Here is a 57,671-nt window from a genome sequence, read left to right as displayed (position 1 = left end):
AGCCGCGACGCTGTGCCCCTCCGCTTTCACGCTAAGGGACACGGCGCCACATAGACATTTACCCTGGAATTCATTGTATTCCGTCATGACTGCGCTCCCCGATTGGTTTTACGCAGTGTAGTCGGCTTGGGAAACGCCATCAGTAACAAATGAGAGTGCAAGCGCACCCCGGGGTGTTCACTATTCTAGGCCCCCTTGAAGGCGCCAGGCAGACGCATTACGCCGGAGGATGTCACAGAAGCCGATAATCGGCTCGCTGTAGAAAGTGTTCTTTCTTGTCAGCAGGCCGAAAGGGGAGAGCGTACGACCCACCGCGAGAGAGAGCCTCTCGATGAGCCCCGCTGATAAATGGTCACGCAATACCGTTTCTGCCATGACCAGGAGGGCATCGCTCTTCTGCACTAGTTGCAAGGCGGCGAAAATCGAGCCGCACTCGATGATGTCTCTTGGCGACACCAGGCCCTCCATCTCGAACTCCTTTTCCAGGGCCTGGCGTGCTGGAGTCGTCATCGGTTGCAGAATCCAGGGCCAATCGTCGAGCAACGCTTCCAGCGGCGGCAGGTCTCCCGAGCAAAGCGGGTGACCACTACGCACGACCGTAATCATGGTTTCGTTGCCCAGAGGCTCAAAGTCGAATTGATTGTGCTGGATAGCGCTGGCGTAGCGAGCTATAGCGAGATCGACCTTGCCTTGCTCGAGAAGGTCGATCAGTTGGTCGCTGGTTTCCCCCATCAGGCGAATCTGCAGTAATGGTCGTTGGCGCTTCATTTCTATGATGGCCTGAGCCACCAGGTCCGGCGCGGCACCCATGATCGCGCCGACTGTCAACTGCCCCCGCCCTCCGAGCTGAAAGCGATGGACCTCTTCTGCACAGCGATCGAGGCGGGTCAGGGCGTTGTCAGCAAAGTCGATCAGCATTTCACCGACCGCGGTGGGCTGCATTCCACGAGTGGTGCGTTCGAACAATAGACAGCCGAACACCTTTTCGATCTCGCCCAGCATGCGTGTGGCTGCAGGTTGGGACATGAACATGGCATCGGCGGCCTGATGAAGATTTCGACGTTTGCCGAGCGTCGAAATCATCAGCAGATGCTTGTAGCGCAGTCGGCTGAGTAGTGCTTGATATCCCTCCATCGCCAAGCCCCGTTTATCGATACCTATAGATTATGTTACAAAGCCAGGCCCCAGACCCCGACATTAGTCTAATCCAGGGCTATGTGCGACTTACTCGGCTTTCACTGAAATCACTCTAGCATGCGGCTTGGCGTCAGTTGATAACAATAAGGTATCGGTTGAGAGAGTAATCTCATTGGTCGGCCTCGCCTCTCGTGAGTAGAACGTTACTAACAATCGATTTATGTCACAGGGGGAGTCCATGAGTGAAGTGACCATCAAGCAGGTGCGTGCCTATACCGTTCGTGGTGGCGGTGCCGATTACCACGACCAGGCTGAGGGCCACTGGATCGACTCCCAAATCGCCACCCCTATGAGCAAATATCCAGAATATCGTATGACCCGGCGCAGTTTTGGTTTGAATGTACTGGGCACGTTGGTGGTGGAACTGGAAGCAAGTGATGGCACGGTTGGTTTCGCGGTAACGACCGGTGGTGAAATCGGGGCTTGGATAGTCGAGAAGCATTTGGCGCGCTTCATCGAAGGTCGGCGCGTCACCGAGATCGAAAAGATCTGGGACCAGATGTTCAATGCCACGCTGTATTACGGACGCAAGGGCGTGGTGATCAATACCATCTCCTGTGTCGACCTCGCCTTGTGGGATCTGCTTGGTAAAGTGCGCGGCGAGCCGGTTCACCAACTGCTGGGGGGGCCTGTGCGTGACGAGTTGACCTTCTACGCTACCGGGGCCCGCCCCGATCTGGCCAAGCAGCTCGGTTTCATTGGCGGCAAGATGCCGCTGGTACATGGGCCGGCCGAGGGCGAGGAAGGACTGAACCGTAACCTGGCGCACCTGGCAGACATGCGCAGTGCCGTAGGCGATGATTTCTGGCTGATGTATGACTGCTGGATGAGTCTCGACCTCAATTACGCCACACGACTCGCCCAGGGGGCACAGGAATACGGCCTCAAGTGGATCGAAGAGGCACTCCCGCCCGATGACTACTGGGGCTATGCCCAGCTCAAGCGTGACGTGCCCAAGGGCATGTTGGTCAATACCGGCGAGCACGAGGCGACACGCTGGGGCTTCCGTCTGCTTCTCGAGATGGATTGCTGCGACGTCATTCAGCCGGACGTAGGCTGGTGCGGGGGCGTTACCGAGCTGATCAAGATCTCAGCACTGGCCGACGCCCACAATAAGCTCGTCGTGCCGCATGGCTCATCGGTCTATAGCTATCACTTCGTGATCACGCGCCACAACAGTCCCTTTGCCGAATTCCTGATGATGGCGCCCAAGGCGGACGAGGTGGTGCCGATGTTCAACCCGCTGCTGCTAGACGAGCCGGTGCCGGAGAATGGTCGAATGCCGGCATCTGCACTCGATAAGCCCGGGTTTGGGGTACGTCTCAACCCTGATTGTGAGCTGGCTCGTCCCTACACGCACTGATCGGTATCGAGAGGAGGAGAGCCATGCCGATACAGGCGTTTCGCATGACACTGCATCCCGGCCAGGCGGAGGAATACCGTCAACGCCATGACGCGCTTTGGCCGGAGCTTGCCGAAGCGCTACAGGCGGCCGGTGTCGAGGAGTATCGCATCTTCCTCGACCCGAAAACGCATCATCTGTTTGCGATCATGGTGCTGTGTGAAGACCATCGGACCGCCCATTTACCCGAGCTTGCGGTAATGCGCCGCTGGTGGGATTACATGGCAGATATCATGGACACCCATGAGGATCAGTCGCCTATCAGCGTCGACCTCGAAGAGGTGTTCACATTTCTGCCAGGAGCCCCTGTATGCAAGTGATCGATCCCCATGTGCACTTCTGGGCGCTCGCCCAGGGCAACCAGCCCTGGCTCGAGCATCCCACGCCAAATCTGCTCGGCGACTACGCGCCCATGGCGAAGGACTTTGGTCCCGGTGAATTGCTGACGGTTAGCGGCGATATCGAGCTTCTGGGCTTGGTACATGTCGAGGCCGATGCGGTAGATCCCCTGGCTGAAACCCGTTGGTTGGTGGACGAGCTGAACCGACAGGAAGTACGCCTGCCGAGTGCCTTGGTGGTGGGCGCCGATCTTTCCAAGCCGGAGGCCATCGACCACCTCGAGGCTCAGTGCGAACTGTCGAATCAGGTGCGCGGGGTTCGCCAGATTCTCAATGTTCATGCTGACCCGCTGTTTGATTATGTAGGCCGGCATTACATGGAGGAGGCTGGGTGGCAGGACAACTTTTCCCAACTGGCGCGTCTGGGGCTCTCCTTCGACCTTCAGATCTACCCCTCCCAGATGGCCCGAGCCGCACAACTGGCCGCAGAGCACCCCGAAACGTTGTTCGTGCTCAATCACGCCGGCATGTATGTCGACCGCCAAGGGGTGACGGGATGGCGGGCCTGGCGCGACGGCCTGCGCCTGTTGGCCGCCCAGAGCAATGTCATGGTCAAGCTCAGCGGCTTCGGCATGCTCGATCATGATTGGACGGTGGGCAGTATTCGTCCCCTGATTCTGGAGGCCATCGATGCCTTTGGCGTCGAGCGCTGCCTGTTTGCCTCGAACTACCCGGTGGATGGCCTCTACGCCGCTTACCAAGACATTTGGTACGCCTACGCCGAGATCGTCACCGAGGCATCGGCAGCGGAGCGACGTGCCCTATTCGTCGATAATGCCCGGCGTGTCTATCGGCTGTGACCGGTAGCTCGTCCACACCTTATTTTTCAGGAGTCCGTCATGCTGCTTAAGGACAAGACCGTCATCATCACCGGTGCTTCGCGTGGCATCGGTCGCGCCGCCGCTGTGGAATGCGCCCGGCAGGGGGCCAATATCATCATCGGCTACAGCGGCAGTGAGTCCAGTCGCCCCGCGGTGGAAGACTTGATTAACGAGATCGAGTCGCTGGGGCGGGGCGCTGTAGGTGTCGGGGCGCCGGCCGAAGACCCGGATACGGGCGATAAGCTGGTCGAGGCGGCCGTGAGCCACTTCGATGGTGTCGATGTGTTCGTCAACAACGCCGGTATCTGCCCTTTCCATAGTTTTCTCGATATGCCGCGCGAAACCTATCTAAAAACCGTCGATACCAACCTCAACGGTGCCTTCTTCGCCGTGCAGGCGGCCGCGAACCAGATGAAACGTCAAGGGCGGGGCGGCGCGATCATTGCCGTCAGTTCGATCAGCGCCTTGGTGGGCGGCGGTATGCAGACCCACTACACCCCAACCAAGGCCGGACTGTTGTCACTCATGCAGTCCTGCGCCATTGCTCTGGGACCCTACGGCATCCGCTGCAATGCCCTGTTGCCCGGCACGATCGAAACCGACATCAACAAGGACGATCTCGCCGACACCGACAAGCGTGAATACATGGCCAGCCGAACCCCGCTGGGACGCCTGGGCCGCCCCGAGGATCTGGCCGGCCCAATCGTCTTTCTGGCCTCGGACATGGCCCAGTACGTCACGGGTGCTTCGCTACTGGTCGACGGCGGCATGTACGTGAACCTGCAGTAACGCCCTTACCCATGCGCCATAGGCCAAGGAGATTTTCATGCATATGCCCGTCAACCCTTTCCGGCGCGCGCTGGCCGGCGGTGAGGTCCAATATGGCCTATGGGCCGGCTTCGCCACCGGCTATGCCGCAGAGATCGCGGCGAGCACCGGTTTCGACTGGATGCTGATCGATGGCGAGCATGCACCCAATACGGTGCCGGCGATTCTTGCCCAGCTACAGGCTGTGGCGCCCTACGATTCCGCTCCAGTGGTGCGCACCGTCAATCAGGATCCGGCATTGATCAAGCAGTTGCTGGATATCGGTGCCCAGACGCTGATGGTGCCCATGGTCGAGAGCGCCGACCAAGCCACGGCCCTGGTACGTGCCATGCGTTATCCGCCCCATGGCATGCGCGGCGTGGGGGGCGGCCTAGTACGCGCCACCCGCTGGGATGGTGTCGACGACTACTTGGCCCATGCGCATGAGGAACTCTGCCTTATCGTGCAGGTGGAGTCGCCTCGCGGTATCGAAAACGTGGAAGCGATTGCCGCCACGGAGGGCGTGGATGCCGTGTTCGTCGGACCCGCCGATCTATCGGTGGGAATGGGCCACCCCGGCAATCCCGGACACCCCGATGTTCAGGCTGCCATTGTTCATGCCATCGAGGCCGTCCAGGCGGCCGGTAAGCCGGTCGGTATTCTGGCCCCCGTCGAAGCCGACGCCCGCCACTATCAATCGATGGGGTGCCGATTCATTGCCGTGGGCATCGATATCAGCCTACTGCGACAGGCGGCCCTGGCCACCATTGCGCACTACAAGGAAGGGGCCTCCTCGGGGTCGGCCTCGTCAACCTACTAACCCGATTTGACCCATAACGACAACAGGAGTCCTGTCATGAGCCAGCCCACGACCTACCAGAACTACATCAACGGTACCTTCGAGTCGGCGAGCGACCACCTCGAGGTTTTCAATCCTGCGAACCAGGCGTTGCTGTCCCGGGTGCCGGAATCCGGTCGTGCCGATGTGGAACGCGCCCTGGCTGCTGCCCGGTCGGCTCAGAAGGGCTGGGTCGCGCGTCCCGCGGTGGAACGCGCTGCCTTCTTGCATCGCCTGGCAAGCAAGCTACGCGAGAACGTCCCCCATCTGGCCCGCGTCATCACCGAAGAGCAGGGTAAGGTCAGCGCCTTGGCCGAGGTCGAGGTCAATTTCACGGCAGATTATCTCGATTACATGGCCGAGTGGGGGCGGCGGATCGAAGGCGAGATCATCGAAAGCGACCGTCCCAACGAGAACATTTTCCTGTTTCGAAAGCCGCTGGGTGTGGTCGCTGGCATCCTGCCCTGGAACTTCCCGTTCTTCCTGATCGCCCGCAAGATGGCGCCGGCGCTGGTGACGGGCAACACCATCGTGATCAAGCCCAGCGAAGAGACCCCCAACAACTGCTTCGAGTTCGCCAAGCTGGTCGATACGCTGGGCCTGCCGCCAGGCGTGTTCAACGTGGTCAGCGGCAGCGGGGCCACGACCGGTAGCGCCCTGACCACCAGTCCGGAGGTCGACATGATCAGTTTCACCGGCAGCGTTGCCACCGGGTCACGGATCATGGCCAGTGCCGCTGACAATATCACCAAGCTCAATCTGGAACTGGGCGGCAAGGCACCGGCGATCGTGCTCGATGACGCCGATATCGACCTGGCAGTGAAAGCCATCCATGGCTCTCGCATCATCAATAGTGGCCAGGTTTGCAACTGCGCCGAGCGTGTCTATGTTCAGCGCGGTGTTGCCGAAGCCTTCGTCGAGAAGATGGCCAAGGCCATGGATGCTACCCGCTACGGTGATCCGCTGGCCCAAAGCGACCTGGACATGGGGCCGCTGATCAATCGCGCTGGCCTCGACAAGGTGGCTCAGATGGTCGAGGCCGCTCAGAGAGAAGGGGCTGAGCTGATCACCGGTGGCAAGGTCGCCGACCTTGGCGCGGGCTATCACTATCAGCCCACGGTGCTGGCCGGCTGCCGCCAGGAGATGACCATCATGCGTCAGGAGATCTTCGGCCCGGTATTACCGATTCAGATTGTCGACGACCTGGATGAAGCCATTGGCCTGGCCAACGATTGCGAGTACGGCCTCACATCGTCCATCTATACCCGCAGTCTCAAAAACGCCATGCAGGCGTGCCGTGGCCTCGATTTCGGCGAGACCTACGTCAACCGTGAAAACTTCGAGGCCATGCAAGGCTTCCACGCCGGGGTGCGCAAGTCGGGCATCGGCGGGGCTGACGGCAAGCATGGGCTCTACGAATACACCCATAGCCATGTGGTTTACCTCGAGACCTGAGCCTCATCAATAACAAAGGGGTGAGTTTTCATGACTGACACGATAAAGACACAGTCGGCAGGGGGCGAATCAGCCCCGGTCGGAGGAGAGTACGAGCGCCAACCAGTGCCCGATAGGGCCCGGATGGGATTCAAGAGCTTCATCGGCATGTATGCCGGCGAACATACCGCCGGCACCGAGCTGATGATTGGCCCTCTGTTCGTGCTGGCAGGGGTAGGGGCCTTCGATGTGATCGTGGGGTTGATCATCGGCAATCTGCTAGCAGTGTTGAGCTGGCTGTTGCTAACTGCCCCTATTGCTACACGGGTTCGGCTGACGCTGTATTACCATCTGGAAAAGATCGCGGGCCGCTATACGGTCATTCTTTATAATTTGGCCAACGGCCTGGCGTTCTGTTTCCTGGCGGGCGCGATGATCACCGTTTCGGCAACGGCGGTGGGGGTCTGGTTTGGCTTCCCGTTGCCGACCCTCGCCGACATGACCCCCAGCAGCTTAGGCTGGGTGCTCAGCGTACTAGCGGTTGGCATCGTCATCACGCTGGTGGCGGCATATGGTTACCGTTTCGTGTCTTGGTTCGCCAATATCGCCGCGCCCTGGATGGTATTGATCTTTCTCGGCTTCGGTATCGTCTCGCTCAAATGGTTCATTGATGCATCGGGCTCCAGCGTGACCTCGGCTGGTGACCTTTGGGCACTGGCCGACACGGCGATTTGGACTGGAGTGCAAGTGCCGGGCCAGCCAACCTTCTCCATATGGCATGTGATCTTTTTCGCCTGGTTCGCGAACATGGCCATGCATGTCGGTATGGCCGATCTTTCGGTACTGCGTTTCGCACACAAGAGTTGGTATAGCATCGCCTCCGCAGCGGGAATGTACGTTGGCCATTTCATGGCCTGGCTGGCCGCCTCCATGCTGTTCGCCTTTCAGATGTACGAGGCAGGACTAACGAGTGACAGTGCGATGATCGCCGCAGCGGAAGCCGGTAACATCCCGAATCCTTTACCCGGGCCATTGGCCGATCAAGCGCTGGGCGTGGCGGGATTGATCTGTGTGATCATCGCTGGTTGGACGACCGCCAACCCGACGATCTACCGGGCAGGGCTGGCTTTCCAGGCGATCATTCCCAGTGCCTCACGCTTCAAGGTGACGATAGCGACCGGGCTCCTGACCACGCTTGTGGCCATGTTTCCGGGGGTAGCCATGCAACTGCTGGGTTTCGTGGCACTGTACGGGTTGCTTTTGATGCCGATCGGCGCGGTGATCTTTATCGATTTCTGGGTGTTGCCCAAGCTAGGACTGAAAAGCTTCCATGCAGAATACGCAGGGCATCGGATGACTTATCCGGTGCTTGGTGCTTGGCTAATCACGCTGGCCATCTGTCTGGTGCTCGTTGAGTTCGCCGGTATCGAGATCTTCTTCGTGGCCTTGCCGGGTTGGTTCATCGCCGCAATATTGTTCATCAGCTTGAGCTTCGTAGCCCAGCGTAATCCATCCTCAAGGGTAGCACGTCAAACCTCCGGGCAAGACAAGGGCGCTACTGTCCCTGCCTCAGGTACGAATAAGGGATTATCGCTATGAAAAAAATGCTGCAAGTAATCTCAGTATTTATGTTGATCCTGACCGCACTCTTTCCAATGCTTTTCTTGTTCGATGTCATGAGCGAGGCAGCGATGAAGTGGTCGGTACTAGCCACCACTATCGTCTGGTTCCTGGTGACACCGCTATGGATGGGAAGAGAAGCATCCGTTGAGTGACCGATGCGCCCACGAGAGCCCCGGGATTCGTTAGCCCGGGGTTTCCTGTTGGGCTCATACCTGCTGTGGTAATAGTGTACGTAGATAACGAGCGCCGTCTTCGATGTCATGGACATCGATTTCATCCATGAGAATATTGATGTAAGGCTTGCTCTCACCGAGCTGCTCAAACAGGAACGGATAGTCGAGTAAGCCCTTGCCTAATGGCGCCGGGCGAAGCGAACCATTCTCTATAATGAAATCCTTGGCATGGATGACGACGATTCGGTCGCCCCAGCCATCGATGGCTTCCTTGAGGATATCTCGTTGCTGGTGATAGTTATCGGCGGTCAGGAAATTGACAGGATCGAAAATAATCTGCAAGTTGTTCGAGTCGACGCTTTCCAGCAAGCGTCTGACCTTGTCTGGTGAATGAAGCGGGTGGTTCACGCCGGGCTCGATACCCACCATGACACCAAACTTTTCGGCTTCCTCCACTAGTTCCTTGACCACCTCGACGACTTCCAGGAAGGGGGCTTCGTTAAAGTTCTCCTCGGTATAGACGATATCGGCATTTATATTGCCCGTTTCCGTGCCGACGATGCTACAACCGAAGTCCCTAGCAAATCGTATATGATCCTTGAAGCGAGCCAAGGCTCGGCGTCTTTCGTTGGGATCGGGATGAATGATATTGACATAACAGCCCAGCACGGCAATCTGGATATCGGCTCTTTGGAACGCTGCGCCAATATAATTGGCTATTCCGGGGTTTAGATTCCCTACGTCCGAAGGAAAGTCGAACGACTTGCCAAGTGCAAGCTGGGTGCAGCGCAAGCCGCGGTTAGCCAGATCCGCGACCAGCTCGTCGAGTGGCTTTTTCGGTAGGTCGTGTGCTCTGATTCCAATATTCATAAGCAATCCGTTGCGTTATCGCCCTATACAGGGCGATAACACGTATTTAAATAAGTTAGGTATCGGGGGTGATCGAATGCTGCCTGCTATACAGGCAACACCGTAAGTCATTAGTTGTTGCTAAGTTCCTTGACCTGCTCGTAGAGAGCATGTTGCTCGGGATTGTCCTTCAGCCTCTCGTACATGGGTTGTACGGCTTCCTGGAAGGGCGTGATATCGACCTCATTGATCTCGACGTCAAATTCATTCTTGATCTGCTCCCGTGCTTCAGCAACGGCTTCTGCCCACTCATCGAGCTGGAACTCGGTGGATTCCCGAATGGATTCCATTACCGCTTCGCGTTGGTCCTCGGAGAGAGACTCGAGCGCGCTGTTGCTTATCAGAATGATGTCCGGAATACGGGTGTGGCCATCGAGGGAGTAGTAGTCGACGACTTCACCATGGCGTGCCGTAGTTAGGGCGAATTCATTGTTCTCCGCACCGTCCAGCACCCCTTGCTGTAATGCCGTGTACACCTCCTCCTGGGCCATGACGACAGGCGAGGCGCCTAGAAGCTCCATCGTATCGACAGCGGTCTGGCTCTGCATCACGCGGATTTTCTTGCCAGTCAGGTCAGAGACTTCTTCAATGGGGGTATCCGCCATGTAAAAGTTACGCTGTCCCGAGTCGTACCAGCCTACCCCCACGAAGCCTTGATCCTTTGTCGATTGATACACGTCGTTCATGATGGATTGATCGTTCATGACCTTGCGGAAGTGCTCCTGGTCATCGAACAGGTAGGGCATCGAAAATACTTGATAAAGGGGTGAAAAACTCCCCATCAAGCCACCTGAGACCTTGGTCATATCAACAGCGCCGGTCTGGAGCATCTCTACAAGTTCGGTTTCTCCACCCAGTTGGCTATCGGGGAAATAAGTGACGCTTACCGAGCCCTCCGACTTTTCTTCGACCAGCTCGCCGAACTTGGCCAAGGCATCTTTGACGGGTTGTGAGTTCTGGGCGTAAGCCAGCTTGAGATTGACATCCTGTTGTGCATGGGCAGTGCTTCCCCCGACTGCCAGGAGTGCTACAGCGGTCGTCAGCAGGGTTTTGGAATAGCGCGGCGTGGTCATGATCGACTCCTTGTTTGCTGTTGTTGAGGCTATGCTGTCCATGATCGGACCGGGTGTTATAGATAAGTTCTCATGTATTCGGATAAACATAGAATTGCCATGGCCTGACCGTAGGGCATGGACGTCAAGGGAATGTTTCGGTAGTAATCGAGATCGTCCCCCATGGCCGTGCCGAACGAGACTTGCTCTAGCTCTCCATCGGCGTTGATATTGCTGATAACGCCCTTGACTGCTTTCTCGGCGGTTGCATAGTGCTTGGCGTCGATATAACGCAGACGAACGGCCTTCATCAGCCCGTAGGCGAAACCGGCGGAAGCGGATGCCTCCAGGTAAGAATCGTGATCGTCCAGCAAGGTATGCCAAAGGCCTGAGTCGGATTGCCACTGGGTAAGTGCCTCGACCTGCGATTCGAGCACCTGGATCAAAAAGCGTCGTAGAGCGTCGTTCTCGGGTAGATCGAGAAGTTCGAGGAATTCGGGAATGACAATGGTCAGCCAGCTATTGCCGCGGGCCCATAATGCATTTGCAAAGTTATGATGCCCGTCGAAGGTCCAGCCATGGAACCAGGCCCCCGTCTGGCGATCCATCAAATACTGAACGTGCAGCAGGAATTGGTACTTGGCTTCTTCTACATACTCGGGCCGGTCGAGTAAGAGGCCGATCTTGGCCAGGGGAAGCACGCTCATCATCAGGGTGTCGTCCCACAGCTGCTGATGATTTTCGCTGTTGTAGACGACATGCTGCAGTCCACCCTTGTCGGTACGGGGCATGTCGTACATGACCCAATCAGCCCACGCCTGGAGGTAAGGGAGCCACTCCTTGCGGTGGGTCTCTTCATAGCGGTAGGCGAGAGTCAGGAAGGGGCAGACCGTATTGACATTCTTCGTTGCCAGAGGCTCGCTGAAACGATCCCGGAACCAGCCATCGATGATGGCCAGGGCCGCTTGATCGCCCGTCTGCTCGTAGTACTTGTACATGCCATACAGGCCGATACCGTGGGTCCACTCCCAGCCCGCCCAGCCTTTAGTATCGATGGTGCGGCCGTCGTCAAGGTGAAGTAGGAACTCTCCGGTTTCATCCTTGATATTGATCAGGTTATCGATGCAGCGCTTGATCAATTCCGTGACATCATGCTTATCGATGAAACGCTCTTCCTGTTTCAGGAGCTTACTATGTTTTACGTTGAACACTTTCATCGGTCGTTCCTGGTCAGTTCGGTTCAAAGGCCCATTATGCGTGGGAGGAATAGTGTGATTTCAGGTATGTAGGTCAGCAGGATCAGGATCAAGAAGATGACCGCATAGAAAGGAAGAAGGGGAACTAGCAGTTTCTCTACCTTCTCTTTCGCCACACCAGCGCCTACGAAAAGCCCCGTGCCTACGGGAGGGGTAATGGTGCCAATGCAGAGGTTGAACACCATAATGATGCCGAAATGCACGGGATCGATGCCGATGAGCTTGGTGATGGGAAGCAAGATGGGTGTAAAGATGAGAATCGCCGGACCGATATCCATGAAACAGCCGATCACGAGGAGCAAGAGTGTAATGATCATCAGCACGATGACCGGATTTTCGGATATGCCGAGTATGGCTGTGCTCAACGCGGCGGGAAGACCGGTAATCGACATGGCGAATGACATGGCAGAAGACGCTGCCAGCAGAAACATGATGACGCCAGTGGTTTCGGTGGCCTTGATTAATGATGTGCTGAAAGACCCAAGGTTTATTGTCTTATAGACGACCATGGTTAAAAACATCGTATATATGACGGAGATGGCAGACGCTTCGACTGCAGTGAAAACACCTAGCACGATGCCGCCAATAATGATGACGATCAAGAACAGGCTCGGCATGGCATCAAGAATTATTTTTTTTACGGAGGCATCCCTTATCTCGATCCTCGTGGTGTAGCCGCGTGATTTCGCGACGAGAAAGGCAACGAGAATGCAGCCGATCCCCCATAGGCAGCCTGCAACGAGACCACCAGCAAACAGAGCGGATATCGATGTGCCTCCTGAGGCCAGGGCATACAGTATGAAGGCCGTTGTCGGCGGTATGAGCATACCGGTTGGTGCCGAAGCGATGTTGGCAGCTGCCGAGAAGGGGCGGCTATAGCCCTCCTTGACCCCCATCGGAACCATGACTCCGCCAATTGACGTCGAGGCGGCAATCGCTGAACCCGAGATGGCCCCGAACATCATGTTGCCGACGATATTGGTATGGGCCAGGGAACCCGGGATACGCCCACCAAACAATTTGGCAAAGTTAACCAGGCGCAAGGCAATGCCGCCATTATTCATGAGGACGCCGGATAGAATAAAGAAGGGCACCGCAAGCAGGGTAAAGCTATCCAGGCTAGATACCATCTTTTGTGCCGTTGTAAAGATGGCGATTTCTGCCGGCAACGCGATGATGATGGTCGCCATGGATGAAACAGCGATGCATATCCCAATAGGCATGCCGAGCACAAGTAATACGAAGAACGATAGGACCAAGACGACCCCGGCATCCATGATCATGACGTTACGCCCCTATTCTTCTTCGGTGACTTGACTATGTCGCTTATGTTGAGTAAGCAATAAATGATAATGATGGCCCCAGATACGGGAAGAGAGAGGTAGAGAAGTCCTTTGGGAACCTGGAGCATCGGGTAAACTTGACTCATGGTATTGAGTGTCGATTGAGTCCCGCCGTATAACAGGATAAATGCAGCAAACGCGATGAAGAATAATTCTATCAATATGTTGGATATGTGCTTCAGTATGCCGTCTAATCGATCGGTTAATAGCGTTAAACTGACATGCTCTCTTTGTCCTGCAACATAGGCTATAGCTATGAGGGATAGCCAAACGAGCGAAAACTTCAGGAATGATTCCGATACGGTGCTTGGGCTATTGAGGACATAGCGGCTGATTACCTGCCAACTCGCCACGATGACCATGAGCAGGAATATCGAACAGCAGAAAAACTGTATGATTCTGTCTAATAGCTTGCGCACCGTGATCACGATCTACTCCTTCATTGTCCCGGCCACCCGATAGTGACATAGCCACTCGATACTGCCATAGAGAGGACGGGGAGTCCCCGCCCCTGCTAAATAAGATTAAAATTTATGCTGATAGCCTATCAGCCAGGAACTCACCCGTTGATTTGGGTCCGTGCCGGCCTGGCCACTATTTCTATCCCTCTGGATATAGCCCCCAAAAACGGTGTTATGGGTATTCAGGTGGTGAAATACGAGGAGTTCATGCTCCAGATAGTCTCTGTCACCCGTGCCAAAGTCGGGTGAGTCACTTTCATGCTTGAAGTGGTAATGGGGGTTATAAAGCAGTGTCCAGGTGTCATCGATATCGTAGCTGGCATAGATATCGATTCGGCCAGCTCGGCCCTCTTCCGCCGTTTCATGGGTGGTCTCGTGCTCGTAACGGTAGCGGGTCGATAGGCTCCAGCTATCTCCGCCATAGCCGACTTTCACACCAGCCAGCGCGCGCGTGACATTAGAACGAAACTTGGCGCCGATCTGCGGCGTCACCGCCCATCGCTGCTCCTGGCCAAAACGCCAGGCAGGAAATGAATAGTTGGTGAACGCCTCGTCATGCTTTGGCCAGCCATCCTCATGCACGTCGTCCTGCCAGAACCAGGATTTCTCCAACGTCAGAGCAGAGCTATCGTCGAATACCCGAGTGATCGCAATCTTAGGCAGCGTCAAGGCGTGGTCATTGGTGGTCTGCTCCAGCTTCATCGTCAGAATATTGTCTGCAGACCATGCTGAACCGGTCGTCGCAAGGGCCGCTCCGGCGATTATGAGACCCATCAGTCCTTTGGTTTTGGCAAGGTGAGCTAAGTGCATGTCTTCTCCGTTATTGATGTTATGGGTGGGCTCCCAGAAGGCATACTGCTTCGAGGTGAACTGCTTGGCTGTGTCTACCTCGATCCTCTGGTTTATATTTACTGTATAGACGTTGCTATAAAAATGAAACGACGTTTCTTTTATACTTTGGTCGATTTATTGATGGGGATGCCGAAGGAGCGTTAGAGCGAAGGAGAGTGACAGTTATGGCGGGTTTGCGTAACATTCAGACCGGTATTCCATTTTTTATGAAACGAGGTGCTCAGGGTTATGGCCGTGTCGCAAAAGCCCGACAATGTGGCAGCTGTCATGAAGGTGTTCGCGATTCTCGAGGGGCTGGCTGAACAGCGAGACATAGGCCTCTCCGAGCTCTCCCAGCGGGCCTTCACATCAAAGAGCACTGCCTACCGCTTTCTTCAAACCATGAAGGAGTTGGGTTACGTGTCCCAGGATGAGGAGTCGGAGAAATATTCACTGACCCTCAAGTTGTTCGAGCTGGGAGCGTCGGCGTTGGGGAACGTTGACTTGGTCCGACTGGCCGATGCGGAGATGCGAAAGCTCTCCGAGACCACGCATGAGGCGATTCACTTGGGTGCCTTGGATGAGGACCGCAGCCACATCGTGTATCTGCACAAGTACGACTCACAGTTCAACCTTTGCATGCAGTCGCGTATTGGCCGGCGAAGCCCCGTTTACTCCACGGCGATGGGAAAGACGTTGCTGGCCTGGATGCCTGCCGATCAAGCCCGTGATGTACTGTCGTCGGTCGACTTCGTGGCGCGTACCGTGCATACGCTCACCAGCGTCGAGGCAGTCATGCAAGAGTTGCCAGAGATTCGTGACGAGGGTGTGGCAGAAGACAGGGAAGAGGCCGAGCTTGGCGTTCGTTGCTTGGCAGTGCCGGTTTTCGATCGCTTCGGCCAGGCCATAGCAGCGCTTAGCTTATCGTTTCCGGTGGTTCGCTATGACGCCGAGAAACGAGCCGAGTACATTCGCTTGCTGCACGAGGCCGGCAAACATGTTTCCGAAGGTTTGGGGTATCACGATTACCGATTCGGCCTTATGACCAAAGTCACCTGAGGGCTACGCATGACACGGCCTAGGGCCGTGTCATGCAAGCCTCGATGAGGTCGCTCATCGTGCCAGCCAGCCACCATCCACGGCCAGAGCATGCCCATGCACATAGTCCGATGCTGAGGAGGCCAGAAACACGGCGGCGCCAGCCAAATCTTCCGATTCGCCCCAACGTCCGGCCGGTATGCGCTTGAGGATTTCCTCGCTGCGTTCTGGATCGTTTCGCAGTGCCTCAGTATTGTTGGTAGCCATGTAACCTGGGGCGATGGCATTGACATTGATGCCTTTCGGAGCCCACTCATTAGCCATCAGCCGAGTCAGTCCAAGCACGCCACTTTTGGATGCGGTGTATGAGGGCACCCGAATGCCTCCCTGGAAAGAGAGCATCGAAGCGATGTTGATGATTTTGCCGCGACGCTGCTTATCGATGCAGCGTCGGGCGAATGCCTGGGACAGGAAAAAGAGGCTCTTGAGGTTGACGTCCATGACCTCGTCCCAGTCTTTCTCGGTGAACTCCAGGCTATCGGCACGGCGAATGGTGCCGGCGTTGTTCACCAGGATATCGGCGTGGCCGAAGGTCTCCTGGGTGCGCACCAGGATGTCCTCGATCGGAGCGGTGCTGCCGAGGTCGGCCTCTATCGAGAGAAAGCCCACCCCCAGTGCTTCGACGTGGCGTTGCGTGTCTTCTGGCGCGCGGCGGTTGACCGCGACGATATTGCACCCGGCTTCGGCAAGGCCGAGAGCCATTCCTTGGCCGAGGCCCGTGTTGCAGCCCGTCACGATGGCGGTCTTGCCCTTCAGGTCGAATAGCGTTGCACTCATGAAAGCCTCCGTGAAATCAGCGAAGTTGGGTCGTATCGATAAAGTCCATGTCGCTGAAGGTCTGGTTTTCACCGGCCATGGCCCAGATGAAGGTATAGCTGCCGGTGCCGACGCCGGAGTGCAGCGACCAACTGGGCGACAGCACGGCCTGACGGTTACGTACGATCAGGTGCCGTGTCTCCTGTGGTTCGCCCATCATGTGAAAGACCACGCTATCGTCGGCCATGTCGAAGTAGAAGTAGGCTTCCATGCGGCGATCGTGTATGTGACAAGGCATGGTATTCCACAGGCTGCCTTCTTCGAGGCGTGTCAGGCCCATGAGCAGTTGGCAGGTGGGTAGCACATCGGGAACGAGGTACTTGTTGATGGTCCTGCGGTTGCTCTTCGACGTGTCGCCTAGGGTCTGCGGTGACGCTTCTTCCACGGTAATCTTGCGGGTCGGGAAGACCTGGTGGGCAGGAGCGCTGCACAGATAGAATGCTGCCGGATGTTGGGCATCATCGCTCTCGAACTGGATATCGCGGTTTTCCTTGCCGATATAGAGTGCCTCGTGGGTACCGATGGCATACGTCTCGCCGTCCACGGTCACGCGGCCGGGGCCGCCGATATTGATCGTCCCCAGCTCGCGGCGCTGGAGGAAATAATCGGTCCCGGTGTGCTTGTTCATGGTTTCGGGAACGGTGACCGGCCGATCGGTAGGCAGGGCACCGCCGAGGATGAGGCGGTCGAGGTGGCTGTAGGTCAGCTTCAGCTCACCCTCGGCGAAGATCTCTTCGATCAGGAAGTGGTCGCGAAGCCCCTGTGTATCCAGCGTTTTGGCGTGTTCGCTGTGGATGGCCTGACGGATTTCCATGTTATCTCCAGAACCGTTGGTTTTATAAAATCAAAACGTAGGTTTAAATTATCATCGGTTCTGGGGCTATTCAAGGTTAGGCTTGCCTAGTCATCGATACCCGGCCGCCTGCAGTCGGAACAGGTGGGCGTAGCGACCGTTTTCGGCAAGCAGGTCTTCGTGGTTGCCTCGTTCGACGATGCGGCCGTGGGCCATGACCAGAATCTGATCGGCGGCGCGAACCGTGGAAAAGCGGTGCGAGATCAGAATGGTCATCTTGTCCCGGGCGTGTTCCCGGAACTGAGCATAGACGTCCGCTTCGGCGGCGGCATCCATGGCGGCGGTCGGTTCGTCGAGCACGAGGATGTCGGCGTGCTCGCGCATGTAGGCACGTGACAGTGCGATTTTCTGCCACTGTCCACCCGAGAGTTCCTGCCCGCCCTTGAACCAGCGCCCCAACTGCGTGTGGTAGCCGCCGCCCAGGCCAGCAATGAATCCATCGGCCAGGCCGCTTTGGGCGGCGGCTTTCCAGCGCGCTTCGTCATGGAATGCGTCGACATCTCCGACGCCGAGGTTTTCGCCCACCGGCAGTTGGTAGCGCACGAAGTCTTGGAAGATCACTCCGATACGCCGGCGCAGCGTGGCCAGTTCCCAATCGCTCAGGTCGCTGCCATCGAGCAGGATGCGCCCCTCGCTGGGGGCATAGAGTCGGGTCAGTAGTTTGATGAGGGTCGTCTTGCCCGAGCCGTTCTCGCCCACCAGGGCCAGGCTTTCGCCCGGGCGAAGGTGCAGATCGATATCCTGAAGGACGGGCTCGTCCATGCCGGGATAGCGAAACGCCACGTGCTCGAAGCGAATGCCGTCGCCGGGAAGTTCGCCGGTACGCCGTTGGCCGCTATCGGCCTCGGTGGGTTGTTCTAGGTACTCGTAGAGATTCGACAGGTAGAGGTTGTCTTCGTACATGCCGCTGATGGCGGTGAGGCTGGCTGACAGCGCCGCTTGGCCCTGCTTGAACACCATCAGGTACATGGTCATTTCGCCGAGCGTCAGCGTTCCGGCCACGGTTTCCACGACCACCCAGGCATAGGCGCCATAAAAGGCCAGGGTGCCCAGCAGACCGAGCAGGAATCCCCAGGTGTCACGGCGAATCGTCAGCCCCCTGTCTTCGGCATACAGGGTGCGAAAGATGTCCCGATACCGTTGCAGGAACAGCGGCGCGAGACCGAACAGCTTGACCTCCTTGATGGTGTCTTCGCGGGCCAGCACGGTTTCCAGATAGATCTGCATGCGGGTCTGGGGCGAGCGCCAGCGAAACAGCCGGAAGGCATCGCCAGAGAACTTCGCCTCGGAGGCGAACACCGGCAGGGCACCGATGACCAGGATCAACAACGCCCAGGGTGAGAACTGGACGAGCAGGACCCCGAAGCTGGCCAGCGATATGGCGTTCTGCAGCAGGGAAAAGGTCTTGTTGACCAGCGCCAGCGGGCGCGAGGAGGCCTCACGACGGGCCCGGGTCAACTGATCGTAGAGCTCGGAATCCTCGAACTGGGCCAACGACAGGTGGCCCGCTTTCTCGAGGATCATCACGTTGACCTTCTGGCCGAGCAGGGCGCGAAGCAGCGACTGTTGGGCCGAGAGGCCGCGCTGGGCCAGGGCGATGCATGCGATGACCAGCGCTTCCAGCGCGACATAGCGCAGCACGGGCCAGGCGGTCTCCAGCGCGCTCGCCGTCTCGTCGTTCTGGTGGCTTTCCATGGCCGCGACCACGGCATCGACGATCAGCTGGCCGACCCATGCGGCTACGGCCGGCAGAATCCCTGCCACTAGGGTACAGAGGGCCAGGCCCAGCGTCAGGCCACGCGAGGTGGACCAGACCAGCTCGAGGGCACGGCGGCTGTAGCGAAAGACGCTGAAGAATCCGCTGAGAGGAGCCCCGTTGGACGAGGGAGGAACAGCGCGGCGTGACGACAAAACAAGCTTCTCGTGAGGTTGGAAACGGCCCTCCAGTCTAGCGCTTCAGCGTCTCGGGAACAGCTGCGGGCAGAACGGGCACGAAAACGCCGCCCCGTGGGGCGGCGCAAGGCAATGAATGCAAGTAGAGGCAGATAGCCTTCAGCGTAGGGAGAGAGCGGATGTCTCGTCGCCGGCCGCCGCATTACGGTAGGCGGCGCTCTCTTCTGCCTCTACCTCGGGCGAGAAGCGCACCACCAGGGCACATAGCGAGGCAAGGATGACGGCAATGCCCAGATAGAACAGTCCCTGCTGGTAGGTGAGCGCTTCCGAACGGAACAAGAAGCCCGCAGCGACTGCCCCGGCGTTGCCGCCGGCCCCGACGATGCCCGCCACGGCGCCCAGGGCCTTCTTGTTGATGAAAGGCACCACACCGAAGGTGGCCCCTTCGGCCATCTGCACGAACAGGCTGAACACCAGCATGATGCCGATGGCCAGGGTCAGCACGTGCATCTGCGAGAAGAACAGCAGGGCGACGCCTTCACACAGCATGGCGATGAACAGCCAGCGGACCCGGCCCTTCAAGCCATTGTTGCGCGCAAACAGATCGGAAAAGACCCCGCCCAATGTGCGCGCGAAGATATTCATCAGCCCGAACAGGCCGGCGATCATCCCGGCGGTGGCCAGCGTCAGCTCGAAATTGTCGAAGAAGTAGATGGCGGCGATGTTGTTGATGGTCAGCTCGACCCCGAAGCAGGCGGCATACACCACGAACAGCGCCCACACCCGAATGTCCTTGGCGGCGGCCTTGAAGCTCTGGCCCATGCCATGTTCACCCTTGGCGTGAGGCAGCTCGCCGCGGGCGCGCAGCTCGTCGAAGTTGCCGTCGGGTGCATCCTGCGTGAACAGGTAGTAGGCGATGCCGGTGAAGAACAGCACCACCCCGGGCACGACCATGGCCAGGCGCCAGCCGAACGCTTCATTGACCCCGAGCATCAGCATGCCCGAGAAGATCAGCGGCATCACGATCTGGGTCGTGCCACCGCCCAGGTTGCCCCAGCCGGCCGATGTGGCATTGGCGGTGCCCACGACGTTGGGCGCGAACATGACCGATGTGTGGTACTGGGTGATGACGAACGAGGCCCCAATGGCACCGATGGCCAACCGCGCCAGGAAGAACGTTTCGAAGCTCGAGGCCAGGCCAATCGCCATCACCGGTAACGAGCCAAGGCACAGCAGCCAGGTGTAGGCCTTGCGTGGCCCGATACGGTCACACAGCACGCCGATGATCAGGCGCACGACGATGGTGATGGCCACCGACGCGATGATGGTGTTGCCGATCTGAGTCTTGGTCAGCCCCAGGTCGTCGCGCACGATCGCCATCAGCGGGGCAATGCCGAACCAGCCGAAGAAGCAGATATGAAAGGCGAACCAGGAGAAATGAAAGGCTCGCATCTGCGGGGTCTTGAGTGAGAACAGCCGAATTCGATTGGCCTTGTTCTTGATTTCCATGAGCACACCTCGTCGAACGTAGGGGGAGCGACCTTCGTCTTTGAAGGTCCCGGTTCGACGCACTCGTGCCCCTCGGGGCCTGGTCCACGTCCTGCTATTCACTCGTTATAAAGCAAGCGTCGTGCCAGGCGAGTTGAACGTCGTCAAATCAGGACGTTGCGTTAGGGGCATCTTGAGCTTCAGCGCCGTTTTGGCGCATGGATTGGCTCCGCTGCACCATCACCAAGCACACGAGTGACGTAGCATTGAGGCGAGCGCACGCTCTGCGCGCTTTTCTCTCTCAGCCTGTTGTGGCGCGTTTCTTGCTTGGCTTATGAGTCGGGGTATTGAACGCTATCCAGGCTAATGCAGGGTGGTGTGCCGTTCAGGCAACGTCTTAGGGGAGGTGGAATGACCATCAGGGTGCTGATCGTGGATGCCAAACCCGAGCGATCCCAGGAGCTGGAGCAGGCCATGGGCGACGCCGGCTTCGAGGTCGTGGCTACCGTCGATGAACAGCAGGATCTGCATGCCGTGGTGGAACGGCTGGCACCCGATGCCGTGATCATCGACTCAGCGCTGCCCAGCCGCGATACGTTGGAGCACGTGGGCCAACTGGGACGGCGTTACCCCAAGCCCATGATCATGCTGGCCGAACAGGAATCGCCCGATCTGACCCGCATCGCGGCCAAGGCAGGGGTCAGTGCCTATGTCGTCGATCACGTGCAGCCGGCGCTGATGCGATCCATGGTCAATGTGGCGATCGCCAGCTTCGAGTCGCATCGTGCATTGAAGGGGGAGCTGACACGCACCCAGGAAACGTTGGCCCAGCGACGCAGTATCGATCGTGCCAAGGCCCTGGTCATGGAACTGCGCAGTATCGGCGAGGAAGCGGCTTACCAGTACCTGCGCACGACCGCCATGAACCGACGCATGACCATCCATGAACTCGCGCAAGAGCTGCTGACCGCTGCGGGAAAGAGGTAGGAGAATCGATGAAGCCCGAGATTACACGACTCACCCTCGGCGTCTTGCCGCTCAATGATGCTGCGCCGCTGGTGGTTGCCTTGGAGCATGGCCTGTTTGCCGCCGAGGGCCTCGAGGTCACGCTCAGTGTCGAGACGTCGTGGGCGGGGCTGCGCGATGCCATGCAGCTTGGCCTGTTGGATGGTGCCCAGCTGCTGGCCCTGATGCCGCTGGCCTCGACCCTGGGACTGGATGGGCGCAAGACGCCGATGCTTTCGGCACTGACGCTGAACACCGGGGGCAATGCCATCACCGTCTCGCAGGCGTTGTATCGGCACATGGAAGCGAATGCGCCGCGCGGTCTCGCCGATCCGGTCGACAGCGCTCGTGCGCTTGCTGCGGTCGTCGAGCAGCGTCGCCAGCAGGGTGAGCCGCCCCTGCGGTTCGCCAATGTCTACCCGTTCTCCTCACATCGCTATCTCCTGCGCTATTGGATGGCGGCGGGGGGGGTCGATCCCGATGCGGACATGGCCTTGCGTGTGGTGCCACCGCCGCTGGTGGCGTCGCGCCTGCAGGCTGGGGAGCTGGACGGTTACTGCGTGGGTGAGCCCTGGAACAGCCTTGCCGAACACCAGGGCATCGGACGCGTGATCTGCGGTAGCCTCGATATCTGGGGAGGAAGCCAGGAAAAGGTATTTGGCGTCAGAGAGGCCTGGGCGGAGCAGTACCCTGCCACGCATCAGGCCGTATTGCGCGCGCTGTTACGGGCGTGTCTCTGGCTCGACGCCCCCGGCAACCGCCCGAAGGCCGCGCGCCTGATGTGCGAGGGTGGCTATCTCGACGTCCCCCCGCATGTGGTGGAACAAGGCATGCGGGACCCTGCGGAACGCACGTCCGGGGACGGGCTGCCTGGAGCGACCCGCTTTCATCGCCATGCCGCCAATTTTCCGTGGCGTTCGCAAACCATGTGGTATGCCGCTCAGATGCGCCGTTGGGGGCACCTGGACGAGGCGCTCGACCTCTCGGCCGCCGTGGAGCGCTGTGTACGACCTGCACTCTATCGTCAGGCCGCCGAGGCCGTTGGCCTCTCGGTGCCTGTCGAGGATACCCGTGTCGAAGGCGCCCATGCCCAGGACTGGACGCTTGCGGGGAGCCACGGTGATATCGACATGGCGCCCGATGCCTTCATGGATGGGGCCCGTTTCTCCGGCGCCTAGAGGCGCTGCGCAGGACATCATGCGCCACCTGAGGGCGGCGCAGATACGTCTCACTCGGTTACCGCTGCCACGACGTCGTCGATCTGACGCTCAAGGCTTTGCAAGCCCCCACCGGAGAGATACCAGAGCTTGGGCGACAGCATCTCCACACGTACGTCTTCCGCACCGCCATCCGCAAGCGTTTGCTCCAGCGCATCGCGATTTGCCGGCTCATCGCCGATGGCGGCGCTACGGTCGACGATCAGCAGAACGTCGGGCGCGATGTCGGCGATCGCTTCGCCCGAGAGCGGCGTGAACGTCCGTTCGCCGCGGGTCTCGCTGGGTACGCTTTCGGGTATATCGAGCTGTGCCAGCCCCAGCACCTCATGCACCACCGGATGGCGATTGAGCATCAGGTTGCCCTTGTTATGGGTCGCGACCAGTACCCGCGGGGCCTCGGCCAGACGTTCGCGGGCCTCCTCGATATGACGATCGAGTTCTGCCAGGGCCATTTCGGCGTCACTCGTCGCTTCAAGGCGCTCGGCAAGCTGTTGGACATTGGCGTTGAACGAGGCCATGTAATCGTCGCCATTGACACCGGCATCCATCACCGGGGCGATCGCCTCGAATTCTTCCCGCCACTCGTTCTGACGGCCGGTGATCACGATCAAGGACGGTTCAGCCTCGCGAAGGGCAGGCATGTCAGGCGATCTTAATCCACCGACGTCGGCATAGGTCTCCTGGGTATAGTGCGACAGATAGTCAGGCAGGCTTTGCTTGGGCAGGGCAACGACACGGTCACTCAGTCCCAGTGCCGTCAGGGTATCCAGGCTACCGAGATCGAAGGAGGCAATGCGGTGGCTGTCGTTTGCTGACAGCCCTGTGGCAGCGAGTCCCGTGGAGAGGGAAAGCAGCGTAGCGGCAACGAGCGTGGTCTTTTTCATCGAGGGTCCTCAAGGATGGGGTGTTAGATCGTAACGTTTCTCATTCTCCCAGAGGTCGGTCTACCTGTCGTCAAGCCAATAGGGAACATGCCGTTGCGAGATCCGTGCTTCGCAACGATGCGTTGAATTCGTTTCGTCGGCGGGTCCGTCAGGTGTCGGCTACAGTGAAACTGAGAAGGCCTGTTGCCTTTTGCCCGGCCGCCAAGGCCCCGGTGATATCGCCGGTCCGGGCGGCCCGCTATCCGCTTGCGGAGTCGAGGAGTACGCCATGAATGCTGCAGAGACCAACAATCACAAGCAGACCCAAGACAAGATTGCCCTGATTACCATCAACAAGGTTGGCATGGATCGACCGCGGGCATGGCTGGTTGCGGGAGTGCAGGATTTTCGCCATGCGACAGCGGTCAGCCTGGCCTACGGGATGTTCTGGGTGGGGTTGAGCATCGCAGTGACCGCAGGTGCCTATATCCTGGGGTTGTGGCACTGGCTGTTGCCGTTGATGGCGGGGTTCATGTTCCTCGGCCCCCTGGTGGCGGTGGGCTCCTACGGCATCAGCCGTCACCTGGGCGAGGGGAGGGTGCCCAATCTCGGCAGCGCGTTCGGGGCCTGGACCTCGCATACCGGTCAGCTCGCCATGATGGGCTTGATGATGTCGATTTTCTTCCTGGCCTGGATTCGTATCGCCACCCTGTTGTTCGCGCTGTTTTTCGGCTTCGAGGTGCCCAGCCCGGTCTTGCTCTACTCATTGCTGCTGACCACGCCTGAAGGGCTGGGTATGCTGGCGGTGGGTACCGTTGTCGGCGCTTTCCTGGCCTTTGGTGCCTTCGCCATAAGCGCGGTCGCCATACCCACCTTGATGGATCACGATCTGACCTTCATGGAGGGCATCGAGGCCAGCCTGCGTGCGGTCACGATGAACCCCAGGCCTATGATCCTGTGGGCAGCCATACTCACCGGTTGCGTGCTGGTGGGCATCCTCACGTTCTATATCGGCCTGGCGTTGATCCTGCCCATCCTGGGGCATGCCAGTTGGCACGCCTACGAGGACCTGGTCAATGTCGAGACGCCGGCTTCCTGAGAGGCTGGTGAATCCTGCTGCAACCCGCTAGTCTGGGGCGCTCGATGCCCCAGACTGCCGTTGGCCAGGAAGCCTTCCATGACGACTCCGATCTTGTCGGCGCTGTACCGTTATCCCATCAAGTCCACTGCCGGTGAAGCGCACTCGCGACTGGCCGCCGATGAGGAGGGGCTGTCGGGCGACAGGCGCTTCATGTTGGCCAGACCCGACGGGGCGTTCGTGACCGCACGCACCCATCCGCAGCTGCAGCGGGTTCATGCCGCACTGTCGGAGACTGGCTTGACGCTTCGACATGACGCGCTAGAAACGCTGGTCGTGGAAACCGCCCGCTTCGAGAGAGCACCGTTCGCGACGCACGTGTGGGGGGATAGTTTCAGCGGTTTGACCACCACCCCAGAGGCGGATGCCTGGTTCGAGCGCGCGATCGGCGAGCCGGTACGACTGCTGTGGCTGGGCGAGCGATCGCCGCGCTATCGTCAGGCGATTGGCAAGCGCGTCAGCTTCGCCGATGGCTACCCGTTGATGTTGATCGGCGAGGCGTCGCTGGCCGAGCTCAATCAGCGCCTGCCCACCCCGCATCGCATGGCCCAGTTTCGTCCCAACCTGGTCGTCAGTGACAGTCTGGCCTATGCCGAGGATGACTGGCATCTGCTGCGCATCGGTGAGGTCGAGCTGGCGGTCGACAAGCCCTGTTCACGCTGCGCCATGATCACCGTCGATCCTGCCACGGGAGAATTTCTTCCCGGGCGTGAGCCGCTACGCACGCTGGCTGGCTATCGTAAGGGCCCCGACGGCAAGGTCTATTTCGGGCAGAACCTGATCGTGCTCAAGGGCGGCGTGCTGGAAGTCGGCGCTTGCGTCGAAATCCTCGCCTAAGCTGTCTCTTCGACGATCTTTTTCAATCATCACCCAGCTCTTCCACGATGGAGCACACCATGACAATGACCCGCTTTGTTGGGGGTGCAGCCTGCCTGCTCATGGGCGGCCTGACCCTCGGTGTGATGGCCCAGGCCAACGAGACACCGATCACGGTCACCACCCACCCCATCGAACTCGAAACGGATAGTTGCATGGAGTCCGGCAACTGGACCACGCAGGCCATGCGTGACTGCGCGAGTGAAGCCCAGTCGGCATGGAATGACGAGATCGAGCGTCTGGCCTCGGTACTGGAACGGGTGCTGGGCGGCGAGGCGGTCGAGGCGCTGGAACAGGCCCAGGCGGCGTGGCGTACCAGCCGCGACGCTGATTTCGAACTGATCGGTGCCTACCATGCCGAGCTCTATCGCGCCGAGCTGGGGGGCGGCACACTCGGACCGCTCTCCGAGCAGCTCCATCGCAATGCGGTGCTGCGCGACAGGGCGCTTCAATTGCAGCGCTATCTCGATGCGCTCGAGGAATTGAATCCCCCCGAGGAGGTCGCTGAATGAGTGGCCTGCCGGGGCGATATCGTGTGGAACGTGGCATGCCGATACAGTAGCATTGGCTGAATCACGCCGAACGTGGCGCAGGGAAGCGCAGGTAGGCCAACTTCCATACCTCGGATACCCACGATGACAAAGCGCTTCCCCTTGTTGGCCATGCTGATGCTTGGCGTCGTTGCAGTGACGTCCGTTGCCTCAGCCGATACGCTGCCCGACCCCCAAGGGCCGGTCATCCTCAAGGTCAGTGGCGCGATCGCTCAGACGAACGCCGACGGTGAAGCCCACTTCGATTACGACATGCTGATGTCGCTGTCCCGCGAGAAAACCGTCACCCATACGCCCTGGACCGAAGGGCCCCGTGTCTTCGAGGGGCCGCTGGTGCGTGACGTCATGGCGGCGGTGGGCGCACGGGGCGAGACGCTCAAGGTCACGGCGCTGAACAATTTCTCGGCCAACGTGCCCATGTCGGACATACAGCGCTACGATGTATTGCTGGCCCTGAAGAAGGATGGAGAACGTATGCAGGTGCGTAACTTCGGACCTATATTCGTGCTTTATCCTTTCGACGATCACCCCGAATTGCTCAATGAAACCATCCGCTTTCGCTCCGTCTGGCAGGTCGCGCGGATCGACGTGCTGCCGTGAGCCTTAAGGCGGCATCCCATGACTCAGAGGCCGTCGTGAAACGTCTTCCATTGCGTCTCAAGCTAGGGGCGTTCACCGCCCTGGGGTTCTTCGCCGCGGCCATTGTCGTGGTGGGGTTGGTCTTGTGGCGGCAGGAAAGCCTGGCGGAAAGCGTCGGTGGCGACGCGGCCTGGTTCGCTTACAAGCTGGATCGGGAAGTGGTGCAGTTGCGTAACGAGATGACCCGGATCGATACGGGGGCGCGTGCCGACGAGCTGGCTTTGAAGTTCGATCTGCTCTATAGCCGGGTCAACCTGCTGCAGCAGGGCGATATCGTCGAGCTGTTCCGAACGATTCCGGCCACCCAGGACTTGATGGTCCAGATATCGCAGCGAGTCGAGACCATCGACTCTCACATGGACAGTCTGCCCCATCTGGACGAGTGGTTGCGCAGAGAACTGCATGACCAGCTCGAGGCACTTTCGGTGCTGACCGAGCAGCTCATCGTGGCGATCAACGCGCATCTGGCTAACACAAAGGCCGACGAGCGCGATCGTCTTCAGGGGCTCTATGGCTTGCTGCTGGGGCTGATCCTGGCCATGAGCATGGCCGTGCTGCTGGTGGTCTGGGTGCTGTATCGTGAAACCCGGGCCAGTGACAATGCCCGGCGCTCCCTGGAGACCCTGAGCCAGGACCTCAAGCAGGCCGCGAAGGAAGCCGAGGACGCAAATCAGGCCAAGTCCGATTTCCTGGCAACCGTGAGCCATGAAATCCGCACACCGCTCAACGGCGTCATTGGCATGAGCGACCTGTTGCTCGATCGCCCTCTCGATAGTCAGTCGCGACGCTTTGCGCGCACCATTCACGACAGCGCCGACCAGCTGCTTGGCCTGATCAACGACCTGCTCGATTTTTCCAAGATCGAGGCAGGCCGTCTCGAGTTGGAAAGCACGTTGTTCTCGTTGGAAGAGCTGCTGGAAGCCGCGCTGGCGCTGTTTCATCCACGCGCGACGGCCAAGGGACTGACATTGAGCCTGGCGGTGTCGCCGCAGCTGGACGACCGGCGTATCGGCGATCCGGGGCGTCTGCGACAGGTGGTTCTGAACTTGCTGTCCAACGCCATCAAGTTTACCGAACGCGGTCATGTACGGATCGAGGCGACGCCAGGAGAGAACCACGACTTGCGTATCGAGGTCAGGGATACCGGCTCCGGTATCCCCGCGAGTTACCAGCCTTACCTGTTCGAACCCTTTCGCCAGGGGGATGCCTCCACGGCCCGCCAATTCGGTGGCACGGGACTGGGCCTGGCGATCTGCAAGCGCCTGGTCGAGGCCATGCGGGGCACGATCGGTTTCGATAGCCAGGCATCGGGTAGCCGCTTCTGGTTCGAGGTGCCCATTCCCGCCGAGGACGTCGCAACGCACGGCGCCTCGTTGGCTTGGTACGGAGAGCCGCGCTTCGATGCGCGGCTGCTGGTCGTCGAAGATAACGTGGTCAATCAACAGGTAGCCATTGCCATGCTCGAGCGCCTGGGCTGTCATGTCGAAGTCGCCGCCAACGGCCTCGAGGCGCTGGGAATGGCGCCGGCGGGCGGCTATGCCTTGATCTTCATGGATGTGCAGATGCCGGACATGGATGGCCTGGAAGTCACGCGTCGGCTGCGTGCGATGGGCGGATCCATGGCCGAGGTGCCGATCGTGGCCATGACGGCCGGTGCCTTGGGCGGCGAGAAGGAGCGCTGTCTGGCGGTCGGCATGCAGGATTACCTGACCAAGCCTTTGCTGCAGGAGGCCCTGATCGATGTGCTTGCCCGTTACCTCAAGGTCGTGAGCCTGTTGCCATTCGGTGAAGGCGGCCTTGCGCAGACCAACCCTGACCGCTGCCTGGATGTCGACGCGCTCGAGGCACTGCATGACAACCTGGGGCTACCGGGGATCGAGCCCTTGATCACGCTGTTCATCGAGCAGTGGCCCTCGCGCCTGGGCGCGCTGGACGCGGCGATCGAGGACGGCCGTATCCAGCATGTCGAGCGTACCGCCCACTTGATCAAGGGCGAGGCTGCAAGCCTTGGGTTGCGCCTGGTCGCCGTACGGGCAGAAGCCCTCGAATTCGCGGCCCACCGTGCCGAGGAGAGTCGCCTGCCGCACCTGTGGGAAACGCTGGGCGAAAGTATCGACCCCTGCCTCTCGGCCCTGGAGACCTGGAAAGCCCGGCTCGCCTCATCCGGCTCCGCCTCTCATTGATTCGAGGGCGCCGTCCGTCTATCGCGCGCCTGTGTCGAGCGGTGCCGCAAACTGCGTTCCACCAGAACTTGCCCGGGTAGGTAATCGCCACGTGCGGCAGCCAGTGCCTTGTCCAGCGTCAATTCGGCGATGCGTGGATGATCCTGGGGCAACGAATTGACCGCCAGCGGCAGGAAATCCAGCAATCGATCGTCGCCGAAGGTGGCCAGGCGCAAACGCTCGGGAAGATCGCCCCGCTCCAGCAGCACGTCGAAGGCCCCATCCATCAGCGTATAGGAGGCGGTGACCAGCGCATCGGGCATTGCCTGCTCCGCCAGGAGTTCACGCATCAGGCGGGCCCCTTCGGCACGGTCGTAACGCAGGCCGCTCTTGGCGATGACGTGCACCGGGGCCTGCCCCAGGGCGCGCTGAAAACCGCTACGCCGCTCCTCGCTGATCGACAGGTCCGGGACGGCATCGAACCAGGCAATGTGCCGCACGTCGGCAGCCAACACCGACTCGGTCAGCGACTGCGCCGCAGCCTGATTGTTGCTCACGATACTCACGAAACGTGTCGGGTCCAGGGCGCGATCAACGGCGATGACCGGAAGCCCGGCGCTCATCAGCTCCGCATAGAGTGGATCGTCCATGGCCAGGCAACTGGCCACGATCAGCACATCGCAACGCTGCGCTCGCAGGGCACGGGCCAATTCACGTTCGCTTTCGGGGTCGTCATCCGAGCCGGCAATCAGCAATTGGTAGCCGCGACGTCGCGCGCCTTGTTCCAGCAGCTTGGCCAGCCGCGCGTAACTGGCATTTTCCAGGTCGGGGATGATCAGGCCCAAGGTATGGCTGGCGCCACGACGCAAGGCGGCGGCCTGGGCGTCGACCTGGTAGTGGTGTCGTTCGACGAGGCTCATCACCCGATCGATGGTGTCCTGGCTGATGCGGCGCTCGCGCGCCTGGCCATTGATGACGTAGCTGGCGGTCGTACGCGAGACGCCAGCCAGGCGAGCGATTTCAGCGAGTGTCATGCAGCGTTTCCTTGAGACAGACCAGTCTTCGAACAGCGACGTCCATTCTATGCCAGTAAGCGTATAACCCACCCCCTGCTAAGGTTGTAGGCGTCCCGACTTGATTAACGCACTGTCACGATCCAGCATTGAGTCTAGACTCAGGTGACACGATTCAGCTAGGGTTTCGCGATCCGGAAATCCGGCACAGGAGACAACGCTATGCTCACCCTTGGCCACAACGACATCATGCTCGGCTGTCGGGCCGACGATTGGCGGGATGCGCTCGAGCAGGCCGCCGCGGCGCTCGGTGAGGCCGGTCTGGCCGACGAGGGCTACCGCGATGGCCTGTTCGATCGCGAATCACAGTCGTCAACGTTCCTCGGCAATGCCATCGCCATTCCCCACGGGACCCCGGAAAGCCGCGAGTTCGTGCGCCAGACCGGGGTGCGCGTGTTGCAATTCCCCCAGGGCGTCGAATGGCACGATGGCAATCGCGTCCACGTTCTGGTGACCATCGCTGCGCAGAGCGACGAACATCTCGATATCCTCCGCCAGTTGACCCATGTGCTCGATCGCGAGGGCGTGGCGGAGCGCCTGGCCGAGGCGGACTCTCGCCAGGCGGTGGCGGGGCTGCTGTCGAAGGCCCCGGTCGAGGCGCGCCTGGATGCCGACACGCTGTGCCTGGATTTTCCTGCACGCGACCATCTTGAGCTGGCCCTGGCCGGGGCGGCACGTCTGCGCCAGGCCGGGTGTGTCGGTTCAGGATTCGTCGCGGCCATCGCCGAGCAGACCCCCCAGCCGTTGGGGCAAGGGTTGTGGATTGCCAGCAGTGCGGAGGGCGTGACGACGCCGGCGCTGGGCTTGGCGACGCCGGCAACCTCGCTGGAAGGCAGCCACGGTCCCGTACAAGGCGTGTTCTGCCTGGCGGCGCAGGGAGACGCGCATCGGGGCTTGCTGGAGCGCCTCGTCACCCTGCTCGAAAACGGCGGCGGCGAGGCGCTGTTCGATGCCGATGTCGAAACCGTGCTTGCCAGGCTCTCGGGCGAATCGGCCCAGGCGCAGACCGTGCGTGCCCGGGTGCTCAACGCCCACGGCTTGCATGCGCGGCCGGCCAAGCAATTGATACAGGTGGCGCGCAACCAGCCCATGCCTATCAAGGTGCGCCTGCTCGAGGGCGGTGGCGAAGCCGTGTCAGCATCGAGCCTGACCAAGGTGATCGGCCTGGGTGCGCGACGCGGACAGATGCTGGTGTTCTCGGCGGAGGGTGCCGGTGCCGACCAGGCCCTCGAGGCCGTGGCCGAAGCCGTTCGCCAAGGCCTGGGCGAGAAAGTCATGCCGTTCGAGGAAGGGCGTGACCATACCCAGCAAACCTCAGAAGCCGTGCCTCATGAGCCGCTGCCGGCCGATACCCCGCACCTGGCGGTAGCGGCCTCGCCGGGCATGGCCATCGCGCCGGCCTTCGTGTTGCGGACGCCGCGTTTCGAGTACCCCGAGCGTGCCAGCGACAGTAGCCGCGAGAAGCAGCGGCTGGACGCAGCGATCCAGGCGGCCGCCGACCAGCTCGAAGCGCTGGTTCGCAGCGCCCCGGGCGGTGAGGTCTCGGAAATCCTGTCGATGCATGAAGAGATGCTCGACGATCCCGAATTGCATCAGGCCGCACGTGAAGGCATCGAGGAAGGGCAGAGTGCCGAAGCGGCCTGGTGGGCGGCGATCGACACCGCGGCCCATGCCCAGGAGATGCTGGCCGACCGGCTGTTGGCCGAGCGAGCCGCCGACCTGCGCGATGTGGGGCGGCGGGTGCTTGGCATCCTGTGTGGCGTCGAAATGCCGACGCCGCCGGAGACGCCATACATCCTGGTGATGGACGATGTCGGCCCGTCAGACGTCGCGCAGCTCGATACCCGTAAGGTGCGTGGGTTGCTGACCGCACGAGGCGGCGCTACGTCGCACAGTGCGATCCTGGCTCGGGCGTTGGGCATTCCCGCCGTGGTAGGGGCCGGTGAGCGCGTCCTGGGTATCGATGACGGAACCGAGCTGATCCTCGACGGTGAACGTGGCCGGGTAGTGCCGGCGCCTTCGTCGGAGCGGCGTAGCCGTGCCGAGCTCAGCCTCAAGGAGCGCGAGCGGCTCGAGCGCGAGGCCTACCAGCAGCGCTTCGAGGAAGGCCGCACCCGCGACGGGCATCGTGTCGAGGTCGCCGCCAACCTGGGCAATACCGCGCATACCGCGGATGCCGTCGAACGCGGCGCCGAGGGGGTTGGCCTGCTACGTACCGAGTTCATCTTCATGGCCCATGCCCAGGCGCCCGATCTCGAGACCCAGGTCGCCGAATACCGCCAGGCCATCGAGGCATTGGGCGGCCGGCCGCTGGTGGCGCGCACGCTGGATGTCGGTGGCGACAAGCCGTTGCCCTATTGGCCGGTGCCCCAGGAGGACAACCCCTTCCTGGGATTGCGTGGCATTCGTCTGGCACTGACCCAGCCGGACGTTCTCGAGACCCAATTCCGGGCGCTGCTCATGGCCGCCAGCGGATCGCCGCTGCGGATCATGCTGCCCATGGTCAAGGACGTTGCCGAGTTCCGTGCCGCCAAGGCGATCTTCGACCGCGTTCTGAGCGAACTCCCCGAGGCCGAGCGTGCCACCGATGTGCAGCTCGGTGTCATGATCGAAGTGCCGTCCAGTGCGCTACTCGCCCCGAGCCTCGCCGAGGAGGTGGATTTCTTCTCCATCGGCACTAATGACCTGACCCAGTACACGTTGGCGATCGATCGCGGTCACCCCGAGCTCTCGGGGCAGGCGGATGGCCTGCACCCGGCCGTGCTGCGCCTGATACAGATGACCGTCGATGCCGCTCATGCCCGTGGCAAGTGGGTCGGGGTGTGCGGTGAACTGGGCAGCGATGCTCAGGCGGTTCCGGTGCTGGTGGGGCTGGGCGTCGATGAACTGTCGGTGGCGGCGCGCCAGGTGCCGATGGTCAAGGCCCGTTTGCGTGAATTCGATCTCGCCGTGGCCCGGCAGCGTGCCGAACTCGCCTTGGGCCAAGCCACCAGCGAAGCGGTTCGCGAAGCCCTGGAGATGTTGTGATGGCGCATGTGCTCACGCTCAGCCTCAATCCCGCACTCGACCTGGCGATCCGCCTGCCACGCCTGGTGCCCGGAGAGGTCAATCGCACCCGGGAGAGCCATCTCGAGGCCGCCGGCAAGGGCGTCAACGTGGCTCGCGTGCTGGTCACGCTGGGCCATCAAGTCACGGTGAGCGGTTTTCTCGGCGATACCAACGATGGCCTGTTCGTGCGGGCCTTCGAGGCGCTCGGCGCCGAGGATGCTTTCATTCGTGTCCCCGGCGAGACGCGTATCAATGCCAAGGTGGCCGAGGACGACGGTCGTGTCACCGACATCAATGGCAGTGGTTTGGCGATTCCCGCCGAGGCCTGGTCCCGGCTCGTCGATTGGCTCGATGAACTGGCGAAGGACACCGCGCGACGCCCCGATGCGGTGATCATTGCCGGCAGCCTGCCGCCGGGCATCACCGCCGAGACGCAGGCAGGCCTGATTCGCCGCTTGCGTGAGCAGGGCATGCCGGTATGGGCCGACACCAGCGGACCGGCGTTGTCAGCCGCCATCGAAGCCCGACCTACGGCGGTCAAGCCCAATGAGCACGAATTGGCCGATTGGGCGGGCGAGCCGCTGGACAGCGATGATCGCCGCCTGGCAGCCGCATACCGATTGCATGCGGCGGGCATCGAGGAGGCACTGATTTCCGCCGGTGCGAGTGGGGTGCTGTGGGTCAGTCAGCGGGGCGCATGGCTGGCCACGCCGCCCACCGTCACGGTGGAAAGCACCGTCGGTGCCGGGGATACGCTCGTCGCAGGCTTGCTCCACGGCATCCTCCAGAACGAGACGCCGGAACGAATCCTGAGCTTTGCAACGGCATTGTCCGCCGAATCCGTCCGTCATGTCGGCGTGGGCGATGCCCAGGCCGCCGATTTCACCCAACTCCTACAACAGACCCGCGTGCTTCGTCTCGATGAAGCCAGCACAACGGGAGCGCTCACATGAATGTCATCCTGATTACGGCCTGCCCCAGCGGCATGGCCACCACCTTCCTCGCCGCCCGGCGCCTCGAGCAGGCGGCTCAACGCCGCAACTGGCAGGTGTCGGTGGAAATGCATGGCGAGCTCGCCCCGCTGACCCCGGTCACGGCCGAACAGATCGAGGCGGCCGACCTGATCGTGGTGGCCGCCGATCACGTGCCCGGCGCCGAGCGCTTTGCCGGGCGGCGCCTGTTTCAGGCGCCCATCGACCGCGCCTTGCCCGATCCCGATGCCTTCCTCGAGCGGGCCAAGCAGGAGGCGGAGCCTTTCGAGCCTCAGCAGGCCGCGGCCGCCGATGCGGCCCAGCCGGATGTGGCGGGCGGCAAGCGCATCGTTGCGGTGACCGCGTGCCCGACCGGGGTGGCCCATACCTTCATGGCTGCAGAGGCCCTGGCGGAGGCCGGCAAGGCAATGGGCCACCACATGCGTGTCGAGACGCAGGGATCGGTCGGGGCGCAGGACCAGCTCACCGACGACGAGATTGCCAAGGCCGATCTGGTGATCCTGGCCTGCGACATCGAGGTCGACCCCAGCCGCTTTGCCGGCAAGCGCGTGTGGTACACCTCGACCGGCAACGCCCTGAAGAAGCCGCGCCCGACCATTGAAGAAGCCATGGCCAAGGCCGAGGTGCAGGAAGGCGAAGCCCTGGCAGCCGGGGGTGAGCGCAAGCAGAGTGTCAAGGACAAGGGGGTCTACAAGCATCTTCTGACCGGTGTCTCGTTCATGCTGCCGATGGTGGTGGCGGGGGGCCTGTTGATCGCGCTGTCCTTCGTGTTCGGCATCGAGGCCTTCGAACAGGAAGGCACGCTGGCCGCGGCCCTGATGCAGATCGGTGGCGGTACCGCCTTCGCGCTGATGATCCCGGTACTGGCCGGGTATATCGCCTATTCGATTGCCGACCGTCCCGGGATAGCGCCGGGAATGATCGGCGGGATGCTGGCCTCGGAGATCGGCGCGGGCTTCATCGGCGGCATTCTCGCCGGCTTCCTGGCCGGTTACCTGGCCAAGGCGGTCGCTCAGTACGTCAAGCTCCCCGCCAGTGTCGAGTCGCTCAAGCCGATCCTGATCATTCCGCTGGTCGCGAGCCTGGTGACTGGCCTGGTGATGATCTACATCGTCGGCGAGCCGGTGGCGGCCATCCTGTCCGCGCTGACCAGTTTTCTGGAGACGATGGGGTCGACCAACGCAGTACTGCTTGGCATCCTGCTTGGCGCCATGATGTGCTTCGACCTGGGTGGGCCGGTCAACAAGGCGGCTTACACCTTTGGCGTGGGGCTGCTCGCCTCTGAAACCTACGCGCCGATGGCCGCCATCATGGCTGCAGGCATGGTGCCGGCGATCGGCATGGGTATCGCCAGTTTCGTGGCGCGCTCGAAGTTTGCCGAACCCGAGCGGGAGGCCGGCAAGGCGTCCTTCGTCCTGGGCTTGTGCTTCATCAGCGAGGGGGCGATCCCCTTCGCCGCCAAGGACCCCCTGCGCGTGATCCCGACGTGCATGGTGGGCGGTGCGATCACCGGGGCCATCTCCATGCTGGTGGGCGCCAAGCTGATGGCACCGCATGGCGGGATCTTCGTATTGTTGATTCCCAATGCCATTTCCCCCGCCTTGCTCTACCTGGCCGCCATTGTCATCGGCTCGCTGGTGACGGGGTTGAGCTATGCTGCGATCAAGCGTGGCAGTCAGCCGGTGCCGGTCGACGCCAAGGCGTAACCCCCGGTCTACCCTGAATGGCCCTGCGCTGCGGCGCGGGGCCATTTCGTTAGCAGGCTTCAAGATGACCCCCGGCACGCCTGCTGCTACGTTTGTAGCCCTAGAGAAGCCGCCATCCCCAGCGCCAGAAGGATGCTGGCGCAGCTTATCGTCTAAGAAGGGAGCAAGGAGACGCCATTGATTGAAGCGCTGACCAACAAGCTGGCCAACTATCTTGACCTTGAGCAAGAGGATATCCAGAGCCTCAGGGAGTCGGTCCAGCAGGTGGAGCATATCGAGGCGGGCCAGGACATCATTCGGGTCGATGAGAAGCCCGAATATGTTCATTTGATCGTCGAGGGGTGGGGGTGTCGCTACAAGTATCTCGAGGACGGAAAGCGGGCCATCGTGGCCTACCTGATCCCCGGTGATGTCTGCGACATTCATATCGCCATGCTCGACCACATGGACCATTCCGTTTCGGCCCTGACCCCCCTGAAGCTGGCCTATCTGCCACGGGAAGCGATCGAGCGCTGTTTCCGCGACAACCATACCTTGGCCCGCGCCTTCTTCTGGACCTCGCTGGTCGAGGAATCCACCATGCGGGAGTGGTTCGTGAATGCCACGTCACGGCCGGCGGACAAGCGCCTCGCTCACCTGTTCTGTGAATTGTTGATGCGCCACTGGGCAGCCAAGCTTGAAAGACGCGCCGATCGTTTTCCGATGCCACTGACCCAGAACGAGCTCGCCGATGCGATGGGTATTTCCCTCGTACATACCAACCGGGTACTGCAACGCTTGCGTCGGGATGGCCTGGTCGAGTTCGAAGGCCGCACGCTCATCGTGCTGGATTGGGCTCGACTCAAGGCCTTTGCCGATTTCAACCCCACTTATCTGCATTTGCAGGAAGATAAGGTATGGGCCGGCGAGAGAAGCGTGGAGGCGCTGGGAAGCTCGTCCGGACGTTAAGCGCCCTACAACTTATCGGTGTTGTCGTGGCGAACCGGTCGATGATGGTGTAGTTTTTGCACCCTTGATGCGAGGCCCCTTATCGGGGGACTCGTAATGTCGGCAGGCCCTACCCGGGTAGCCGCACTGAGAGAGGTGATACACAATGTCTACCGCACCCGTGACCCTGATGGTGGCACGCCGAGTGTCGAGCGGCCGCTATCGCGATTTCATGACCTGGCTCGACGAAGGCCGGGAACTGGCCGCCGATTTCGGTGGCTACCTTGGTTCTGGCGTCCTGGCACCCCCGCCCGGTGACGATGAGTACCAGATTATCTTTCGTTTCAGCGATGCCGGGACCCTGGCTATCTGGGAGCACTCCGCTTCCCGCCGGGCGTGGCTGGAGCGTGGCCATGACCTGTTCGAGGCGCCCCATGAACACCGCGCCACCGGACTGGATAGCTGGTTCCGCGACGCCCAGGGCAACACGCCGCCACGCTGGAAGCAGGCCGTGGCCATCTGGCTGGCGTTCTTCCCGGTCTCCCTGATCTTCCAGTTCCTGTTTGGCCCTCTATTGGCGGTATTGCCGCTGGTGCCCCGCGTGCTGGTCAGCACCCTTTGCCTGACACCGGTCATGGTATTCCTGTTCATACCGCTTTCTACGCGCCTGCTGGCGCCCTGGCTGCATGGCCAAGTGTCGTTAAGCCGACTGAGTCGGCGCTTCCATTCGCGGCGGGCGTGATCGCCTTCCCAGGCATGATCGAGCAAAACCCCTTGCAGTTATTCGAAGATAGCCAGACGCGGCCCACTCACACGTGGGCCGCTTTGTGTCAGGTTGTCGGGGCGTGCAGGGTAGCGGAAGTTGCATCTAAGTGAGGCAAGAATCGATTCGCCTGGGCAATGGTGGTGCAGGAAGACGATGCGCTACAGCAGATCGAAACGATACATCGAACGGGTTTGATGGAATGTGATTGATTGGATTGGACATTCAATGGCTATGGCACGAATGTCGCAATCCATTTACCAGAGGAAGAACTGGCGTGCCCCGCTTGCTGGCGGGTCCCCCGGTCTTTCAGGTCGCTTCTGATGAGCGACTCGACGAGTGAGCTGGCGTGCTCCACCTGGTCCCCTTCGGGGGGCCTTTTTTATGCTTCAAGCATCCTGCGACTTGTCTCCTGACACAACCCGACTTTCGTTTCATGTCGCGATCGATATGACACCGGCGTCCCGCAAGGGCGCCGGTTCTTTTGTGGCCGCAAGTTAGAAGGAAAAAGACTCTGCACTTGCAATGCTGACCGAGACGCCGTATACCATCCATATGGATGGCGTATGGATTCCTTGCCTGTCGTCCCATCACTGGAGGATCACTGATGAGTGTGCATGAGCTGCGACGCAAGGCCGGGGACACGACCGAGAAGATCACCATCAATCTGGGGGTGGTCGATCTGGGCCAGATCGATCTCTTGGTGCAGGAGGGGTTCTATTCCAACCGCACCGATCTGATTCGTACGGCGATCCGCAACCAGTTGTCGACGCATGCAGAGGTAGTGAGGGAGACGGCGGCTCGCAAGACCTTCGTGCTGGGCCTGCAACACTACAGCCGCAGTTATCTGGAGGCGGTCCAGGCGGCCGGGGAAGTGCTCCAGATTCAAGTGCTCGGCTTGGCAAGCATCGCCGATGACGTGTCTCCCGAGCTCGCTCTCGCCACCATCGATTCGGTGGTCGTGCTGGGAGCGTTTCATGCCAGTGCGGCGGTCAAGGCCGCCCTGGCGGACCGTATTTACTAGGTCGTGTCCTACATTTTCAGACACGTCGTTATGGCGCCAAGGCGCCAAGGATATCGAAATAATGAACAGTTCAGTCTTGGAAGGACTACAAGAGGCGACACGCCTGACCCAGTCGGGAAAGTTGAACGAAGCGACCGCCATGATACAGCGGGCGCTAGGCGGCATGTCGGGTCAGGCTAGCTACCCTGATCAGGAAGAATCTGACACGAACCCTTCAGGCCGCGGCACGACGTATGAAGGGAATTACCGTGTGGTCGATGAAGAGGTCGCCGCGGAGAGTAAGAAGCGTGGCCCCTCGGCCCGCTCGGGTTTCGACGGTTCCAACCAGAATGCGAACGAGGACAAAGCATCTGGACAGGCCTCGTCGGGTGGCACGGCGGACAACGGACGCGCCAAGCATGGGTGGAAAGGATTCGGGGCCACCACTGACGCCGGAGTGCGGGGCGCCGGGTTCCAGCCCGCATGGCGTGAGGCCCTGCAGCGCTTTCGTGGCGCCGAAGGCTTCTCACAGCCGCTGACAGGGGGCATGGCGGAGCACGATCATGGACCGGGGAAATTCATTGCCGGGACGTTCGCCAACCAGGCCGGTACGCGTGATTACAAGCTGTACATTCCCAGCGGTGACCATGAGCAACCGCTACCGTTGGTCGTCATGTTGCACGGTTGTACCCAAAATCCCGATGACTTTGCCATCGGGACCGGCATGAACCGGCTCGCCGAAGCGCAGCCGTGCTACGTGCTCTATCCCGCCCAGCCGGCGGCGGCCAACAGCTCCAAATGCTGGAACTGGTTCAAGGCATCGGACCAGCAGCGTGAGCGAGGTGAGCCATCCATCATTGCCGGTATGACCCGCCAGGTTCTCGATGAGCATCGTCTGGATGAGCAGCGGGTCTATGTGGCGGGCCTATCGGCCGGTGGGGCGATGGCCGCGACACTGGCAATGACTTACCCGGAGCTGTACGCCGCCGTAGGCGTTCATTCGGGGCTCCCCCACGCAGCAGCTCATGATCTTCCCTCGGCGTTCGCGGCCATGCAGGGCGGGTCCGGCCCCCTGGCCAGTCACGGCAAGGGCGGGGCCTACGGTAGCCCGGCAACGGCGGCCGGCGTTCCCGCGATCGTCTTCCATGGTGACCGCGATACAACGGTGAACCCGTGCAATGGCGACCGAGTGGCTGCGCAGTGCGCCCCGTCAGTAAACGCGCGGAGCGACACGGGAGAGACCATGGCAGAGCGAGAGGCGCGTGGCCGAGTCGACAAGGGTCATTCCTACACCTGCGTGACGCGTCATGACGCGAGTGGCGCACCTATCCAGGAGCAGTGGCGGATCCACGGCGCCGGCCACGCCTGGTCGGGGGGCGATGCTCGTGGCTCTTATACCGACCCCAAAGGGCCGGATGCGTCCAAGGAGATGCTGCGCTTTTTCCTTGCCCATCCCAAGACGGCGATGGGGGCAGACAACGCGAAGTAACCGCTGCGAATACGAACGCGATCCTCTACGACCAAAGAAGGCGCCCGGCACGTTTTCACATGCGCCGTGGAGTGGCTAGATTTAATTTGCCTTGTTAAGGAGACGGTGACCGGGTTAATCACGGTCACCGTCATCGCCTAGCCCGCAGACAACAAGAACAGGAGTGTTCGCCATGATCTATGCCAACCCCGGCAGCGCCGATGCGCTAATGTCCTTCGAAAAACGCTACGGCAACTATATCGGTGGCGAGTTCGTCGCCCCGGTCAAGGGCCAGTATTTCGACAATGTCAGCCCTGTGAACGGTGAGGTCTTTTGCGAGATTCCTCGCTCCACGGCCGAGGATATCGACATGGCGCTGGACGCCGCCCACAAGGCTGCGCCTGCCTGGGGCAAGACATCCGCCGCAGAGCGCTCGAACGTTCTGCTCAGGATTGCCGATCGCATCGAGCAGAACCTGGAAATGCTCGCCGTGGCCGAGACCTGGGACAACGGCAAGGCCGTGCGCGAGACCCTCAATGCCGACCTTCCCCTGGCGGTGGATCATTTCCGCTACTTTGCGGGGTGCATCCGTGCCCAGGAAGGGACGGCGGCGGATATCGATGCCAACACCGTGGCTTATCACTTCCACGAGCCTCTGGGTGTGGTAGGGCAGATCATCCCCTGGAACTTCCCGCTACTGATGGCCACCTGGAAGCTCGCCCCGGCCCTGGCCGCCGGCAACTGCGTGGTGCTCAAGCCTGCCGAGCAGACCCCGGCTTCGATTCTGGTGCTGATGCAACTGATCGGCGACCTGCTGCCTTCGGGCGTGGTCAACGTGGTCAATGGCTATGGGGTAGAGGCGGGCCAGGCACTGGCGACCAGCAAGCGTATCGCCAAGATTGCCTTTACCGGCTCGACCCCGGTGGGCGCGCATATTCTCAAGTGCGCCGCCGAAAATATCATCCCCTCCACGGTGGAGCTGGGCGGCAAGTCACCCAACATCTACTTCGCCGATATCATGAATGCCGAACCGGAGTTCATCGACAAGGCTGCCGAGGGGCTGGTGCTGGCCTTCTTCAACCAGGGGGAGGTGTGTACCTGCCCGTCGCGGGCGCTGATCCAGGAAAGCATGTACGACGCCTTCATGGCCCGTGTGATGGATCGCGTGGGAACGATCAAGCGCGGCAACCCACTGGATACCGACGTACAGGTTGGAGCCCAGGCCTCGCAGGAGCAGTACGACAAGATCATGTCCTACATGCAGATCGCCCGGGACGAGGGGGCCGAGTTCCTGACCGGCGGTGACAAGGAGAGCTTCGACCCTGCCTACGATAAGGGCTTCTACATCCAGCCGACCCTCCTGAAGGGCCACAACAAGATGCGGGTGTTCCAGGAAGAAATTTTCGGTCCGGTGGTCGCGGTCACCACCTTCAAGGACGAGGCCGAGGCCTTGGCCATTGCCAACGATACCGAATTCGGATTGGGGGCAGGCGTCTGGAGCCGCGATATCAATGTGGCTTTCCGCATGGGGCGCGGTATTCAGGCCGGCCGGGTATGGACCAACTGCTACCACCAGTATCCGGCGCATGCTGCCTTCGGGGGCTACAAGAAATCCGGGGTGGGCCGCGAGACGCATAAGGTGGCGCTGGAGCATTATCAGCAGACCAAGAACCTGCTGGTCAGCTACGATACCAATCCCATGGGATTCTTCTAGCCCCGGAACGACCGATCCGTACTGACGGGCGCGACACTCTCGCGCCCGTTTTTATTACAGTGACAAGTAAGGCGTCGCCTTGCCCTCGCTGAAGCGATAGACCTCATAGGGGGCCTGCTGCGGGCCGGGCATGCCCGGGGTGCCCGAGGGCATGCCCGCCAGGCCGATCCCGTCGATGTCCGGCTGATCTTCGAACAGGCGCTCGATGGCGGCAAAGGGCACGTGGCCCTCGATGACGTAGTCGCCCAGCAGGGTGGTGTGACAGGAGCCTTGGCCGTAGGGAATGCCTGCCGATTCCTTGATATCGCCGATTGCCTGCGTCTCGATGATCTCGACCTCGATACCCTGACGTTCTAGGTGTTCGGCATAGTCATCGCAGCAGCCACACGACGGGTTCTTGTACAGCTTGGCGTTTGCGGGGATGGCGGCCTGCACTGCAGTGGTCATCAGCATCAAGAGGCTGGACGCTACGATCCGGGTCAATGTCACGTTCATGGTGTCACTCCTTGCTTGTTGGCGACGAATAGATACTTGACCAGCGCGGCAATACCCAGCCCGATCAGGGCCAGCACGCCCAGCCCGATGAACGGCATCATCCCGCTCATGGCACTCATCATCATGCTGCAACTCTCGACCGAAGGACCCATGGCAAACCTCCTTAAGTGGCGTACCGGTAGGTTAAGACCTGTGGGCTACCCAAGGGTCAACCGATGGGGCGACAAGCGCGTGCATGGCATGATCTGGATCAAGGCAGGGTCGCCCCGGTTGCTTGCGACGACGGTTCCCTCGGTCCGGTCGGGGGTGTAGTGTGATGCCTTGAAAAGTTACTAGGGACGATATGGACATGCCCAAGACACCCGCACCTTTTTCCCGGCCCGCTTCACGCCCCACGTCGCTCTCGGCGGGGTGGCGTCTCGCTGTCCTGGTGCTGATGGCGATGATGCTGACGGGATGTGGCATCAACAATATCCCGCGTTACGATGAGCAGGTGAAATCGGCCTGGGCCCAGGTAGAGAACCAGTATCAACGCCGTGCCGACCTGGTTCCCAATCTGGTGGAGACGGTCAAGGGCTTTGCCGAGCAGGAGCAGGAGACACTGACGGCAGTCATCGAGGCGCGCTCCAGGGCCACCTCTATTCAGGTGGATGCCGAGTCGCTTGACGATCCCGAGCAGATCCAGCGCTTCCAGGATGCCCAGGCCGAGCTGACCGGTGCCCTGAGCCGGTTGATGGCGGTTTCCGAGCGCTATCCGGAGCTGCGTTCCAACCAGAACTTCCTGGCGTTGCAGTCCCAGCTCGAAGGGACTGAGAACCGCATTGCCGTGGCTCGCCGCGACTTCATTCAGGCTGTTGAACGCTACAACACCGAGATTCGTACCTTCCCGGGGCGCATCTGGCACAGCCTGCTTTATGACGACATGCCGCTTCGCGAGAACTTCGAGGCGACCGCCGAGAATGCCGAGCAAGCCCCCCAGGTGGAGTTCTAGATGAGTCTACGTCGATGGTCGCTCCCTGGCCTTTCGGTCCTGGTCATGCTGGTATGGCCACTGTTCGCGGTAGCCCAGCAGCCCGAATTCCCCGAACTGACGGGTCGCGTCGTGGATCGCGCCGAGCTTCTCGATGCCTCGCAGGAGCAGGACCTCACCCAGATGCTCGAGGCGCATGAGCAGGCCACTACCGAGCAGGTCGTGGTGGTGACCCTGCCTGACCTGCAAGGTCAGGCGATCGAGGACTATGGCTACCAACTCGGGCGCGAGTGGGGCATCGGGCAAGAGGGCGAGGATAACGGTGCCCTGCTGATCGTGGCGATGGAAGAGCGCCAGGTGCGTATCGAGGTGGGGTATGGCCTGGAAGGGCGTCTGACCGACGCGCAGTCCTCGATCATCATCAATCAGATCATCACGCCGGCCTTCCGCGAGGGTGACTTCGCTCGCGGTATCGTCGAGGGGACCGAGGCGATGGTCCAGGTACTCGGTGGCGATCCGCTTGCCGAGCCTCGCGGTGGAGCAAGCGCTGGGCAGGAAACACGCGAAGGGCCGATGTCGGCGCTGTTCTTCTTCCTGTTCATGATCGTGATGATGGTGGTTCGCGGCGGTGGGCGTCGCGGTCGCGGTGGCCGAGGAGGGCTGCTCGCGGGCGCTCTGCTCGGTGCCGGCATGGGACGCGGCGGCGGTGGAGGTGGCCTCGGTGGGGGCGGCTTCGGCGGCGGTGGTGGCGGTTTCGGGGGCGGTGGTGCCTCCGGTGGTTGGTAACTAACGCAGGAAACGAGCCCCATGGCTTTACTGAACGAAGACGAACAACGCCAGGTGGCCGAGGCCATCGACCGTATAGAGCGAGACACCGACGCCGAAGTGGTGACCGTCCTGGCGGCCCAGGCGGACAACTATTCCTATATTCCCTTGCTGTGGGCCGGGCTGGTGGCCTTGGTCGTTCCCGGTGCCATCAACTTTTTCCCCGGATGGCTGAGCGCCTCGAGCCTGCTGTTGGTGCAGTGGATCACGTTCGTCGTGCTTGCCCTGCTGTTCAGGGCGCCCTCAGTGACGACACGCCTGATTCCGCAAAGTGTGCGGCATTGGCGGGCTTCCAACCTGGCACGCCGGCAATTCCTCGAGCAGAACCTGCACCACACGCAGGATGCCACCGGCATGTTGATCTTCGTCTCGGAGGCCGAACGCTACGTCGAGATCCTCGTCGACCGGGGGATTGCCAGTCGGCTGGACGACGCTACCTGGGACACGATCGTGGCTGACTTTACCCGCCATGTGCGCGAAGGTCAGACACTGCAGGGCTTCCTCGAGTGTATCGAGGCCTGCGGCAAGCATCTGCACGAGCATATCCCCGCGACCCATGAACGCAATGAGCTGTCGAACCGGTTGGTCATGCTGTAGTGCCGGCCGGTAGACAGGCCATGGTCTCATCGCGTCAGGAAGGAGCGTCGCTTGGGGATCGGTGAGCTTCACCAGTTGCGCCTGGAAACCGTGGTGCAACTGCTCAAGGCGAGTGGCGTGAGGAGTGTCGCGGACCTGGGGTGCGGGTCGGGCGCCTTGCTGCATTACCTGGTGGCGGAGCCGCAATTCATCCGGCTGTTGGGGGTCGAGGTCGCTTCGGACGGCGTCATCCAGGCCCGTCGGCAGTTGGCGAACCATCTCGAGGAGCGGGGCGGACGACTCACGCTGCTGTGCCGTTCCTATACGCAGGGGGTGCCGACGGGGGAAACTTACGAGGCCGTTACGCTGATCGAGACCATCGAGCATCTCCCGTTGAGCCGGTTGCCCCCCATGGAAGCGGCCGTCTTCGCTGAAATGCGTCCGCGCCTGGTGCTCCTGACGACCCCCAACCGCGATTATAATTCGCTGTATGAACTCCCTCCCGGGACGTTTCGCGATCACGATCACCATTTCGAGTGGGGGCGGAACGAGTTTCGTCGCTGGTGCCAGGGCGTTGCCCAGCGCCACGGTTACCGACTGACGGTAAGCGGCATTGGCGACATGCATTCCGACCTGGGCCAGCCTACGCATCTGGCACGTTTCGAACGACTGGATTGAACGACGAAAGCCCCGCCGGAGCGGGGCTTTTGTCGTAGTGCTGCATCGGTGAGGCCTGTCAGTGTGAGTCGTCCAGGGCATCCGCCTCCCCGATGGCGCCAGGCATGGCCGGCGTGCGGCTGGTCTGTCCCGAGAGTGCCAGGAAGTGCAGGTGGCGCTCATATTCGGAAAGGACATCGCTGATCACCTGGCCACGGGTGTACCCGTTAAGGTCCTGTCCCAGGCCGCCGTCCACCAGGAAGACATCCAGGCGCATGTAGAAGTCATCGTCGGCGGGCAGGAAGCTCGGTGCCCGCATGCGTGTCGGGCGTATCTGGTAGACGAAGCTCTGGGAGTCCTCGAATTCGACCTGCAGTGTCAGGCGTGTCAGCGGTTCGCCCTCGTGTTGTTCCTCCGTGACATGGGCCCGCTGGCCGCGCGCCTCGAGCTCCTCGGCAAATTGCCGCAGCGCCGGGCGGATGGCGTGCTCGATGGTGGCTGCGGCTCCGGCACGGTTCGAGGTATCCAGTGCGCGATCCAGCCGCTCGCGCCAATCCCCTCCGGGCGCGGTACCGGCGAGCTGGCGGCGGGCATCGGCCTTGCTGCCTTCGACACGCAGGGCGCGATAGGTCCCTGCCATGATGGCGAATATGACCAGCGAGAAGGGCAGGGCGGTAATTACCACTGCACTCTGAAGCGCATTGAGCCCACCGGCCATGAGCAGTGCAACCGTGATCAGGCCAATGATGGCGGCCCAGAAGATACGCAGCTTGACCGGGGCATCGTGGTTCACATCGGCCAGGATCGAGGTGAAGTTGGCCAGGACCAGCGCACCGGAATCGGCAGACGTGACGAAGAATACGATGCCCAGAATAGTCACCACCCCGGCGGTAATGCCGGCCCAGGGGTAGTACTCGAGCAGGGTATACATGGTCGTCTGCGGTGCGTTGAGGGCCTGTTCGCCCAGCTCGGTGATGCCGTGATTGGCGACCAGGTCGATGCCGCTGTTACCGAAGACGGACATCCACACCATCATGAAGGCCAGGGGAATGCCCAGCGCCCCGGCGACGAACTGTCGAATGGTACGCCCCCGCGAGATACGCGCCAGGAACAGGCCGACGAACGGTGTCCAGGCGATCCACCAGCCCCAGAAGAAGATCGTCCACCACATCTTCCACTCGTTGGCGCCTTCTCCGGCAAAGGCATAGGTATCGAAGCTCTTCTGAACGAAACTGCTGAAGTAATCGCCGGCGTTGTTCACCGCCATGTCGAGCAGCCGCAGGGTTTCGCCCTGGAAAAGCACGAACAGCAGCAGCGCCAGCGCCAGGAGCATATTGAACTCGGATAGGCGACGAATGCCTTTCTCGACCCCGCTGACCACCGAGATGGTCGCGATGACCACCACCAGTGCGATCAGGATGATCTGCACCGTGAGACTTTCAGGGACATCGAACATGTAGTTCAGCCCGTAATTGAGCTGCATGACGCCGATGCCCAGGCTGGTAGCGATCCCGAACACGGTGGATATCACTGCAGTGATATCCACGGCATGGCCAATGGGGCCATAGATACGTTTGCCAAGAAGCGGGTAGAGCGCGCTGCGAATGGCCAGCGGCAGGCGATGGCGATAGCTGAAATAGGCCAGGGCCATGCCCATCAGCACATACAGGCCCCAGCCGGACAGGCCCCAGTGAAGATACGTCTGGACGACCGCATTACGCATGGCGGCCTGGCTTTCGGGTTCGAGGTCCGGAGGCGCCAGGAAGTGCGACACCGGCTCGGCGACACTGAAGAACAGCAGGTCGATCCCGATACCGGCGGCAAACAGCATCGCCGACCAGGAGAGGAGCGAAAACTCGGGCCGCGAATGGTCCGGGCCGAGTCGAATGCTGCCGTAGCGTGACATGCCAATGGCCACGACAAAGACCAGGTAAGCCACCACCGCCAGCATGTAGTACCAGCCGAAAGTCGCACTGACCCAAGCCAAGGCGCTGTCAAAGAATGCCCCGGCCTGTTCGGTGAAGGTCATGGTAATGACCAGGAACACAAGAATGCCGGCTACCGAGCCGTGGAATACGGTCGGGTTGAGGCGATCCCGTCGTTCGGAGACGAGGTTCTCATTCGCCATGAGAGGACTCCCTGAATTAGTTGACGTCGTGTCTCGCCTGTTAGGTGCCGTTGGCCTCAAGAGTCGGCATGGCTTCGTCTACAGCGCAAAGGCACCTAAGCGTAATTGCTTGTGAGGACCTCATTTCGATTGGGTGGCAATCGAAATGATGCGAGGAAGCGTCGCAACAGGTACGAGACGTGATATACGGCCAGGCCGCGAATCGATGCGCACCCAAAAGAGGGTGCTCGCTGACTCTGTTCTTGTCTGTCTTTTTTTAATTGACCGTTCAAATAAAATACGCCCTTCCCGCTGCAGCTTCAACCGCTGGCCCCATTCACCAGACATCAGACATGAAAAACCCCGCCCTGGCGGTGCCGGGCGGGGTCGTATCAATGCGTCAGTGTGCAGTGGGTCGGCTTGCAGCCTGGCCCGGTGCCAGTTCAGGCATCATTGCCTTGCTGGCGCTTCTCGCGTTCGTCATGGCCTCGTTCGTGATGGCCCCTGTCGTGACCACGCTCCCCCTTGTGCATGCCATGATGGCCCATGGGGCGAACCTGCATGACCTCGCGCATCTCGTCGAGTTGCTCCTCGGTCAGGATCTCGCTCAGCGTCGCATGGTGTTCGTCACGAAGCGCTTCCCAGGCGGCGTGCATTTCTTCGCGGCTTTCGAATTCCCGATCCCGCAACTCGCTGGCATCGGTCATCATTTCCTCGCGAGCCTCGGTCAGCGCGTCACGCTTCGACTCGTCAAGATCCCAGCGATCGAAAAGCACCTGGAGCCGCTCGTTCATGGCTTCGCGTCGATTTTCCATCCGCTCCTGGTGCACTTCCTTCATGGCATCGCGGAGGGCTTCCTTCTGGGTGTCGTCGAGGATCTCGTCGAGCCGCGCCTGGTGTTCCTGGTGTAACTCGCGCAGTGCCTCGCGGTGCGACTGGTGTGCCTGCTTGAGTTCCTCGCGGGTGGCCTCGTCAAGACCGGCACGTTCGTACAGGGCTTGGCGCGCCTCGCTCCTGTCGGGGTGACCGCCAGGGCCGGCGATTGCCGTCAACGCCATCGGGGCGATAGCCACGGCCAGAAGGGCGGGGGCCAGTAACTTGCGTGCCAGGAACGTGCGGGAAGGGGATCGGGTCATGATGTGCTCCTTTGAGCCGTGTGGGACATGAACAGTCTCGCGGAACGATGTGCAGTCATTGTGCAACCTTCATGCACTGTTCGAGCAAGTGGATGCGAATTTGCTGCACGCTACGCTCATTCCTCGGGTTGATACTTGTACCCTACGCCATAGACCGATCGGATGACCTCACGTTCCGGCCAGATATCGCCGATTTTCTTGCGCAGCTTCTTGATGTGGCTGTCCACGGTGCGCTCAGAGACGATGCGATGATCGCGGTACATGTGATCCATCAGCTGATCCCGCGTAAAGATGCGCCCCGGGGCGCCCATCATCACCTTGAGCAACTGGAACTCCACCGCAGTCAGGCCCAGGTCCTGGCCGTCCGCCAGTGCTCGCCAGCCGTTATCGTCAAGCACCAGGGCATCACCCGCACCGCTGACGGGGTGACCTTCGCTGGCCTGGCTACGACGCAGTACGGCCTTCACTCGCGCCACCACTTCGCGTGGACTGAATGGCTTGCAGATATAATCGTCTGCGCCCAGTTCCAGGCCCAGCAGGCGGTCCACCTCCTCGACGCGGGCGGTCAACATGATGATGGGCAGTTGCGGCCAGCGCGCACGAATCTGTCGGCACAACGTCAGCCCATCGGTGCCTGGCAACATCAGGTCAAGCAGAACCAGCGCCGGACGATGGCTGTCGAGCCAGGGCATGACCGCATCGCCATGATCGAGATGCTGAGGCGCGAATCCGCTACCCGCGAGATAGTCGCTTAGCAGACTGGCGATCTTGGGCTCATCCTCGACGATGAGAAGGGTCTCCCCGCTGTCGTTTCCGCTCAAGTGGCTTCCTCCGGGTGCAATGGAAATTCAATGACCCAGCATAACCCGCCCAGGGGCGAGTGCGAGGGGGTCATATCGCCCTCGTGGGCCTTGACCAGGGCGGTGGCGATGGACAGCCCCAGCCCGCTACCGCCGCTGCGGCGATTGCGCGACCCCTCGACACGGTAAAGCCGCTCGGTGAGGTGAGCCAGGCCCGTCTCCGGCACGCCGGGACTGGTGTCCTCCCAAATGACCCGCGCTCGCCCGCCCACGCGCTCTAGCCGAACCCTCAAGTGACCCGGGGCATCGGTATAGGCCTGGGTATTATCGAGCAGGTTGTCCCAGAGTTGCCTGAGGCGTTGTGGGTCGCCACGGATGGGAATGGGAGGCGGGATCGACGTCTCGAGGGCTATACCGCTCTCGGCCAGCCAGCCGCGGGCGCTTTCCAGGCGGCCATTCAACGACTCGGAAAGATCGATGGGAGCCAGCGAGACCTCGAGCGCGCCGGCATCGCTCTGGGCCAGCAGGCGAAGGTCGGCGACGAGCCGCTCCAGTTGGCCGACCTCCTGGGAGAGCGAGGCAAGGTTGGACTCGTTCATGGCGCGTATGCCGTCCTGCATGGCCTCGATCTCACCCCTGAGGATCGCCAGGGGGGTGCGAAGCTCATGGGCGATATCCGATACCCAGCGCTGCCGTGCCGTGCGGTTGGCCTCCAGGGTCGCCGCCAGCACGTTGAAGTCATGCGAGAGCCGCGACAGTTCATCGCGACCGTGCTCGGCCAGGCGAATGCTGTAGTCGCCTTCGGTCAGGCGTCGGGTGGCCAACGCCATGCCGCGCGTGCGTCGTCCCAGCCACCAGGAGAGCCCCCCGGCCAACAGCAGCGACGCCAGCACCAGCGAGCCGACGATGATCGACAGGTTACGCTGCTGGCGGGCCAGAAATATATGGTCCATCCGCGCCATCAGCTGTTCGGGGGGACGATAGCCGAGCATGCCGACGTGTTGGCCGTCGCTGATGATCGGTAGCCAGCGCAGTTCGGCGGGCTCGTCGCCATCCCGGCGTTGCCTGGGTGAAAGCCCGATGACCGGGAGCCCCTCGGGATCATGAAGGACGAAGTCCTCGGGATCGCCGAGCTGCCGGTCGATGCCCTCGGGCGGCGGGCCTTCGCCCGGCCACAGTTGCTGGCGCACCAGGCGATGCCAGGATCGGCGTGAGTCGCGTAGCCACTGCCAGTCGCCGCGCCGCGCCCACTCGTCGCCGAGTCCTTCGGCCAGGGTCTGGGCACGGTTGGCCTGGGTGGTTTCCAGATAATCGATGAAGCCTTGGTCGAGGCTGCGCGACACGGCCAGGAAGACCAGCCCCGAGATCGCCACATTGACGATCAGGATGATCAGGAACAGCTTGATGCCCAGGCGGGACATGACCGGGCGGGGCAGGCGCTTCATGCAGCCTCCGAGTGGGGCGAGGTGTCGCTGGCCGGGGCTCGACCGAAGGCCCTGCCCAGCGTATCCAGCATCAGGTAGAGGCAAGGCACCAGCACCAGCAGGATCAGTGTGGCAAACAGGATGCCAAAGCCCAGCGATACCGCCATGGGGATCATGAAGCGCGCCTGGCGCGAGGTCTCGAAGATCATCGGGGCGAGCCCCAGGAATGTTGTCAGGGTGGTCATCATGATGGGACGCATGCGGCGCGTGGCAGCGGCGACGATGGCCTCGCGGGCACCCAACCCCTCACGGCGACGGCGGTTGGCATAGTCGATCAATACCAGCGCATCGTTGATGACCACACCCGACAAGGCCAGCATGCCCAGCAGGCTGATGATCGACAGGCCGAAGCCCATGATCATGTGACCCGCGACAGCGCCAATGATGCCGAACGGGATCGCCACCATCACAAGCAGCGGTTGCAGGTAACTGCGGAAGGGAATGGCCAGCAAGGCATAGATGGCCGCCAAGGTCAGCCACATCGCCTGGCGCAGGCTGGCGAGGTTGTCGGCCGTCTCCTGCTGGCGTCCGCCCATGCCGATCTCGAGCCCCGGAAACGCGGCGCGTATCCCCGGGAAGACTTCGGCTTCCAGGGTACCCAGCAGCTGGTTGACCTGCGCATCGGAGGTAGTATCCGCGCTCACGCTGATGATGCGCTGGCCGTCGATGCGCGTCAGGCTGGCCGAGGCGCGGCCGTATGCAATCTCGGCGACGCGTGACAGCGGCACCTCGATTCCGTCGGGCGTACGGATCGGCAATTGGTAAAGCTCGGCCAGGCTGTCGCGCTGCTCAGCAGGCAGTCGCACCTCGACACTGACGGGCGTTCGGCCACGCTGTTGCTCCAGGGCCGTGGCGCCCTGCAAGGGGCCACGCAACTGGTTGGCCAGGTCGCTACCGGTGAGTCCCAATGCCTGGCCTTCCGGCGACAGGCGGATCTCGAGCTGCGGTTTGCCATTGCCGAGCCCGCTGTCGATATCGACAAGCCCCTCGAAATCGGCCAATTCCTCAGCCAGCCGGGTCGCGGCCGCTTCGAGCACGGCACTGTCGCCGTGGGCCAGGCGAAGCGTCAGACCGGCGCCCCGCCCGGGACCGCCAAAATCCGACTCGAAGCGCACGGATTGCACATTGGTCAGCTCACCCACCTGGTGTCGCCATTCGCGCGCCACCCGCGATGGGGGCCAGGCTTCCAGGCTCTCCGCCGCCAACTCCAGCTGCACTTCCAGTGAATCGCCATCGAGGCGGGTGCTAGTCGCGCTGAACTGCGGTCCGTCTTCGCGAGCCGCCAACGCGTTGGCGGCGGCAATCAGGCGATCCCGGACCTGGCGGTCATCGGCGATCGGGCTTCCGGGCGGAAGACTGATGCTCGCCTGGACTTGATCCGATTCGACACGCGGCATCAGCGAGAAGCCCAGGCGACCGCTCATGGCATAGGCCAGGGAGACGACCAGGATGGCCATGGCCACGCTCACGGTCAGCCAGCGGCGATCGAGGGCCTGTTGCAGGAAGGGTTCGAAACGGCGTCGGACAAAGCTATCCAGGCCGACCTGGAACGTCTGGCGAACCCGCTCCAGGGGGCGCTGCCAGGCCGGGATGGGACGCCGCGCGGCGCCATGAGCGAGGTGCGCCGGCATCACGAACAGCGCTTCCAGCCATGACACCAGAAATACCGTGACCACCACCACCGGCACGGTGGCAAAGATCATCCCCAGGAAGCCAGGAAGAAACAGCAGGGGCAGGAAGGCAACGATATTGGAAAGCACCGCGAAGGTGATCGGCACGGCCATCTCACGGGCACCCCGAACGGCGGCGTCGCGCAGCGAGTGGCCCTGTTCGCGATAGCTGTAGATGTTTTCGCCTACCATGATGGCGTCATCGACAACGATACCCAGCGCGATGATGAAGGCGAACATCGACATCATGTTGATAGAGACGCCGACCCACGGCAGGAACAGCATGGCCCCAAGAAAGGCGGTGGGAATGCCCAGGGTGACCCAGAAGGCCAGGCGCGCTTCCAGAAACAATGCCATCAGCACCAACACCAGGGCCAGGCCCATCCAGGCATTCTTGAGCAGCAGGTCGAGACGGTCGCGATAGATCTCCGAGCTATCCCGAGCGATGCTCAGGCTGACCCCTTCGGGGAGCCCTGCGCGCAAGGCGTCGATTTCGCCGCGCACGGCTTCGGATATGCCCAGCGGGGTCTGGTTTCCCACCTGGTAGACATCCACGGTGAGGCCCGGCTCGCCATTGTAATGAACCTCACGGTCGCTCTCGGCGAAGCCGTCGGTGACCGTCGCCACGTCCCCCAGGCGGATCGCACTGCCGTTCGCACCGCTGGCGATGGGCAAGTCAGCGAAACTGCGCGCATCGTAGCGCCGGCCCTGGTAGCGAATCAGCCACTCGCCTTCCTGGGTCGAGAGTTGGCCGCCGGCCAGGTCGAGGGCTTCCTCACCGATACGTGCGGCCAACTGGCTATGGCTCATGCCCAGTCGTCGCATGGCCTGCGCATCGAAGCCCACCTGGATCTCACGGTCACGACTACCGCCGACTTCGGCCTTGGTGATGCCCTTTGCGGCCAACAGCTGGGCACGGATCTCCTCGGCGGCGTCGTGCAGCGCCTGATCGCCCACGTTGCCATGAATTTGCAGGCGCAAGACCCCCCGCGAACGCCCGGCCAGGCTGATGCGGGGTGGGTCGGCGGCTGTAGGAAAGGTGGTGATGGCATTCACCGCCTGCTGGATATCCTGGTAGACGCGCATCACCTCGACCCCATCGATCAAGGTGATCGATACGCTTCCGCTCCCTTCGCTGGCCGTTGCGGTGACTTCGTCGATGCCTTCGATGTTGGCAAGCTCCGCTTCCACTGCAAGCAACAGGCTTTGCTCGACCTCTTCTGGCGTAGCGCCGGGGTAGGCGATAGAAACCTGTACCACTTCGATCTCGAACTCGGGGAAGACCTCCTTCTTGATGGTCACGCTGGCGATCAAACCACCGACCACCAGTAGCGCCATGAGCAGGTTGGGGGCGACGCCGTGATGGACCATCCAGGCGATCGGGCCACGGCGCATCATGATGAGGTCTCCCCGGTATCTGTCGAGCCGGAGGCATCGCGCTGTGCGGTATCCTGGGCGCGCAGCGCCATGCCGCTACGGGGCTGACCCAGGCCGGAAACCACGACGCGATCGGCGGGCTCGAGCCCGCTGGCGATCAGCACCCGGTCTTCACCGCGATGCACAATGTCGACCCGCACCCGTTCCAGGCGATCTTCGGCATCGAGTCGCCACACTTCGTCGCCAGGGCGCAGGGCATGAGCGGGCAGGACGAACAGGCCTTCGCGGGGTGTGGCGGCGATCGACACCTGTACCAGGTCGCCCAGTCGCAAGGCGGGGGCCTGCTGCGCCAGGGCCAATGGATCCTCGACTCTAACCAGCACTTGTGCCTGCAGGCCATTCTCTTCAAGGGCCGGCAACACCGAGAGGATCTGACCGCTGCGCGTGCTGCCTGCCGGCCAGCCGCGGCTGGTCAACGTCACATCAGTCCCGCGAGGATCGCCATCGTCACCTGCGATCCAGGTCAGCATTTCGCCAGGGAGCGACACGCGAACCCAGAATGCCGCGACATCGACCAGGCGCAGCAGTTCGGTATTGGCGGAGACCTCGCTGCCGCTGCCGACCAGGCGTTCCTGAATCATGCCGCGGTAGGGGGCGGTCAGTTCGGTTCGCTCCAGATCGAGCCGAGCCTGTTCGAGGGCGACCTGGGCGCGTGCCAGGTCGGCCTGGGCACTCTTGAGCTGTGGCTCGCGCAGCACCAGTGCTCGCCGTTCCGCCGGCAGGTCACGGCCGAATGACTGGTATTCGCTCTGGGCGCGCAACTGCTCGCCACGCTCGGTGGCCAGACCGGCCTCGGCTTGTGCCAGTTCGGCCTGGGCAATACGCAGTGCGAGCTGGTAGTCGCGGTCGTCGAGGCGGGCCAGGGTTTCACCGGCCTCGACCACGCGGCCAGGCTCGGCATTGTCGGTGTACTCGACAAGGCGCCCTCCGACACGGCTGGCCAGCGCCGTGTCACGTTCGGCGATAACGCGGCCGTAGCCTTCTATGCGAGGCGCGGCCGGCCCGCGCTCGACCTCGATGATATCGACCAGAGGGGGCGGGGTGGGTGGCGCGGGGCGGCGCTCGACACGAGGCGGCTGGCTGAATAGCCACCAGGCCATGCCCAGGCCCAGCGCCATGATCAACAGGGCGGCTATGCCCCCCAAACGGACGCGCCCGGTTTGGAAGCGGAAGTGGTGCATGCGTGACATCGGCAGCTCGAGACAGAAGTAGTGGACGGCAGCATCGCCGTTCGGCTTGCAGGGATTGGTCATGAAAGGTGCAATTAACGTGCAATGTGATGCTGACCGACCGTCACCCATCAATGGGTTAGACAATACCGATGCGCCCTCTCTGTGGCTAGGCTTCGCGTATTAATGACCTCTAGGAATCTCGTATACTGCGGGGGCTTGTCGTTGTGCTATGACGAAACGGCCTAATATGTCCCGGCCGTTTCGATTGGATTACCCAGTTACCTCCACGCTTAGGCTCATCTCGTAGATATAATACGGGGCCGAGTCGAATCATTTACCCGTGCGTAGCGTATTGTTGCTTTTCCAGTTTATTACTACCCAATAAAAGCACCTCGGACAGGCTAGAGTCCTGATTCTCCATTAATCGAGAAGAACCCCCGGCACCTTTATTGTTGATCTGAAAAGTTCCGACAAGTGCCTTCAAGCGCCTTGCCTGTTCTTCCAGCGTAAGCGATTCCCTGCTTGATGCTTGAACCAGCGAAGCGTTCTGCTGTGTCACCGAATCCATTTCCGTGACAGCCGTATTGATTTGCAGTATCCCCGAGGACTGTTCATGCGTTGCCGCCGCCACTTCCTTCATCAGAATGGCGAGCTGACTGATGGTCGTTTCCGTCTCGCTGATACCTTGACCACTACGATCTGCCTGTTCCACGCCTTCGATAATCTTGGCGTGAGTTTCTTCCAGCAGGGTGCGAACCTGGCTTGCGGATTCAGCACTTCGTCCCGCGAGGGAACGTACTTCGTTAGCTACCACGGCGAACCCCCTACCCTCAGCGCCAGCCCGGGCCGCTTCAACCGAGGCGTTCAAGGCTAGGATGTTGGTCTGGAAGGCAATCGCATCGATGACCTTAATGATGTCTTTCATCTTGCTTGAATACGCGGCGATCTCACGCATTAGCTCAATGTTAACCTTTACATCATGGCCGCTGCTCTGAGCGCTCCTAGAGGCTTCGCTAGCCAGCTTATTGGCTTTTTCGGTCGTCTCGGTATTTTGCTGCACTGTCGCGGTCATTTCTTCCATGCTCGAGGCCGTCTGTTGCAAAGCTGCCGCCTGCTGCTCGGTACGTGCCGATAATTCCTGAGTGCCCGAGGAAATTTCGTTGGCGCCGGCATGTACGGCTTCGCTGGCATCATGCAGGCGCGTAACGAGATCGCGCAACATGCTGACCATTTGCTGCACACTCGCGTTGAGCGATACCTGATCGTGCGGGGCAACTTGTAACTCGCTGCTCAGGTCGCCTTCCGCCACACGCTTCATGGCCTCCCTTAAGCGATTCGGTTCGTCGCCCAATTCACGCCATACTGAATTGATGATGAGGAAGGATGCCACCCCAAGCACGCTAAGCACGACGAGCCCCGTGAGGACATTGATAGTCAGACCAGTGGCTACCCCGTGGTCAGCCTCAGCCTGGCGATCAAGTGTCGCTTGAGTGGCATAGGCTATTTCCGCCTCCATCAGCTCTGTCATTTCCCCTTGGGCAGCTTGCATCTCAACAATTTGATTCCCGAGTTGCCCGATACCCAACATGGCGCGGGTCGCACCTATCGCCGCGCTCTGATAACGGCTGAAAATATCTCCAAGTTGCGAAGCTACCTCGTGCTTACCTTCAATTTCTCCCGCGTCGAGGATGAGCTGTTCGACACGCTCGGCCTGGGCCTGGACAGCTTCCAAAGCATCCACGTCTCCCTCGGCTGCTGCCGCTTGTAGTTGGTTGCGGAACAGCTCAGCATGGCGGTCGATTAAGTTGATCCCCATCAGATAGGGGTTATCAGTTTCACGCAATTGCTCAATGGCTGACGAGGTGCGGGCACCTACAATAAAACTCAGTGAGATACCAACAATGAATACAAGTGCGGCACTTAACGGTAGAACCCAGATCTTGGTACGAAACTTCACGACATGTCTCCTGTCGCTTGAAAGAACGTTGGCCCGTAAACGGGCCAACGAAGTTTTATTCAAGGTCGAGTAATACCTTGACCGAGCCGTCTAGTGCGGACCTTTCTATATAACCAATACCTCGTGCATCCTCTGCGACGGCGTTTCGCACCGCTGCCGAATCATGCAGTTGCTTGGGCGCCTGAGCCTGGCCGGAGAATACCAGGCGAGACCACGTCGACTTCACCTGCGCCACGTTGCGTCCAGTCGCCTTTTCGTAAAACTCCGCATACAGGTCACTGCTTTCCGGTAGGTCGTAGAGGCTCGCCCCCTTGCCTTTACCTAAAAACAGGTCACTGACTCGATCCTTCGTCAGAGGCTCGGCAGAAGGGTGCCCGATAACCACCAGATCAGCAGCAGTGGCAATGCTGGAGGAAACGCTCAGAATCACGATTGCCAGAATCGATTTACCTAATTTCATGACCGCTCCTTAGAAAACGAAATCTACAGCCACGCTATAGGCATAGACAGGCAGATCACCGTGCTGGAAATCAGCATCGGGAAGAAG

The 57,671-nt window shown here is 61.0% G+C and carries 52 protein-coding genes and 1 pseudogene (2 of these 53 cut by a window edge); 28 read left to right on the top strand and 25 right to left on the bottom strand.

All coding sequences use genetic code 11. The annotated features are described in order from the left end of the window. Both JH15_RS05345 and JH15_RS05340 read right to left on the bottom strand, forming a co-directional pair. Positions 1 to 87, bottom strand: the 5' end (the start) of a protein-coding gene (locus JH15_RS05345; protein WP_043527713.1) for a GFA family protein. The gene continues 351 nt to the left of window position 1, outside the view; the window shows 87 of its 438 coding nt (coding positions 1–87); the start codon lies at positions 85 to 87; its stop codon lies off the left edge, out of view. 93 nt (positions 88 to 180) lie between these two features. Continuing rightward, positions 181 to 1,134 (bottom strand): LysR family transcriptional regulator, encoded by a 954-nt coding sequence (locus JH15_RS05340; RefSeq protein ID WP_043527710.1) that lies wholly within the window; start codon positions 1,132 to 1,134, stop codon positions 181 to 183. A gap of 241 nt (positions 1,135 to 1,375) precedes the next feature. On the opposite strand from JH15_RS05340, the gene rhmD reads away from it, so the two are divergent. The 8 genes and pseudogenes from rhmD (at position 1,376) to JH15_RS05300 (ending at position 8,672) form a co-directional block, all read left to right on the top strand. Beyond that, entirely contained in the window at positions 1,376 to 2,560 is a 1,185-nt protein-coding gene (rhmD, locus tag JH15_RS05335) for an L-rhamnonate dehydratase (RefSeq protein ID WP_043527708.1), read from the top strand. A 23-nt stretch (positions 2,561 to 2,583) separates the two neighbouring features. Further along, entirely contained in the window at positions 2,584 to 2,919 is a 336-nt protein-coding gene (gene rhaM / locus JH15_RS05330; RefSeq protein WP_156105249.1) for an L-rhamnose mutarotase, read from the top strand. Further along, the gene (locus JH15_RS05325) at positions 2,910 to 3,797 is read left to right on the top strand and encodes an amidohydrolase family protein (RefSeq protein WP_043527706.1); all 888 of its coding nucleotides are present in this window, start codon (positions 2,910 to 2,912) and stop codon (positions 3,795 to 3,797) included. The genes rhaM and JH15_RS05325 overlap by 10 nt, the downstream gene beginning before the upstream one ends. 39 nt (positions 3,798 to 3,836) lie before the next feature. After that, a complete protein-coding gene (locus tag JH15_RS05320) occupies positions 3,837 to 4,607 on the top strand; it encodes an L-rhamnose 1-dehydrogenase Lra1 (RefSeq protein WP_043527704.1) in 771 nt (256 codons plus the stop codon). A gap of 37 nt (positions 4,608 to 4,644) precedes the next feature. After that, positions 4,645 to 5,364 (top strand): annotated as a pseudogene (locus tag JH15_RS05315) (HpcH/HpaI aldolase family protein); the annotation flags it as partial. A gap of 117 nt (positions 5,365 to 5,481) precedes the next feature. Further along, entirely contained in the window at positions 5,482 to 6,918 is a 1,437-nt protein-coding gene (gene aldA, locus JH15_RS05310; RefSeq protein WP_043527699.1) for an aldehyde dehydrogenase, read from the top strand. A gap of 30 nt (positions 6,919 to 6,948) precedes the next feature. Next, positions 6,949 to 8,496 (top strand): purine-cytosine permease family protein, encoded by a 1,548-nt coding sequence (locus JH15_RS05305; protein WP_043527697.1) that lies wholly within the window; start codon positions 6,949 to 6,951, stop codon positions 8,494 to 8,496. Next, a complete protein-coding gene (locus tag JH15_RS05300; protein ID WP_043527694.1) occupies positions 8,493 to 8,672 on the top strand; it encodes a hypothetical protein in 180 nt (59 codons plus the stop codon). Before JH15_RS05305 ends, JH15_RS05300 begins: the two co-directional genes overlap by 4 nt. Before the next feature lie 54 nt (positions 8,673 to 8,726). On the opposite strand, the gene JH15_RS05295 is transcribed toward JH15_RS05300, so the two are convergent. The 6 genes from JH15_RS05295 to JH15_RS05270 all read right to left on the bottom strand — a co-directional run bounded on the left by JH15_RS05295 (position 8,727) and on the right by JH15_RS05270 (position 14,524). Then, a complete protein-coding gene (locus JH15_RS05295; protein WP_043527693.1) occupies positions 8,727 to 9,563 on the bottom strand; it encodes a sugar phosphate isomerase/epimerase family protein in 837 nt (278 codons plus the stop codon). Between the two features lie 110 nt (positions 9,564 to 9,673). Continuing rightward, complete coding sequence (locus JH15_RS05290) at positions 9,674 to 10,675, bottom strand: TRAP transporter substrate-binding protein (protein ID WP_043527690.1); 1,002 nt, start codon at positions 10,673 to 10,675, stop codon at positions 9,674 to 9,676. A gap of 56 nt (positions 10,676 to 10,731) precedes the next feature. Continuing rightward, positions 10,732 to 11,871, bottom strand: a complete 1,140-nt coding sequence (bglB, locus tag JH15_RS05285) for a beta-galactosidase BglB (RefSeq protein WP_043527687.1) — start codon at positions 11,869 to 11,871, stop codon at positions 10,732 to 10,734. Positions 11,872 to 11,894: 23 nt separating this feature from the next. After that, a complete protein-coding gene (locus JH15_RS05280; protein ID WP_043527685.1) occupies positions 11,895 to 13,193 on the bottom strand; it encodes a TRAP transporter large permease in 1,299 nt (432 codons plus the stop codon). Next, positions 13,190 to 13,681 (bottom strand): TRAP transporter small permease, encoded by a 492-nt coding sequence (locus JH15_RS05275; protein ID WP_043527683.1) that lies wholly within the window; start codon positions 13,679 to 13,681, stop codon positions 13,190 to 13,192. Before JH15_RS05275 ends, JH15_RS05280 begins: the two co-directional genes overlap by 4 nt. Before the next feature lie 96 nt (positions 13,682 to 13,777). Then, positions 13,778 to 14,524, bottom strand: coding sequence for an oligogalacturonate-specific porin KdgM family protein (locus JH15_RS05270; RefSeq protein ID WP_043527681.1), 747 nt, complete (start codon positions 14,522 to 14,524; stop codon positions 13,778 to 13,780). A 270-nt stretch (positions 14,525 to 14,794) separates the two neighbouring features. Between JH15_RS05270 and kdgR the strand changes: the two genes are divergently transcribed. Further along, entirely contained in the window at positions 14,795 to 15,604 is an 810-nt protein-coding gene (gene kdgR / locus JH15_RS05260; protein WP_043527677.1) for a DNA-binding transcriptional regulator KdgR, read from the top strand. Between the two features lie 54 nt (positions 15,605 to 15,658). Here kdgR and kduD read toward each other — a convergent pair whose 3' ends face one another. The 4 genes from kduD to JH15_RS05240 all read right to left on the bottom strand — a co-directional run bounded on the left by kduD (position 15,659) and on the right by JH15_RS05240 (position 20,714). Further along, positions 15,659 to 16,420: a 2-dehydro-3-deoxy-D-gluconate 5-dehydrogenase KduD gene (gene kduD / locus JH15_RS05255; RefSeq protein ID WP_043527675.1), complete on the bottom strand. Its 762-nt coding sequence runs from the start codon at positions 16,418 to 16,420 to the stop codon at positions 15,659 to 15,661. Between the two features lie 16 nt (positions 16,421 to 16,436). Beyond that, entirely contained in the window at positions 16,437 to 17,273 is an 837-nt protein-coding gene (kduI, locus tag JH15_RS05250; protein WP_043527673.1) for a 5-dehydro-4-deoxy-D-glucuronate isomerase, read from the bottom strand. A 90-nt stretch (positions 17,274 to 17,363) separates the two neighbouring features. Continuing rightward, a complete protein-coding gene (locus JH15_RS05245; protein WP_043527670.1) occupies positions 17,364 to 19,223 on the bottom strand; it encodes an ABC transporter ATP-binding protein in 1,860 nt (619 codons plus the stop codon). A gap of 141 nt (positions 19,224 to 19,364) precedes the next feature. Then, complete coding sequence (locus JH15_RS05240; protein ID WP_043527668.1) at positions 19,365 to 20,714, bottom strand: NarK family nitrate/nitrite MFS transporter; 1,350 nt, start codon at positions 20,712 to 20,714, stop codon at positions 19,365 to 19,367. Between the two features lie 390 nt (positions 20,715 to 21,104). On the opposite strand from JH15_RS05240, the gene JH15_RS05235 reads away from it, so the two are divergent. Further along, entirely contained in the window at positions 21,105 to 21,680 is a 576-nt protein-coding gene (locus JH15_RS05235; RefSeq protein WP_043527665.1) for an ANTAR domain-containing response regulator, read from the top strand. Positions 21,681 to 21,688: 8 nt separating this feature from the next. Continuing rightward, positions 21,689 to 22,876 carry a CmpA/NrtA family ABC transporter substrate-binding protein gene (locus tag JH15_RS05230; RefSeq protein ID WP_043527663.1) on the top strand — a complete coding sequence of 396 codons (1,188 nt, stop codon included), beginning with the start codon at positions 21,689 to 21,691 and terminating at the stop codon, positions 22,874 to 22,876. 50 nt (positions 22,877 to 22,926) lie between these two features. Here JH15_RS05230 and JH15_RS05225 read toward each other — a convergent pair whose 3' ends face one another. After that, positions 22,927 to 23,799: an ABC transporter substrate-binding protein gene (locus JH15_RS05225; protein WP_043527661.1), complete on the bottom strand. Its 873-nt coding sequence runs from the start codon at positions 23,797 to 23,799 to the stop codon at positions 22,927 to 22,929. Between the two features lie 268 nt (positions 23,800 to 24,067). Between JH15_RS05225 and JH15_RS05220 the strand changes: the two genes are divergently transcribed. From JH15_RS05220 to JH15_RS05200, 5 genes are all read left to right on the top strand, one after another. Continuing rightward, positions 24,068 to 24,877 carry a DUF2189 domain-containing protein gene (locus tag JH15_RS05220; RefSeq protein ID WP_043527659.1) on the top strand — a complete coding sequence of 270 codons (810 nt, stop codon included), beginning with the start codon at positions 24,068 to 24,070 and terminating at the stop codon, positions 24,875 to 24,877. Between the two features lie 78 nt (positions 24,878 to 24,955). After that, on the top strand, positions 24,956 to 25,753 hold the full coding sequence (locus tag JH15_RS05215) for an MOSC domain-containing protein (RefSeq protein WP_043527657.1): 798 nt from the start codon (positions 24,956 to 24,958) through the stop codon (positions 25,751 to 25,753). Positions 25,754 to 25,812: 59 nt separating this feature from the next. Further along, the gene (locus JH15_RS05210) at positions 25,813 to 26,304 is read left to right on the top strand and encodes a lysozyme inhibitor LprI family protein (RefSeq protein ID WP_043527655.1); all 492 of its coding nucleotides are present in this window, start codon (positions 25,813 to 25,815) and stop codon (positions 26,302 to 26,304) included. Between the two features lie 123 nt (positions 26,305 to 26,427). Beyond that, positions 26,428 to 26,943 (top strand): putative pterin-binding protein, encoded by a 516-nt coding sequence (locus tag JH15_RS05205; protein ID WP_043527652.1) that lies wholly within the window; start codon positions 26,428 to 26,430, stop codon positions 26,941 to 26,943. 35 nt (positions 26,944 to 26,978) lie between these two features. Next, complete coding sequence (locus JH15_RS05200; protein ID WP_081948943.1) at positions 26,979 to 29,165, top strand: ATP-binding protein; 2,187 nt, start codon at positions 26,979 to 26,981, stop codon at positions 29,163 to 29,165. On the opposite strand, the gene cra is transcribed toward JH15_RS05200, so the two are convergent. Next, positions 29,159 to 30,178 carry a catabolite repressor/activator gene (gene cra / locus JH15_RS05195; protein ID WP_043527649.1) on the bottom strand — a complete coding sequence of 340 codons (1,020 nt, stop codon included), beginning with the start codon at positions 30,176 to 30,178 and terminating at the stop codon, positions 29,159 to 29,161. The genes JH15_RS05200 and cra overlap by 7 nt on opposite strands. A gap of 201 nt (positions 30,179 to 30,379) precedes the next feature. Here cra and ptsP point away from each other — a divergent pair, with 201 nt between their 5' ends. From ptsP to exaC, 8 genes are all read left to right on the top strand, one after another. Then, positions 30,380 to 33,244, top strand: coding sequence for a phosphoenolpyruvate--protein phosphotransferase (gene ptsP, locus JH15_RS05190; RefSeq protein WP_043527647.1), 2,865 nt, complete (start codon positions 30,380 to 30,382; stop codon positions 33,242 to 33,244). After that, a complete protein-coding gene (pfkB, locus tag JH15_RS05185) occupies positions 33,244 to 34,218 on the top strand; it encodes a 1-phosphofructokinase (protein ID WP_043527644.1) in 975 nt (324 codons plus the stop codon). Before ptsP ends, pfkB begins: the two co-directional genes overlap by 1 nt. Then, complete coding sequence (locus JH15_RS05180) at positions 34,215 to 35,963, top strand: PTS fructose-like transporter subunit IIB (protein WP_043527641.1); 1,749 nt, start codon at positions 34,215 to 34,217, stop codon at positions 35,961 to 35,963. Before pfkB ends, JH15_RS05180 begins: the two co-directional genes overlap by 4 nt. 177 nt (positions 35,964 to 36,140) lie before the next feature. Continuing rightward, positions 36,141 to 36,911, top strand: a complete 771-nt coding sequence (locus JH15_RS05175) for a Crp/Fnr family transcriptional regulator (protein WP_043527637.1) — start codon at positions 36,141 to 36,143, stop codon at positions 36,909 to 36,911. Positions 36,912 to 37,056: 145 nt separating this feature from the next. Continuing rightward, positions 37,057 to 37,632, top strand: a complete 576-nt coding sequence (locus JH15_RS05170) for a putative antibiotic biosynthesis monooxygenase (RefSeq protein WP_043527635.1) — start codon at positions 37,057 to 37,059, stop codon at positions 37,630 to 37,632. A 628-nt stretch (positions 37,633 to 38,260) separates the two neighbouring features. Next, positions 38,261 to 38,677, top strand: a complete 417-nt coding sequence (locus tag JH15_RS05165; protein ID WP_043527632.1) for a CopG family transcriptional regulator — start codon at positions 38,261 to 38,263, stop codon at positions 38,675 to 38,677. A gap of 61 nt (positions 38,678 to 38,738) precedes the next feature. Continuing rightward, the gene (locus JH15_RS05160) at positions 38,739 to 40,145 is read left to right on the top strand and encodes an extracellular catalytic domain type 1 short-chain-length polyhydroxyalkanoate depolymerase (protein WP_043527629.1); all 1,407 of its coding nucleotides are present in this window, start codon (positions 38,739 to 38,741) and stop codon (positions 40,143 to 40,145) included. A gap of 172 nt (positions 40,146 to 40,317) precedes the next feature. Further along, positions 40,318 to 41,838: an acetaldehyde dehydrogenase ExaC gene (gene exaC, locus JH15_RS05155; protein WP_043527627.1), complete on the top strand. Its 1,521-nt coding sequence runs from the start codon at positions 40,318 to 40,320 to the stop codon at positions 41,836 to 41,838. A 54-nt stretch (positions 41,839 to 41,892) separates the two neighbouring features. Here exaC and JH15_RS05150 read toward each other — a convergent pair whose 3' ends face one another. After that, positions 41,893 to 42,333: a DUF411 domain-containing protein gene (locus JH15_RS05150; protein WP_043527625.1), complete on the bottom strand. Its 441-nt coding sequence runs from the start codon at positions 42,331 to 42,333 to the stop codon at positions 41,893 to 41,895. Then, positions 42,330 to 42,485 carry a hypothetical protein gene (locus JH15_RS18205; RefSeq protein WP_197053273.1) on the bottom strand — a complete coding sequence of 52 codons (156 nt, stop codon included), beginning with the start codon at positions 42,483 to 42,485 and terminating at the stop codon, positions 42,330 to 42,332. The genes JH15_RS05150 and JH15_RS18205 overlap by 4 nt, the downstream gene beginning before the upstream one ends. Before the next feature lie 197 nt (positions 42,486 to 42,682). Here JH15_RS18205 and JH15_RS05145 point away from each other — a divergent pair, with 197 nt between their 5' ends. The 4 genes from JH15_RS05145 to JH15_RS05130 are packed head-to-tail and all read left to right on the top strand — an operon-like array spanning position 42,683 to position 45,382. Continuing rightward, a complete protein-coding gene (locus tag JH15_RS05145; protein ID WP_081948893.1) occupies positions 42,683 to 43,324 on the top strand; it encodes a LemA family protein in 642 nt (213 codons plus the stop codon). Beyond that, positions 43,325 to 44,089, top strand: coding sequence for a TPM domain-containing protein (locus JH15_RS05140; protein ID WP_043527623.1), 765 nt, complete (start codon positions 43,325 to 43,327; stop codon positions 44,087 to 44,089). Between the two features lie 21 nt (positions 44,090 to 44,110). Continuing rightward, entirely contained in the window at positions 44,111 to 44,725 is a 615-nt protein-coding gene (locus tag JH15_RS05135; protein WP_043527621.1) for a TPM domain-containing protein, read from the top strand. Between the two features lie 51 nt (positions 44,726 to 44,776). Further along, entirely contained in the window at positions 44,777 to 45,382 is a 606-nt protein-coding gene (locus JH15_RS05130) for a methyltransferase (RefSeq protein WP_043527619.1), read from the top strand. Between the two features lie 58 nt (positions 45,383 to 45,440). On the opposite strand, the gene betT is transcribed toward JH15_RS05130, so the two are convergent. The 9 genes from betT to JH15_RS05085 all read right to left on the bottom strand — a co-directional run. Next, a complete protein-coding gene (gene betT, locus JH15_RS05125; protein WP_043527617.1) occupies positions 45,441 to 47,489 on the bottom strand; it encodes a choline BCCT transporter BetT in 2,049 nt (682 codons plus the stop codon). 422 nt (positions 47,490 to 47,911) lie between these two features. After that, positions 47,912 to 48,604: a hypothetical protein gene (locus JH15_RS18200; RefSeq protein ID WP_052383903.1), complete on the bottom strand. Its 693-nt coding sequence runs from the start codon at positions 48,602 to 48,604 to the stop codon at positions 47,912 to 47,914. Positions 48,605 to 48,720: 116 nt separating this feature from the next. Further along, the gene (locus JH15_RS05115; protein WP_043527615.1) at positions 48,721 to 49,425 is read right to left on the bottom strand and encodes a response regulator; all 705 of its coding nucleotides are present in this window, start codon (positions 49,423 to 49,425) and stop codon (positions 48,721 to 48,723) included. After that, positions 49,422 to 50,849: an ATP-binding protein gene (locus JH15_RS05110; protein WP_043527613.1), complete on the bottom strand. Its 1,428-nt coding sequence runs from the start codon at positions 50,847 to 50,849 to the stop codon at positions 49,422 to 49,424. The genes JH15_RS05115 and JH15_RS05110 overlap by 4 nt, the downstream gene beginning before the upstream one ends. Further along, the gene (locus JH15_RS05105) at positions 50,846 to 53,956 is read right to left on the bottom strand and encodes an efflux RND transporter permease subunit (RefSeq protein WP_043527611.1); all 3,111 of its coding nucleotides are present in this window, start codon (positions 53,954 to 53,956) and stop codon (positions 50,846 to 50,848) included. Before JH15_RS05105 ends, JH15_RS05110 begins: the two co-directional genes overlap by 4 nt. Next, complete coding sequence (locus JH15_RS05100) at positions 53,953 to 55,248, bottom strand: efflux RND transporter periplasmic adaptor subunit (protein ID WP_231566371.1); 1,296 nt, start codon at positions 55,246 to 55,248, stop codon at positions 53,953 to 53,955. The genes JH15_RS05105 and JH15_RS05100 overlap by 4 nt, the downstream gene beginning before the upstream one ends. Before the next feature lie 253 nt (positions 55,249 to 55,501). After that, a complete protein-coding gene (locus tag JH15_RS05095) occupies positions 55,502 to 57,124 on the bottom strand; it encodes a methyl-accepting chemotaxis protein (RefSeq protein WP_052383902.1) in 1,623 nt (540 codons plus the stop codon). 55 nt (positions 57,125 to 57,179) lie between these two features. Beyond that, positions 57,180 to 57,584 (bottom strand): type 2 periplasmic-binding domain-containing protein, encoded by a 405-nt coding sequence (locus tag JH15_RS05090; RefSeq protein ID WP_043527609.1) that lies wholly within the window; start codon positions 57,582 to 57,584, stop codon positions 57,180 to 57,182. Between the two features lie 9 nt (positions 57,585 to 57,593). After that, on the bottom strand, positions 57,594 to 57,671 hold the end of the coding sequence (locus tag JH15_RS05085) for a porin family protein (protein WP_043527607.1). The gene runs 1,047 nt beyond the window's last position; 78 of the gene's 1,125 nt are visible here — the last part of the coding sequence; its start codon lies off the right edge, out of view — the gene reads right to left on this strand; its stop codon occupies positions 57,594 to 57,596.

It is taken from the genome of Litchfieldella xinjiangensis (genome assembly GCF_000759345.1).
Lineage (GTDB): Bacteria > Pseudomonadota > Gammaproteobacteria > Pseudomonadales > Halomonadaceae > Litchfieldella_A > Litchfieldella_A xinjiangensis.
Note: the sequence above shows the minus strand (reverse complement) of the source record. Positions and strands in the feature narration are given on the sequence as shown.

Excerpts from the sequence above, each read along its gene's own strand:
- JH15_RS05160 (WP_043527629.1), top strand. The coding sequence starts at position 38,739 with ATGAACAGTTCAGTCTTGGAAGGACTACAAGAGGCGACACGCCTGACC.
- ptsP (WP_043527647.1), top strand. The coding sequence starts at position 30,380 with ATGCTCACCCTTGGCCACAACGACATCATGCTCGGCTGTCGGGCCGAC.
- JH15_RS05320 (WP_043527704.1), top strand. The coding sequence starts at position 3,837 with ATGCTGCTTAAGGACAAGACCGTCATCATCACCGGTGCTTCGCGTGGC.
- JH15_RS05090 (WP_043527609.1), bottom strand. The coding sequence starts at position 57,584 with ATGAAATTAGGTAAATCGATTCTGGCAATCGTGATTCTGAGCGTTTCC.
- betT (WP_043527617.1), bottom strand. The coding sequence starts at position 47,489 with ATGGCGAATGAGAACCTCGTCTCCGAACGACGGGATCGCCTCAACCCG.
- JH15_RS05165 (WP_043527632.1), top strand. The coding sequence starts at position 38,261 with ATGAGTGTGCATGAGCTGCGACGCAAGGCCGGGGACACGACCGAGAAG.
- bglB (WP_043527687.1), bottom strand. The coding sequence starts at position 11,871 with ATGAAAGTGTTCAACGTAAAACATAGTAAGCTCCTGAAACAGGAAGAG.
- JH15_RS05210 (WP_043527655.1), top strand. The coding sequence starts at position 25,813 with ATGACAATGACCCGCTTTGTTGGGGGTGCAGCCTGCCTGCTCATGGGC.
- JH15_RS05145 (WP_081948893.1), top strand. The coding sequence starts at position 42,683 with ATGCCCAAGACACCCGCACCTTTTTCCCGGCCCGCTTCACGCCCCACG.
- JH15_RS05110 (WP_043527613.1), bottom strand. The coding sequence starts at position 50,849 with ATGAAGCGCCTGCCCCGCCCGGTCATGTCCCGCCTGGGCATCAAGCTG.
- JH15_RS05270 (WP_043527681.1), bottom strand. The coding sequence starts at position 14,524 with ATGCACTTAGCTCACCTTGCCAAAACCAAAGGACTGATGGGTCTCATA.
- JH15_RS05180 (WP_043527641.1), top strand. The coding sequence starts at position 34,215 with ATGAATGTCATCCTGATTACGGCCTGCCCCAGCGGCATGGCCACCACC.
- kduI (WP_043527673.1), bottom strand. The coding sequence starts at position 17,273 with ATGGAAATCCGTCAGGCCATCCACAGCGAACACGCCAAAACGCTGGAT.
- JH15_RS05305 (WP_043527697.1), top strand. The coding sequence starts at position 6,949 with ATGACTGACACGATAAAGACACAGTCGGCAGGGGGCGAATCAGCCCCG.
- JH15_RS05215 (WP_043527657.1), top strand. The coding sequence starts at position 24,956 with ATGACGACTCCGATCTTGTCGGCGCTGTACCGTTATCCCATCAAGTCC.
- JH15_RS05205 (WP_043527652.1), top strand. The coding sequence starts at position 26,428 with ATGACAAAGCGCTTCCCCTTGTTGGCCATGCTGATGCTTGGCGTCGTT.
- JH15_RS05340 (WP_043527710.1), bottom strand. The coding sequence starts at position 1,134 with ATGGAGGGATATCAAGCACTACTCAGCCGACTGCGCTACAAGCATCTG.
- aldA (WP_043527699.1), top strand. The coding sequence starts at position 5,482 with ATGAGCCAGCCCACGACCTACCAGAACTACATCAACGGTACCTTCGAG.
- JH15_RS05140 (WP_043527623.1), top strand. The coding sequence starts at position 43,325 with ATGAGTCTACGTCGATGGTCGCTCCCTGGCCTTTCGGTCCTGGTCATG.
- JH15_RS05235 (WP_043527665.1), top strand. The coding sequence starts at position 21,105 with ATGACCATCAGGGTGCTGATCGTGGATGCCAAACCCGAGCGATCCCAG.
- rhaM (WP_156105249.1), top strand. The coding sequence starts at position 2,584 with ATGCCGATACAGGCGTTTCGCATGACACTGCATCCCGGCCAGGCGGAG.
- JH15_RS05220 (WP_043527659.1), top strand. The coding sequence starts at position 24,068 with ATGAATGCTGCAGAGACCAACAATCACAAGCAGACCCAAGACAAGATT.
- pfkB (WP_043527644.1), top strand. The coding sequence starts at position 33,244 with ATGGCGCATGTGCTCACGCTCAGCCTCAATCCCGCACTCGACCTGGCG.
- JH15_RS05225 (WP_043527661.1), bottom strand. The coding sequence starts at position 23,799 with ATGAAAAAGACCACGCTCGTTGCCGCTACGCTGCTTTCCCTCTCCACG.
- JH15_RS05280 (WP_043527685.1), bottom strand. The coding sequence starts at position 13,193 with ATGATCATGGATGCCGGGGTCGTCTTGGTCCTATCGTTCTTCGTATTA.
- JH15_RS05100 (WP_231566371.1), bottom strand. The coding sequence starts at position 55,248 with ATGACCAATCCCTGCAAGCCGAACGGCGATGCTGCCGTCCACTACTTC.
- JH15_RS05325 (WP_043527706.1), top strand. The coding sequence starts at position 2,910 with ATGCAAGTGATCGATCCCCATGTGCACTTCTGGGCGCTCGCCCAGGGC.
- JH15_RS05295 (WP_043527693.1), bottom strand. The coding sequence starts at position 9,563 with ATGAATATTGGAATCAGAGCACACGACCTACCGAAAAAGCCACTCGAC.
- JH15_RS05135 (WP_043527621.1), top strand. The coding sequence starts at position 44,111 with ATGGCTTTACTGAACGAAGACGAACAACGCCAGGTGGCCGAGGCCATC.
- JH15_RS18205 (WP_197053273.1), bottom strand. The coding sequence starts at position 42,485 with ATGGGTCCTTCGGTCGAGAGTTGCAGCATGATGATGAGTGCCATGAGC.
- JH15_RS05240 (WP_043527668.1), bottom strand. The coding sequence starts at position 20,714 with ATGGAAATCAAGAACAAGGCCAATCGAATTCGGCTGTTCTCACTCAAG.
- kduD (WP_043527675.1), bottom strand. The coding sequence starts at position 16,420 with ATGAGTGCAACGCTATTCGACCTGAAGGGCAAGACCGCCATCGTGACG.
- JH15_RS05170 (WP_043527635.1), top strand. The coding sequence starts at position 37,057 with ATGTCTACCGCACCCGTGACCCTGATGGTGGCACGCCGAGTGTCGAGC.
- JH15_RS18200 (WP_052383903.1), bottom strand. The coding sequence starts at position 48,604 with ATGACCCGATCCCCTTCCCGCACGTTCCTGGCACGCAAGTTACTGGCC.
- JH15_RS05105 (WP_043527611.1), bottom strand. The coding sequence starts at position 53,956 with ATGATGCGCCGTGGCCCGATCGCCTGGATGGTCCATCACGGCGTCGCC.
- JH15_RS05300 (WP_043527694.1), top strand. The coding sequence starts at position 8,493 with ATGAAAAAAATGCTGCAAGTAATCTCAGTATTTATGTTGATCCTGACC.
- kdgR (WP_043527677.1), top strand. The coding sequence starts at position 14,795 with ATGGCCGTGTCGCAAAAGCCCGACAATGTGGCAGCTGTCATGAAGGTG.
- cra (WP_043527649.1), bottom strand. The coding sequence starts at position 30,178 with ATGACACTCGCTGAAATCGCTCGCCTGGCTGGCGTCTCGCGTACGACC.
- JH15_RS05150 (WP_043527625.1), bottom strand. The coding sequence starts at position 42,333 with ATGAACGTGACATTGACCCGGATCGTAGCGTCCAGCCTCTTGATGCTG.
- rhmD (WP_043527708.1), top strand. The coding sequence starts at position 1,376 with ATGAGTGAAGTGACCATCAAGCAGGTGCGTGCCTATACCGTTCGTGGT.
- exaC (WP_043527627.1), top strand. The coding sequence starts at position 40,318 with ATGATCTATGCCAACCCCGGCAGCGCCGATGCGCTAATGTCCTTCGAA.
- JH15_RS05230 (WP_043527663.1), top strand. The coding sequence starts at position 21,689 with ATGAAGCCCGAGATTACACGACTCACCCTCGGCGTCTTGCCGCTCAAT.
- JH15_RS05290 (WP_043527690.1), bottom strand. The coding sequence starts at position 10,675 with ATGACCACGCCGCGCTATTCCAAAACCCTGCTGACGACCGCTGTAGCA.